The organism is Synechococcus sp. HIMB2401, assembly GCF_042883245.1.
Lineage (GTDB): Bacteria > Cyanobacteriota > Cyanobacteriia > PCC-6307 > Cyanobiaceae > Parasynechococcus.
Genome location: NZ_JBDJKK010000003.1, coordinates 165,528 through 219,561 on the forward strand (window position 1 = coordinate 165,528; position 54,034 = coordinate 219,561).

Below are 54,034 nucleotides of genomic sequence, written 5' to 3' on the forward strand. Positions count from 1 at the left end.
CACCCCGACTGGGTCGAGCACTTCGGGTTACAGGAGCTGGCGGAGAATCCGGCCGCTCTGCCAGCCATCCAGACCGATCTGCGGCGCACCACCCTGCAGCAGGTGGGACGGCGGGTGAGTGAGCAGTTCCGCCGCTACGACCTGCCGATTACCCCCTACGACCTGCGCCACGCCTGGGCGGTGCGCACCATTCATGTCGGCCTGCCAGACACCGTCGCCGCCAGGATGATGGGCCACTCGGTGACGATCCACACCCGCACCTATCACCACTGGATCACCCGGCGTGATCAGCAGCAGGCGGTGGATGCAGCCCTGGCCCGGCAACCAGCCTGACAACACCCTGTCTACTTGATTTTCACTTCAACGATGACCTCATTCCTGAGGCCGCTGGCCTACCGCTACCGCTGGATTTACGACACGGTCACGGCGGTGTCGTCGCTGAGTGTTGGCGGGGTGGAGCGCCTGCGGGGCCTCGGGCTCGAGGCGGTGCAGCCCCATCTCAAGCCCGGAGCGTCGGTGTTGGATCTCTGCTGCGGCAGTGGCGAAGCAGCGGCCCCCTGGCTGGCGGCGGGATACGCCGTGACGGGGCTCGATGTCTCCCCCCACGCCCTGGATTTGGCCGCCCAACGCCACCCCAGCCTGGAGCGGGTGGAAGGGCTGGCCGAAGATCCACCCCTGGCCGATGCCAGCTTCAGCGCCATCCAGCTGAGCGTGGCCCTGCACGAATTTCCCCGCAGCGATCGGGAACGGGTGCTGCGCAGTGCCCTGCGGCTGCTGGAACCGGGCGGCTGGTTGGTGCTTGTGGATCTGCATCCAGCCGGACCTTGGCTGAAGCTTCCCCAGCAACTGTTTTGTGCCCTGTTTGAAACCGACACCGCCACCGCCATGCTGGAGGACGACCTCCCTACCGAGCTGGAGCAACTCGGGTTCAGCAGCGTGAGCCAGGAACTGCTGGCGGGTCGGGCCCTGCAACGCATCACGGCCACTCGGCCTCGATAGAACCAACACCCCCTCACCCCATGAGCACGAACGACCTCGATCAATCCGCCGCGGAACTGGGCATGGGGGGCAAGCTCGCCCCAGAAACCGACGATGCCGGTTACCGCAAACGGATGGAGCGGCGCCAGCAGGTGCAGAAGCAACGGGTGGAGGAACGAAATAAGGAGAAGGGGCTGGTGCTGGTGTTCACCGGCCAGGGCAAGGGAAAAACCACCGCCGGGCTTGGGCTGGTGCTGCGCACCCTTGGCCATGGCGAGCGGGTGGCGATTGTTCAATTCATCAAGGGAGGCTGGGAGCCCGGCGAAGCACGGGCACTGCAGGCCTTCGGTGATCAGGTGAGTTGGCATGCCCTGGGGGAAGGCTTCACCTGGGAAACCCAGAACCGAGAGCGGGATCAGCAACTGGTGGAGGCGGCCTGGCAGACGGCCCTGGGATATCTGCGCGATGCCAGCGTGAAATTGGTGCTGCTCGACGAACTGAACGTGGCCTTGAAACTGGGCTACATCGAGGCCCATACGGTGATCGCCGGATTGAACGAGCGACCGGAGCTCACCCACGTGGCGGTGACCGGCCGAGGTGCACCAGCCGAGCTTGTGGAGCGGGCCGATCTGGTGACGGAGATGACCCTGGTGCACCACCCTTTCCGCGAACAGGGGGTGAAGGCCCAGGCAGGCATCGAGTTTTAGAGGTTGAACCTGCCGACCTCAGGCCGCTTCAGCCGCCTCGAGATCATCCTGAAGATGACGGGTGGCAGCGGTAAGCACCGAAAGCCCACTCACCAACAGAGCGCGATGCACCACCGGTTCACGCCAGCAGTCGGGATCCTGACTGGCCCGCTCCAGAGCTGAAAGCGTGAGACGGGCCATCACACCACTTTGGGTGGCATCGGTCTCTGGCATCAAACAGCCGCGGTTTCCCCATCCAAGCGGCGATCAGAGGCTTGTGCCAGTGCTTGCTACTGTCGAAAGGATCTGGACCGTAGATGACCTACACACGCGTCCTGCTGAAACTCAGCGGCGAAGCTCTGATGGGATCTCAGGGCTATGGCATCGATCCCGCCATTGTTCAGTCGATTGCTTCCGATGTGGCCAAGGTGGTCGCCAATGGCACCCAGCTGGCGATAGTCGTGGGCGGCGGCAACATCTTCCGCGGGCTGAAAGGATCTGCAGCGGGCATGGAGAGAGCCACAGCCGACTACGTCGGCATGTTGGCCACGGTGATGAACGCCATCACCCTCCAGGACGGGCTCGAGAGGGCCGGTGTTCCCACCCGGGTGCAGACCGCCATCGCCATGCAGGAAGTAGCGGAGCCGTACATCCGTCGCAAGGCGATCCGGCATCTGGAGAAAAACCGGGTGGTGGTGTTCGGCGCCGGTTGCGGCAACCCGTTCTTCACCACCGACACCACCGCGGCCCTGAGGGCCGCCGAAATCAATGCCGATGTGGTGTTCAAAGCCACCAAGGTGGATGGGGTCTACGACAAAGACCCTGCCAAGCACGCCGACGCGGTGAAGCACGCGCAGCTCAGCTATCAAGACGTGCTCAGCGGCGAGCTGGGCGTGATGGACAGCACCGCCATCGCCCTCTGCAAAGACAACAACATCCCGATTGTTGTCTTCAACCTGTTTGAACCTGGCAACATCGGCAGAGCCGTGGCCGGGGAACCGATCGGGTCCCGCATCGGCGACCCCTCCTAAACAAAGCCAACCCAGTTCGCACGCCTCTTCCCTCAGCAACCATGTCGACCCAGGACCTCGAAGCCAGCATGCGCAAGTCGGTGGAGGCCACCCAGCGCAACTTCAACACGATCCGTACCGGCCGGGCCAATTCCTCCCTGCTGGATCGCATCAGCGTGGAGTACTACGGCGCTGACACACCGCTGAAGTCGCTGGCCACCCTGTCGACCCCGGACTCCCAGACCATCCAGATCCAACCGTTCGACATCAGCGCCCTGGCCTCGATCGAGAAGGCCATCGCGATGAGTGAGCTGGGCTTTACACCCAACAACGACGGCAAGATCATCCGCATCAACGTGCCGCCCCTCACCGAGGAGCGCCGCAAGGAGTTCTGCAAGCTGGCCTCGAAGTACGCCGAAGAAGGCAAGGTGGCCCTGCGCAACCTGCGCCGCGACGCGATCGACAAGATTAAGAAGCAGGAAAAGGAAGGCGAGTTCTCCGAAGACCAGAGCCGCGACGAGCAGGACGGCGTTCAGAAAACACTAGACAAATTCATCGCCGAACTGGAACAGCACCTGGCCACCAAGGAGGCCGACATCCTCAAGGTGTGAGCAACGAATCAGATCGGACCCACGACGTCATGATCGTCGGGTCCGGGGCTGCTGGCGGTGCCGCGGCAGTTCATCTCGCATTAGCAGGCCATGACGTTCTGACGCTGGAGCGCGACGCCGAGCCGCGGATCAAACCCTGTGGAGGAGGCATGGCGGCCTCAGTTCAGCAGTGGTTCCCCTTTTCATTGAAGCCAGCGGTGGAGCAGGTGATCGATCAGGTGGATTTCAGTTGGTGCCTAGAGGATCCGGTGGTGGCCGAGTTGCCAGGGGATGCACCGTTCTGGATTGTGCGCCGCGAAACGCTGGATCAGCTGCTTTCAGACCAGGCCATTCAGGAGGGAGCTGAACGCCTTACGGGCGTTGAAGTCAATGACATCCGGCGCCATGGAGACGTGTGGCACGTCACGGCAACCGACGGACGCCATTGGAAGGGGAGAGCCGTGGTGATCGCCGACGGTTCGGGATCCCCTTGGCCCCAACGGCTCGGCCTGGGAGCAAAACAACCCCAGATGGCCACCACCATGTCGGTGCGGCTCGAGGGTCAAGGCAACCTCAGCAATGGCACCACCCGTTTTGAATTCGGCCTGGTGAAACAGGGCTTCGCCTGGGCCTTTCCCCTAGCAGGTGGTGTGAACATCGGTGTGGGCAGTTTCATCGGCAAGCAGGACGCCGACCCGGAGCAGGTGCTGGCTCAGCTGTTGCCGGATCTGGGTTTCGCCGCCGATGCAGGCATCCGTCAGCGCGGCCAACTGCGGGTGTGGAACGGCCATCACCGTCTTGATGGCAACGGCATTGTGGTGGTGGGGGATGCGGCATCGCTTTGCGACCCCTTTTTGGCGGAAGGGCTACGCCCTGCCCTGATGAGTGGCTGCGAAGCCGCTCAACATCTGAGTTTTTGGCTCAAGGGTGACAGCAAGGATCTGCGGGGCTACAGCCGCAGCATGCGGGAGCGCTGGGGTGAGTCGATGGCCTGGGGCCGGCGCATTGCCCAGGTGTTTTATCGCTTCCCCGGTGTGGGGTATCAGCTGGGGATCAAGCGGCCCACCGCACCACGGCGCATTGCTCAGATCCTCTCCGGGGAGATGGGCTATGGCGACATCGCCCAACGGGTGATCAAGCGGCTGCTTCTACAGCGCAACTAAAGACCGAGGCTGAGCTGCTGGCTGCCATTGTCGGGCTGCTGTGGTTTGCGCCGGCGGCGAGCCGTTGTTGGCTTCAACCCCGCCTTGCGGGAGCCATGCTTGCGCTGAATCGCATCGGCATGGCGATCAAAACCGGCCGATCGGCGAATCTCCCAGATGCGATCTTTGGCATCCTGCATCGACGCGGTGACATCAACGATCGGTGGTGGCATGCCACCACCCAGCATCCAGGGCTCATGGATGTGAATGGTGGGTACATCCTTGAGTTCAGGGCACCACTGACGGATGAACAGCCCCTGAGGGTCGTGGTCCATCCCCTGCTTGATCGGGTTGTAAATCCGAATCGTGTTGATCGAGGTGCTGCCCGACTGCATCTGGCACTGGCTCCAGTGAATCCCCGGTTCGTAATCCACAAACTGACGGGCCAGATGCAGGCCACTGTCTCTCCAGGGCAGCCAGAGGTTGTAGCTGGCAAACGACATCAACATCGCCCGCATGCGGAAGTTGATCCAGCCATGGGCCCGCAAGGCGCGCATGCAGGCATCCACAAAGGGGATACCAGTGCGACCTTCGCTCCAGGCCCTCAAGCGCTCGGCGTCGGCTGCGCGAATGCCGCGCATAAACGGATGGAAATCGCTGAATTCAATCGCCGGCTGATCCTCCAGCTTCTGAATGAAATGGCAATGCCAGTGCAGCCGTGATTCAAAGCTGCTGACGCCGCGGCCGCTGTGGGTGCGGCTGGTCTGCAGCACTTCCCGCATCGAGAGACAACCCCAGGTGAGATAAGCCGACAGGCGCGAACAACCGGTGAACGCGGTGTTGGGGCTCGACATCGACCGTTGATAGCGCGGGGCGCGGTGCTGCAAAAAGTCGTTCAACTCCTCCAGGCCGATCGACCGCCCACCGATCTGACGCTGCGGACATGCATCCGAGAGCAGGTCTGAACAGGGGCGCTCGGGGATCACGCCGGGATCAATGCCCTTCAGCGATTGCAACGCGGCCGGCTCGGGTGTGATGGGCTCCGTCATCTGAACCTCCCAGCGTTTGGCCCAGCCATTGCGGCTGCGCATCCGGCGCGTCACCCCGAACTGCGGGATTTCCGTCCAAGCGATGCCGTGCCGACGGGCCCAGGCGCCAACGCGTTTGTCGCGCTGGTACGTCCAGCCATTGCCGGTTTCCTCATGGCTCCACAGCCCATCAATGCCGAACTGACGACGAGCCCGTTCCAGCATCTGCACCACATCCCCAGCGCGCACCACCAAGGGTTGGCCCCGATCCGCTAGGGCCTGGCGCAACTCCAGTAGCGACTCCCGGCAAAACATCCACTGCCGCTCGGAGGCATCGGGCTGCTGCCACAACTCCGGCTCCACCACATACAGCGGCAGCACCAAACCCCGCTCCACAGCAGCCTCCAAGGGCTGGTGATCAACGATGCGCAGATCACGCTTGAACCAGACGATCTGCAGCGCTGCCATTCACTGCAATGGAAAGGACCCGGTTCTAGTGGATACGGAGCTCCAGCCAAGCTTCAATCGAATGCTATTTCCATGACATCAGCAAAACGGGTTTTCACCGTGTTGCGGAAACCCACCACATCCAAACGGCGCGTCATCAACGCGGCAGCGAGGAAACAAACCATCTGCAGGCCGAACACGCCGCCATAGGCAGCAAACAAATCACCTTCGTTCCAGGCTGTGAGCAAGGTGAGCAGACCGCCTCCACTGATGGTGGCCAGGCCGCAGGAATAGGCATAGCCCGCCCCCCCAAACACCAAGCAGAAAGCCGGTGCAGCCGGGCTGCACAAAGCTGAACATCAAGGTGAGGCAGGCATTCATGCACACCCCCAGTGACAGGCCGAACAAACCAACGGCAGTCCGCAACAGGGGGATGGACTGCCCAGAACCGGCCCAAAGCATCAACAGCAAAGCCAAAGCAGCCAGCACCGCACCCACCCGGGCCGTTCTGATGTTGCAGGCACGCTCAATCAACCAGAACCCACTCAGACCCAGACCAGCAAAGAAGGCCAGGGCAATTAACACATTCAGCGATGTGGTGGCACAGACACTCATGCCAAAGACGGCCGCGCCGTAGGGCTCAAGCACCGCATCGTTGAGGAACATGCTGAAGGTGAACAGGCACAGCACCCCGAGGAAGCGGCCAGCCTGGGGGATGGTGCGCAGTTGAAACAACAACTGGGGCAAAGCCAACCGCTGAGGGACATCGGGGGGGGGGGGCCGGCCCGGCAGTCAGCATCAAGCCTGTGGTGCGGCGCTCCACTCCAAAGACCGAGACCACCCCAAGCCCCAGCAGCAGCAGCGGCGTCACCAGCGACAGACGCTCCAAACCAGCCAGCACCGCCGGGACCTGGATGTCTTGAATCAACAGACGATTCAGCAGTCCCAGGATCAGGACGCCGAGAATCCCCAGGCTGAGCTGGAACAGCCCCAAACGCAGACCAAGAGTCAGCGAGCCCGAGGCAGAATTTAAAACCCTGAGGCAAGTATCACTGGACATCAAAAAAATCGATCGTGATTTGTTCGCGCAGGTTGCCGCTGAGGCTCGGCAGCATCCCCGCCTGCGCCTGAACCACAATTTCCACCGGGAACAGGATTCGGTTCAGCGCTTCCTCAACGTGCTACAGCCAGGCACCTATGTGCGGCCCCACCGCCACCAGCGCAACGGTTCCAGCACAGGCTTCGAATGTTTTCTGGTGCTGCAGGGCGCCATCGGACTGCTGCTGTTCAACAGTGAGGGCGAGATCCAGCAGCAGCTCCATGTCAGCGCCAAGGGGCCCACCCACGGCATCGAGATTGCAGAAGATCAGTTCCACACCCTGGTGGCCCTGGAGGCCGACAGCGTGATTTTCGAGCTGAAACAGGGGCCCTACCAGCCCGCTCAAGACAAGGACTTTCTCAACGGCTTCCCCCAGGAGGGCACAACGGAGGCCGCCAGGCAAGAGTCGCAGTGGCGCGACCTTCTTTCAGGATCAGGCCTGACGTGAAGCTTCACGGGAGCGCTGCTTCTCATCCAGCAGTTCGCCTTCCAGTTGCTCGATCAAACGACTCACCAACGCCTGAAATTCCGGCTGGCAACCACGAAACGCAGCTTTATGGCGGATCGGCTCGTTGCGCATGCGCAGATCCGTGAGCATCAGCTGCAGCGAATCGATCCGGGCGTTGGAAGTCATGAACTGCGTCGGCGTTCCAGGACGAGGTTATGACGCGGCTGCTTCAAAGCTCCAGCTCCCGCAGCAGACTGTTTTGGGTCTCCCGGCCGAGGACGGCATGGGCCGCCATGGCACCACTTGCAGCAACGGGGGGGATGCCGATCCCGGGGAAGGTGCTGGCACCACAAAGCCAGAAATTGGCCAGGGGCGTCGTCACGCCAGGGAAGAGGCCTTCAGCCGCTGAAAGCGCAGGGCCATAGCTGCCTTGATGCACATTGAGGAAATGGCTGTGGGTCAGAGGTGTTCCCTCCATGACCAGCTCGCAGCGCTCGCGGATGTCGGGAATACGGCGTTCGAGCACCCGCCAGAACACAGCGCATCGCTCCTGTTTTCTCTGCTGATACGCCGCACTGTCGCGCTCCAGATCAGCCCAGAGCTCCCATGGTTCGCTGGCTGGGGTGTAGGCATGCAGCACATGGCGACCGGCCGGCGCCATCGAGGAATCCAACACCGACGGAATCGACAACACCACAGCATTGCGCTCGGCGTCGATCCCACGCTCCCAGTCGTCGACCCAGACGGTGTGGATCGGCAGATCCTCCAGCCCCGTGGCATCAAAGCCCAGATGCAGATGCAGGAAGCCGTTGCAGGCCGGCGTGGCCTGACGCTGACGCTGCCACTTCGGCGCCACGGACTCCGGCAGCAGACCAAGGGTGGACCAGATGTCGGCATTGCAGATCACCTGCCGCGCCGCGATCTGCGTTCCATCGGCCAGGGTCACACCGACAACGCGGTCCCCCTCGACCCGCAGCTGTTGCACCGCCATGCCGGTGTGCAGGCTGCCGCCATGGGCCTCCAGGCCACGCACCAGGGCCTCAACCACCGCAGCACTGCCGCCAACGGGGTAGTCAAGATGGGCATCCGGCTCAAACCACTCGCCGAACAGCGTCGCCATGGCTGCAGCGTTGGTGTCTCCCATCGGCATGCCGCTGATCAGAAAGGAGAGCAGATCCACCCAATGGCGCAGGAAGGGATCGCTGAGGTGACGATCCACCAGGGGGCCAAAGGAACCGGAGAGGTGACGCATCGCGGCAAGGTGCGGCAACAGGCGTCCGCCGCGCTTCAGCAGCTGCGCCATGCCATCCACCCCAGGCCGCAAAGCCAGCAAGGGCAAAGCATCGGCAGCGGCAGCAATCGGCTGGAGCGCCTCCACAAAGCAGCGCCATTCGGCGGCCACCTCAGGGCCTCGCAGGCTGCGCACCACAGCCTCAAAATCGTCGTGCCCAACGGCGATGCGTAGATCCCCTTCTGGCAACAGCACATCCCAGCTGCGATAGGGAATCACCTCCACGCTCTGCCCAAGCGCGCGCAGCACCTGGGCCAGGGGATTGCTGCTGGGCCAACGCCCCAGGCCACTCCAGAGGGATGGACCGGATTCGAAGTGATACCCCTGGCGTTGAAAGCCATGGGCGGCTCCACCGGCTTGGTGATGGGCTTCCAGCACCAGCACCTCACGGCCGGCGCGGGCACACAAACCTGCGGCACAGAGCCCACCGATGCCGCTGCCGATCACCAGAACGTCGACGTCGCTTCTGATCATCCGCTCAGCATCCGCGTCATCATTGTGGTCATTGGCGCAAGACGATGCGCACTCGACTGCTGCTTCCCCTGCTGATCCTGGCCTTGGCCTGGGGGCAGGAGCTGATCGACCAACTGCTTTTTACGGGGCAGTGGAACTTGCCGATGGGGCCGGATCAACCGTGGTGGGGGGTGATCACAGCGCCGTTCAGCCATGCCGGCTTCGGGCACCTGATCTCCAACAGCCTGGCGTTTCTGCCCCTGAGCTGGCTGGTGCTCAGCCGAGGGATGCGCGATTACCTGAGCGTCTGGCTGTCGGTGCTGCTGATCAACATTCCGGTGGCCCTGTTCTGGCCCGCCCGCAACCATGGACTCTCGGGCGTGGTGTACGGACTGCTGGGCTACCTGCTGCTGATCGGCTGGCTGGAACGCCGCATCCTCTCCATCGCTCTGGGCCTGGTGGCGTTCTGGCTCTACGGCTCAGCCCTGATCGCTTTGATCCCCGGCGTTTCCCCAGCCGGCGTCAGCTGGATCGGCCACAGCGCAGGGTTCATCGGCGGCCTTGTGGCGGCTCTTGCGGTGTATCGCGAGCCCACCACTTATTGAAGACGGCCAATTGAAGACAGCCAGTTGAGCTCAGCCCTGGGAGAGAACCTCATCGAGGAACGCCAAGGGGCGTTCCATGGTGGCGGAGTAGCCGAGCAGGCTTTGATCGCGGTGGCAATAGATCACGCTGTCATCAGCGTCGAGCAGCACGGTGGCGCCGCGCTGGGTGATGTAGTCGTCACAGGGCACGTAGGTGCGCCAGTTGCGGAGCACTTCATTCATGTTGCGCAAACGCTTGGTGGCGAGCTCAAACGGTCGCTGGAACCCGGCACCACCGGCCTGGCGGAACAGAGCCCCCCGGAAGCGCGGCAAAGGAAAGGCTTCAACCCACTCCTCGTCGTCGAAGATCTGGGCCGCAGAGCGATCTCCGGTGTAACCGCGCAACACTTCGCGCAGGGTGCCCGGCGAGCCCACGCCAGCGCACATCAGCAGAAAACCAGGCCAGGGCCCACCGGGGAGCTTCAAGCCGGCCTCCAACCCCAGGGCCTGATGCAACTGGGGTGATGTATCGGCGATCAGCTGCTGGAGGGGAAAACCGGTGAAGGCCGCAAAGCGTTCGGCACTGGCGGCATTACCGATGCCGAACAGCTGAACCTTGACCCCAAGCGCCGCCAACTGGGGAAGCCTTGGCACCAGCGCTTGGGCGTATTCAATCGAATCGAAATCCCCCAGCTGGCCCTGCACAACAACAAGGCGCTTGCAGCCGCTCTCCATGCCGGCAACTCCGGCCAGCCGTTGCAGCAGTGGGTCCAGTGGAATCATCGCGACAGGCTGACATTTCGCCTCCGAAAACGTGGATGGCGCTTGCGCACCGCCTGAGAGACTCAAACCAAAGGCAGGAAGCAGGTGGGCAAGAAATCTGGCTTCACAAGTGCTGAGATCGAAGAGATCAAGCGTCTGTATCTGCAGGAAGGGCGATCGATCCTGCAGATCCCCAAGATCCTGGGCAAAGGCAGCGAAAACTCCGTGCGCAACGCCCTGCACAAGGCCCGGGTCAAGCATGCGCCGGAGGAACGCACCAAGCTGGAGCGATTCAAGCCCGATCAAGTTTTTGGCAACGTCACCCTTTTAAAACGACTCAAAAAAGCGAAAAAACTGAAATTCCATGCCCGCTGCTCCTGCGGCTACGAATTTGACGTGGACCCATTCCGGCTGACGCTGCCGGAACACCACAAAGACAGGATTGCTGCATGCCAACGCTGCAGCAATCCGCAAACCTGAGTGCAGCCGACGTGACGGCATAACGCTGCAGGGTCGGCACAATGACTCGATGAGACTTCTGATCACAGTCCTGATCGCGTCCAGCGCTTTGGCCTGGCCGGCAAAGAGTGCGGAACCGATTCCCCTCGTGATGGTTCCCTTCGATGCCGCATGGGGGTCGCGACGTCTTCCCGTTCAGCCCGCAGGGTTGTTGCCGCCACCTCCAATCCCTGCACCGAGTCGAGCCAGCAAACCCGACGCTGAACCAAGGCCACAACGCCAACGCTGGTGCCGGGGTGGCTGTTGAACGAGGTGGCTGCTAAGCGCAGCACAGCAGTCACCTGGAAGCGTTCTGTGTAAACCGAAAGGAGAAGCACCCCCTTCGGGCCCTAACGATGCGAAACGCGGCGCTGTTGATGGCCAGCCTCCTTCTGGGATCCATGGCTCTTGCGGGTGGCAAGCGGGCCACAGCCCAAGGGCCGTCCGAGCAGTTCGCCACCGCTGAGGCGATGCGGGTGATCCCGAAATGGGCAACGATCACCAACACCACCTGCAAGAGCATTGATGTGGGAGCCAGCAGCCGCTATGAGCGCACCATCACCTAGACCCCCTGAGCTGATCGATGAAAGGCTGGCGTGCTGCGTGTTGGAGCCTGGTGCTGTTGGAGATCCCGGCTGCGGGGCGCGCCGAATTTGATCAGTGCCGCTTGATCGATCAGGTACTGAAGCGCCCAGGCAACGCCATGGCCATCAACCGTTTGATCATTGCGGAAGGCAAGAACAGCGCAGCCGTCGCTGCGGCGAGTGAAGCTCTGGCCCAACAGAACGAGAGCTACCGGCGCACCAAGCGCCAACGCGCCAACGCGCCAAAGCCGGCTGCGATGGCTGGCAACGAGACTGACTGACTGACTGACTGACTGACTGGCTGACTCACCAACGAACGCCAGGCAAGCTGGTGGAACGCTGATCGAGAGACCTTGGCCGTCACCGTCTGCCAGAACTGCGGAAGCCGCCGGTTTCGTGCCGACCGATCCATGGCCGGGCGGCTGGTCTGTCAGAACTGCGGCCTTGCGGCCGGAAGCCGAGCTGCGCGGAGTGCACCACACAGCAGGCGGCGCAGCAACGCAAAACGCTGGCTGGTGATCCTGCTGATCGCGGTGATCGTGCTGGTGGTGGTCACGTCGTGAGCAACTGCACCACCTCAGCGGTGTTCGCCGACAAAGGTTGAGAAGCCAGCTGATCGATGGCCTGACGCATGACCGTTTGACGCTTGGGGCCGTAACTACCGCAGCGACTGAACACCTTGGCCATCCGTGATGCGGTGATCGGATTGCGGGAGTCGACCGCTGCGATCTGCTCCGCCATGAACCGGTAGCCACTGCCATCGATGGCGTGAAACGCCTGAACATTGGCGGTGAATCCACCGAGAACAGCGCGAAGGGAATTGGGCGCCAGGGGATCGAAGCGCGGGTGCTCCAGCAGCTGTTGAACCCGCTCCAACGCGCTGGACCTGGGGGCTGATGCCTCCATCGCAAACCAGGCATCCAGGATCACGGGCTTGTCTTGCCAACGCTCGTAGAACAGCGCCATCGCCTGCTCACGTTCTGCGCTTTCCTGCGGCAGCAAGGCCCGCAGGGCTCCCCGCGCCAGGGTCATCGAGGGGCCGGAAACAGCAGCCAATGCCTCCGCTTGAACCGTGGCATCACCAGCCGCGGCAAGCCAGCGCCAGGCCAAGGCCGTCAGGGCCCGGCCGCCCTGACCCACCGGCCAAGCCAGGGTCCAGTCAGCCCGGGCCAGCTCCAGAAGGCGACGCAGGGACGACTGCAATTGAACGCCCATCTCTTGGGTCCACGCCCGGAAGGCTTGATCCAGCGCCAGCGGATCCACCGGGGATTGCAACGCCTCCAGTTCCGCCATGCCCGGCAGCGCCAACAGCGCCGCCAGATCCATGCCATCACCACCGTCGTAGGCGCAGATCCGCTGATCGAGGGCCTGGATCAGCGCCGCTTCCACGGCAGGCTTCGGCTGGTTTTCAGCCCGCGCCAACAGCACCTGGCGTGCCAGGCGCTGGGCCGCATCCCAGCGGCAGAACGGGTCATCATCAGCAGCCAACAGCTGCAGGCACTCATCCAGCGGCTGCTCCAAACGCACGTGCACCGGGGCCGAGAAGCGGCGCAGCAGCGAAAGGGCAGGGGGGGTGTCGCCGGGCTGGCCCTGCAGGGTGATGCTGGCGCGCTCAGCCTCCATCACCAGCAGCTGCTCCTCACCAACACGGCCTTGCTCACCCACCAGGGCCATGGCAACCGGCAGCACCAGGGGCTGTTTGTCCGCTTGTCCTGGCGTGGGGGGCGTCGACTGCTGCAAGTCGACTGTCAGCTGACCCAATTCCGAATTCCACTGCCGCGAAATGCTGAGTTCCGGAGTTCCTGCCTGGTGGTACCAGCGCTTGAAGCGGTCCAGATCAAAGCCCAGCGGCTCGCCCTGGCTGGTGGCACCGTCGGCGATCGCCTGAACGAAGTCTTCCGTCGTGGCGGCCGTGCCGTCAAAGCGTTGCACGTAAACCTCCATTCCCTTCATGAACCGCTCGGGTCCCAGCAGGGTGCGCAGCATGCGGATCAATTCCGCACCTTTTTCATAGATGGTTGTTGTGTAGAAGTTGTCGATCGCCTGGTATTCCGCTGGCTTCACCGGGTGGGCCGTTGGGCCAGCATCCTCACGGAATTGGGTGTTGCGCAACATCGCCACATCCTCAATGCGCTTCACCGCCTCCGAATGCAGATCTGCGGTGAAGCATTGATCACGGAACACCGTCAGACCTTCTTTGAGCGACAGCTGGAACCAGTCCCGGCAGGTAATGCGATTTCCGCTCCAGTTGTGAAAATATTCATGGGCAATCACACTTTCGATGCGCTCAAGTTCTGCATCGGTGGCTGTTTCCGCATCAGCCAGAACAAGCTTTGAGTTGAAAATATTCAGACTCTTGTTTTCCATCGCGCCCATGTTGAAGTGACGGACGGCAACGATGTTGTATTCATCAAGGTCGTATTCAAGGTTGTAAACCGATTCGTCCCACTGCATGGATCGTTTCAACGACGCCATGGCATGGGCCGTGAAAGGTTCATCCCCCTCCTCCACATGCAAGCGCAGGGTGACCTGCCGGCCCGACGCTGTTGTGTAGTGATCACGAATCTCCCTGAGGTCTCCTGCCACCAAGGCGAACAGATAGGAGGGCTTGGGGAAGGGGTCATCCCACGTGACCGCATGACGATCAGCGCCGACGGATTCCTCCTGAACCGCATTGCCGTTGCTCAACAGCACAGGGCAGCTGCTGCGGCTGGCCTCAATCCGCACCTGCCAGCGGCTCAGTACATCCGGACGATCGGGGTGCAGGCTGATGCGCCGGAATCCCTCGGCCTCGCACTGGGTGCTAAGCAGACCACCACTGGCGTACAGGCCTTCGAGCGAACTGTTGGAGTAGGGATCCAGACGGCAACGGGTTTCCAGCACAAACGGCTGGCCCGGCACGTTGGGGATGGTGAGACATCCGTCGGCAAGGCTGTACTCCTCGGACTGCAAAGGCGCCTGGTCGATCACCAGGGATTCGATCGCCAGATCAACGCCGCACAGCACCAGGGGCTCTCCAGGCCGACGCGGTTCAAGGCTGAGTCTGGAGGCAACGACGACATGGTCGTCCTGGATATTCACGTCCAGGACGATGGAAGGGAGTTCAAAAGCCCACGGCGTGTAGTCCGCCAGACGAATCGAAGCAGCTGCAGTCATGGCCGAACCACGCGAGGACCGAATGATCCTGACGGACGACGCTCAAAACCGGGACGTTTCAGCCAAGGCGCCGGCCATGAGGCGAGCAACGGCATCAGAGCAGAGGAAAAGACACAAAAAAACGCCTGACCTCAGCAAGCCAGACGTTTTCGATCGCTAGAGCCTGGGAAGATCTTATTTTTTCGAGGACTTCAACGAAGCAGCAGCTTTTTCAAAGCGTGCTTTTTCTGCAGCGGGAACTGATTTAGGGCAGAACTTCAGCGCTCCGCCAACGATCATGAATCCCGCATTGTTGAGAAATTGCTTCTCAGGCAAGGGGTCTTTGGTGCCGGGAAGCAAACCACCGTGCTTGCCGTAAATCACATGCAACTGACCAGCGAGAGCCACTGCCAGAGACTTGCTGAAATCGATCTTCTGCGCCCTTGCCTCACAGAAGGTGGCAATCGACATCACGCCATAGGTGTTGACCTCCATGGCTGTGGCAGGGGTGGGCTTGTCCTTGGAGGCCTGAGCCAGAGCCGTTGCCGGTGACAGCAAGGGGGCAGCCAACACGAGAGTTGCGGCTGCGAATGAACGACAAATCACCTTGGGTCCCGGCAGCGTCAAATTTTTCGAAACTTACCGCCCATGCCAAAGCTGGCCGGAGCACAGGCGCGGTTGTTGAACTGGGCCAACAGCGCAACGGCGCCGTTCAGTCGTCCTGGATCAATCGTCTTCGATCAGTCGTCCTCGATCAGTGGCAGGGGATCGGACATTCGAATTTCATGGTGGTGCTCAACGATCGAGAGATCACCGTTCTCCCAGCTGTAGATGGCGCGGTAGCGGTAGCGGTCCTGATCGACAAGGCGAATGTGCTCAAGGATGTCCCACTGCTGGTAGTGGGATTCCAAGATGGTTTCGTGCTCGTCCACCTGACGCAGCCGTGTACGCACCGGGTCTCCCGTCAAATAACCGCGACTTCTCTGGAGTTGATGGCCCCACAACGTGGCTTCCATCACGCCACTGCGTTCAAACCAGGGCTTGCGGGCAAAGAATTCGTCGGAATGCTGGTCCTCCTGGTCAGACCACCAGCTGAAGCGGTAGCGGCTCTCACCCACCTCAGGGTGTGCAAACGCCTCCATTTTCAGGTTCATGTCCAAATGGAGAACCTGGTCGTCACTGAAGGTGTATTGCCGCCGGGAACGCCACAAGCCCAGATTGCGGCTGAACCAGCGACGCAGGTTGCTATCCACCTGAATCGAAGGCTGGGCAGCCACTCCGCCGGGAACGGTCAGAGGAACACGGTTTTGCGCAGAAAAAAGCGACATGGACCGCGTCAATGACGCAACGGAGTGTTCCTGTTCGTCTTAGCGCTGCTGGCGGTGCAGTCAAAAACCCATAAGGTGAGCCTCGGTTTTGCTGTCTTGCAGTCCGCGTGGTCAAGGACGCTCCCAAGACACGTCAAACCCTGAAGCTGTTGCTGGTGGCTGCTCGCCATCACCTGTCGGGTCAGGACCTCCGATCGCTGGTGCAGTTCCTGGAACGGGAAGACCTTGGCTTCGAAGTCACCCTGCAGGTTGCCGATCCAGCTCAGCAACCCGAACTGCTTGAGCTTCATCGCCTCGTGGTGACGCCAGCGCTGATCAAATTGGCGCCGAACCCCAAGCAGGTGTTCGCGGGAAGCAACATCCTTCAGCAATTAAAAGGATGGGTGCCCCGCTGGAAACAGGATGGGGTGGTGAGCGGCCTTGGCCTCAGCCTCAGGCCAACCGAACTCGATGGAAGTCGCACCCAGAAGGAACTCCAGCTGGAGGATCAGCTGCTGGTGCTGCGCCAGGAGAACGAAACGCTGATCGATCGCGTCAGCGCCCAGGAACGCCTGTTGCGCATGGTGGCCCACGAACTGCGCACCCCACTCACGGCAGCGGCCTTGGCCCTGCAAAGCCAGAAGCTGGGCCAGATCGACATGGATCGCTTTCAGGATGTAATCACCCGCCGCCTGCAGGAGATGGAGGCGCTGTCGAAGGATCTGCTGGAGGTGGGCACCACCCGGTGGGAAACCCTGTTCAACCCACAACGGCTTGACCTGGCCAGCGTTTCAGCCGAAGTGATCCTCGAGCTCGAAAAATTGTGGCTGGGGCGCAACGTTGAAATCAAAACCGACATTCCCGCTGACCTACCCAAGGTTTTCGCTGATCAGCGACGCATGCGCCAGGTGCTGCTGAATCTGCTCGAAAACGCCCTGAAATACACCAACGACGGCGGGCACATCTCGCTCACGATGCTGCACCGCACCAGCCAGCGGGTGGAGGTGAGCGTTTGTGACAGCGGCCCGGGCATTCCGGAAACAGAACAGCAGCGAATTTTTCTGGATCGGGTGCGGCTGCCGCAAACCTCCGACCAAACCACCGGCTACGGCGTGGGGCTGTCGGTCTGCCGCCGCATCGTTGAAGTGCACGGCGGCAAGATCTGGGTGGTGTCGGACCCTGGAGAAGGTGCCTGCTTCACCTTCACGGTGCCGATCTGGCAAGGACAAGGTGTCGAATGGGGTCAAGCTGTCTTGACGGAGGGTCCGACCAAGCCCTAGTGTTCACAAGTGATCAGGAGCACAGACAGCTCGCTGATTACGGCCTCGCCCCCATCGTCTAGAGGCCTAGGACACCTCCCTTTCACGGAGGCGACAGGGGTTCGAATCCCCTTGGGGGTATGACCTCATCACCAGACTCGTTTTGGTGATGAATCGAGTACCAATTCAAGTATTTGATAGTTCCTTCAGGCCCAGGAATACTGGGTCTGCAAAGGCGCTGAAACTGCTGCGCCTTTCCTACTCGCTCAGCTGTTTCTGCGGTGGGCTTCCTGCACAACGGCGTTGAGGTTGCTGGAGAGGTCGTCCCGCAGCCGCTCCTCGATCAGACCGATCGGCATGCCAAGACAGCCTTGAACCGTCAGTTCATAGAGCAGTGAGCTGCCATCGGGACGCTGGCGGATCTGCCAGGAACCTTCAAAACGTCGGAAATCCCCTTTCACCATGCGGAACTGCAGCAGTCCGTCCTGGCGGTATTCCGTCAGCTCCAACTGAACCTGGGCCGAGAAGCGAAGCCCCAGCAGCTGCTGACTGCCCACCTGTTGGAGCCGCACCGTTTGACCCTGACGCTGAATCAGCTCACTGGTGCTGAGGTTGGGAATGAAACGGGACAGGTTCTCGTAATCCGTCAGCACATCCCAGAGCAGCTGAACAGGCAGTGGAGATTTGAGCTCAGCGGCCAGACGCCGAGTCCCTTGGGGCAGCCGCTCCATGGTCTGCTCGATCGCAGTCCCCGAATCTGTGGAGGTTTGAAGCCCTCGTCCAAACATTGTCTGGGGGAAAACCAAAAGAGACGCCGAGATAAGAGGCCGAACCCGAGGATCTTAATGAGGTCGCCTGGATCACATCAGATTCTGTTCCGAACAGCAACCTTTTTGTGTGAAATCAAAGGCCACGCCTATAGTCGCGCCACCAAAGGCAGGTGATTTCTATGCGGGTGTCCAATGCAGCGACAGAGCACTGCAATGAAGCTCTGTTCACTGTTGTGGCTCGTGGTCCCCAGGTCGGCGCCAAACCGTCCGTGGTTCAGACCTACACCGTTGCAATGAACCAGTTTTCCGCACTTTTCAAACGATTGGGGGCCACTGGCGCCAAGATCGTTTCTGTGAATGGTGCGGGCGAAGAGCGTTCCGCCGCTCCCGCTGCCGACACCCCGGCACCTGCCAAACAACCCGCCACAAAAACCGCCAAGAAAGCCGTGACGTCAAGCGCCCCGAAGAAAAAGCCCCACGCCGACGTTCCGGTCAACACCTACAAGCCCAAAACACCGTTCATGGGCACGGTGACGGAGAACTACTCCCTACTGAAAGACGGTGCGATTGGCCGTGTGCAGCACATCACTTTTGATCTGGCCGGCGGCGACCCGCAGCTGAAGTACATCGAAGGCCAGAGCATCGGCATCATTCCCGAAGGAGAAGACGCCAACGGCAAGCCCCACAAGCTGCGCCTGTACTCCATCGCCAGCACCCGCCACGGCGACAACCTGGAGGGCAACACCGTCTCCCTCTGCGTTCGCCAGCTCGAGTACAAGAACGACGCCGGTGAGCAGATCTACGGCGTCTGCTCCACCTACCTCTGCGACATCGAACCCGGCACCAAGGTGAAGATCACCGGTCCGGTCGGCAAGGAGATGCTCCTGCCTGACGACGAGGACGCCAACATCATCATGCTGGCGACGGGCACCGGCATCGCTCCGATGCGCACCTACCTGCGTCGCATGTTCGAGCCCCGTGAACAGGAAGCCAACGGTTGGAAATTCCGCGGCAAAGCCTGGCTGTTCATGGGCGCACCCAAAACCGCCAACCTGCTCTACGACGAGGACTTCCTCCACTACGAGAAGGAGTATCCCGACAACTTCCGCTACACCAAAGCGATCAGCCGCGAACAGCAGAACGCCAAGGGCGGCCGGATGTACATCCAGGACCGCGTTCTGGAGCACGCTGAAGAGATCTTCGCGATGATCGAAGACCCCAAGACCCACGTGTACATGTGCGGTCTGCGCGGTATGGAGCCGGGCATCGACGAAGCCATGACCGCCGCCGCGGCCGCCAAGGGGCTCGACTGGGCCGAACTGCGTCCCCAGCTCAAGAAGGCCGACCGCTGGCACGTGGAAACCTATTGATCGATCAAGCGCAGATCAATCAGCCAACGATCGTTTCCAGTCCACCCCTCGGGGTGGACTTTTTTATTGGGTTGGCAACAAAGGCTGACGCCAACACGGAAACAAAGCGGCGAGTCCATGTCTGTTGCCGTTTCCGTGCCTAAACCAGCTTCAGAAGCCTGGACACTCCATGGTTGCCACGATGACGAACCCCCTCAGGGTTGGACTGCGTCAGGAGCGCGTGATCGCGCCGCAGTGTCTGGTGATCTTCGGCGCCAGCGGTGATCTGACCCACCGCAAGCTGGTGCCAGCCCTGTTTGAACTGTTCAAGCAACGGCGGCTGCCCAGTGAGTTCGCCCTACTGGGCTGTGCGCGCCGACCGTGGAGTGACGAAGAGTTCCGCGGAAAGATGGCGGAGGCACTGGCCAGCACGATCGAGGACGATCCCCAGGCCTGGGAGCAGTTCGTGGGCAAGTTGTTCTACGAGCCGGTCGACCTACAGAACACCGATCACATGCTGAGCCTGCACACCAGGCTCGAGAAGATCGATCAACAGTGCGCCACCCGCGGCAACCGCACCTTTTATCTCTCTGTTTCCCCCAAGTTCTATGGCAGTGGCTGCCGTTCACTGGCCGACGCTGGCCTGTTGAAGGACCCCAAACGCAGCCGGGTGGTGATCGAAAAGCCCTTCGGACGCGACTACGGCAGTGCCCAGGCCCTCAATCGCGTGGTCCAGACCTGCAGTCAGGAGAACCAGATCTTTCGCATCGACCATTACCTGGGCAAGGAAACCGTCCAGAACATCATGGTTCTGCGGTTTGCCAACACGATCTTCGAGCCGATCTGGAACCGCAATTACATCTCCAGTGTTCAAATCACCGCCGCTGAAACGGTTGGTGTGGAGGAAAGGGCCGGGTACTACGAATCGGCCGGTGCCCTGCGCGACATGGTGCAGAACCACCTGACCCAAATGCTGGCGATCACCGCCATGGAACCTCCCGGGCGCTTTGACCCGGAGGCCATCCGCAACGAAAAGGCCAAGGTGCTCCAGGCTGCCCGCCTGGCCGATGAGCTCGAACCCTGGAACTGCTGCATCCGTGGCCAGTACGGACCCGGTGGTTCCGCGGAATCGCCCCTGGCCGGATACCGCCATGAACCCGGCGTCGATCCCAACAGCACCACCGAGACCTACGTGGCGATGAAGCTGTTCATCGACAACTGGCGCTGGCAGGGGGTTCCGTTCTATGTGCGCACCGGCAAACGGCTGGCCAAGCGCACCAGTGAGGTGGTGCTCACCTTCCGTGAAGCACCGGTGCATCTGTTTGATGCAGCCACCGGAGGTCCCACGGCCAATCAGCTGATCCTGCGCATCCAACCGGATGAGGGGGCCGAATTCCGCTTCGAGGTGAAGTCACCCGGATCTGGCATGCGCAGCCGCCCGATTGACATGGAGTTCTCCTACGACGAATCCTTCGGGGAACCCTCCGATGAGGGCTATGTGCGGCTCCTGGCTGACGCCATGCTCAGCGACCCCACCCTGTTCACCCGCAGCGATGAGGTGGAAGCGGCATGGCGGCTCTACACCCCGCTGCTGGAACTGATTGAAGACAGCCCCTGGCAGCTGCCGGTTCATCCCTACGAATCCCGCACCTGGGGACCGGCCGCCGCGGATGCCCTGCTGGCGAAGGACGGACTGCTCTGGCGACGCCCCTGACCGCGCACGTTCACAGCCCTGTTGTTCAACTCTCCACGTCTCGTTCATCCGTCACCATGTCCCCTCAGCTCACCCTGCAAACCCCGCTGGAACTGGCACCGGCGGAGGTGCCCCACTACCTCGAACAGCTCTGGTCCCCCGAGCAGCAGGGCAGCACGGGCACCGGGGCCAACACCTTCTGCCTGCTGATCTGGCAACCCGCCTGGGGCGAGCAGCAATTGATCCGCAGTGGTCGTCTATCAGGCCCCATCACGGGACAGCAGTCCGCCCCCTTGATCGCTGCGGGACGCCAGGCGGTGCTGGATGCCGACCTCCCGCTGAGCACGCCGCCCCTGGATGGGGCTGTGGTGAAGGCGGTGGCTGATTTGGAAGGGCAAGCCAACGCCGAAGACCTGCGTGGGCAGTACATCGATCCAGCCCTGAGTGCACTGATGCCCCGGCGCCTGATCACCCTGGCGCCCACCATCGATGCGGCCCAGCCCCTGGAAACACTCGTGGCCGCCTACTGCCCGCTGCCTGAAGAAGGCGGTGGTACCGCCGCCTGCGGCGATGTGGTGGTGCTGCGGGGCAGCCATGGCGCCCTGCATGAGGGCCTTTCGATTCTCGACCCCCTGCTGCCGGAATCAATGCCGGCCTGGGTCTGGTGGAACGGCTGCATCGACGAAGCACCGGAGCTGATGCAACGGCTCACCAGCGCACCACGGCGCCTGATCATCGACACCGCGTTGGGGGATCCGTATCAGTGCCTTGAGCTGCTGCGTCACCGCGTGGAGAGCGGCCAGGCGGTGAATGATCTCAACTGGCTGCGCCTGCGCAGCTGGCGCGAGACCCTCGCCATGGTGTTCGACCCGCCGCAACGGCGGGATGCCCTCAGCCACATCACCCGTCTCGACATCGACGTTGAAGGCCATCACCCTGCCCAGGGGCTGCTGCTGGCCGCCTGGATCGCCGATCGACTGGGCTGGACGCTGCTCTCGACCGCTGTGGTCGACAACGGCACCACCGCCCAGTTCAAGCGCTCCGATGGCACCGAGGTGAACTTCCAACTGATGGCCGTGCCAACAACCCAGCCCAACGTGCACGCCGGCCAGATGGTGGGGCTGCGGCTGATCGCTGAACCGGAGAACGGCCAGGGCGTGTGCGTAATCCTCTGCGCTGACTCCGGGGGCTGCATGCGGTTGGAAGGGGGAGGCATGGCCAACCTCGAGCTGCATGAAGAAGTTGTGCCCGTGCAGCACGACACCCCTGAAATGGATGTGGCCCGCCTCCTGGGCGGCGGTCACGACAGCACCAACCCACTGCTGGCCGCTGCGGCTCCGCTGGCTGCCAGGCTGCTGGGCTGATCCGCATCTGAGCCATGGCCGCTGTCATCGCTGCACCAGCCAGTGGCAGCGGCAAAACCCTGTTGGGCCTGGCGCTGCTGAGCTGGGCCCAGCAGAACGGACGCCGGATCCAGGCCTTCAAGGTGGGACCGGACTATCTCGATGCCCAGCTGCTCAGCCAGGCCTCGGGCCAGGCCTGTCGCAACCTCGATCTCAATCTCTGCGGTGAAACCTGGGTTCGCCAGGCCTTTCACGGTTACGGCGGTGCCTCTGAGCTGACCCTCGTGGAAGGGGTGATGGGGCTCTTCGATGGCATCGGCAGCAGTACAACCGGAAGCACGGCCGACGTGGCCCGCCTGCTGGACCTGCCGGTGGTGCTGGTGCTGGATGCCGGTGGTCAGGCCGCCTCCCTCGGCGCCATCGTGCGCGGATTCCGCGATCACGATCCCCAGCTGCGCATCGCCGGCGTGGTGCTCAACAAGGTCAGCAGCCCCAGGCACCGGGAGCTGCTGGCCGACGTGCTGGAGCGCATGGAGGTGCCATTGCTGGGCTGCCTGCCGCGCAGCGAAGCCCTGGCCCTGCCGGGCCGGCATCTCGGCTTGGCCCCGGCCCATGAATTGGAGGCCCCCGAGCAGCGACGCCAGGCCTGGGCCACTCTGGCCAGCCAGCACCTGGACCTGGAACGCCTGGTGCCCCTGCTGCAGGCGCCCCGCCCCGGGCCGCATCCCCTGGCCCACATCCCCGTGGAGCAGGGCCAGCCCCTGCCGGTGGCTCTGGCCAGTGATGCCGCCTTTCACTTCCGCTACCAGGAAACCAGTGAACTGCTGGAGCACTTGGGCATGCCCGTGCTCCGCTGGAGCCCCCTGGCCGATGAGGCCATCCCGGCAGACGCCAAGGGCCTGATCCTGCCGGGCGGTTTCCCCGAACAGCACGCTGCCCAGCTCAGCGGCTGCACGCGAAGCCTGGGCTCGCTGCGGGCGTTCGTGCAGCAGCGACCGCTCTACGCCGAATGCGGCGGGATGCTTGTGCTCGGAGAGCAGCTGACCGACCTCGATGGCACCAGCCACCCCATGGCGGGCTTGCTTCCCTTCACCGCCCAGCGCGGCCCACTGCAGGTGGGCTATCGCCGCCTGCAGGCGCGGCGGGACAGCCCTGTGGTGGAGAGCGGTCAGCAGCTGGTGGGCCACGAATTTCACCGCTGGGAACTGCACACCAGCCGGCCGGCCTCCGACAGGTCAGTGCTGTGGGACATTGAGGGATGGAAAGTCCATCGACATTCGGAAGGATGGGTCGATCAGACGGTTCACGCGAGCTGGGTTCACCTGCACTGGGCAAGCTCTACGACGATCTGCTCCCGATGGCGCGCCGCGCTCGAATCCGGGGAGAGAAGATCGCCAAGCGCTTCGTCAGCCGCCAGCAGCCCCCGCGGGTCCAACCCTTCTCCGAACGCTGGCGCTGGGTGATCGAAGGTCGCGTTCAGCGGGTGGGGTTCCGCGCCAGCTGCAATCGGCGCGCCCTGGATCTCGGCATCAGCGGCTGGGTGCGCAACCTGAGTGATGGCCGTGTGGAAGTGCAGGCCGAAGGCCCACCGCTGGCCTTGTCTGAACTGCGGGCCTGGTGTGAGGTCGGGCCGCCGGGCGCCCGGGTGGTTCGGGTGACCCCCAGCCAGCTCCCGATCACGGGCGACGACTGGTTCGAAGTGCGCTACTGAGACGACGTGCGCTGAGACAAAGTGCGCTGAGACATAGACGCGAAAAAATTGGGAAGGAGGTCTCCACGCTCCGCCCATCTCGCTACGGCTGAAGCAGGACCTTCGCGCCTGCCGCATGCTCCGCTTCGGATTTGTCCTGTTGATCACTGCGCTGCCCCTGCTCGGCATGGAAGCCATGAGCACACGACGGGAAACCACCAAGCAGGTGTTCGATTCCGCAGCAGAAGCCCTCGACGCCTGTCAGAGCTGGCGGCTCAGGGAGGGACAGTTTTCGGCCCTGATTCCCGCCGCTGCACCGGTGTCAACGCAGGCGCGGCCTTTGCAAACCGACATCCGCAGTTGCGAGGCCGATCTGGACCATGCGCTGGTGCTGGGGCGCCGCTACAGCGTTGTGCCAGGCGTTCACTAAAACAAAACGCTGCGGTCGCTGCACCGCCCGATCCATCGCACCTTCCCTTACCTGCTGCCAGATGGCACGACTGGCGAATAACGCCCCTGGCATGTCTTGAGCAACTTCCTCGACACCAAAGACAAAGCCTTCTGGAGAGCCCTGCTCGGCGTTGCGAGTTTGGGGGTGAGCATCGGCCTGGCGGCCCTGATCCTGCGCCTCTGAGCGCTGATCCTCGGATTCACTTGGAATCCCGCGTGATGTCGAATTGGCGCTGCCAGGTGGCGCGCAGGTCAGCGGACGTCTCGCCGCCGAGCAACCACACCCCCGTGCGGGCACGGGACACGGCCACATAACAGAGCTGCTGGCGGATGGCGGGGTCGGCCCGGAACACATCCGGCGCCACGAAGACATCCCCGAAACTGCTGCCCTGACTGCGATGCACCGTGAGCACTGCCGCAGGCCCCAGGGAAGCGAAGGCATCGCGAATCAGAAAGTACTGCCGCCAGATCGCGCGACCGTTTTTCTTGCCGGCATCACGGGCCTGCTTGCGCAGCCGCTGCATCACCGCATCGAGCTCCTGACGACCTGGGCTGCCAATCGGCGGCTGCAGGCGCAGGGTGAGCTCCAGATCCCCCGCATTCACCGATGCGGAGAGGGTCTCGATCACCGGCACGGGCCCATCGGCTGAGGAGAGGCCGAAATCCGCCAGGTCACAGGCCTCAGGCTTGACGTCCCGCACCGTGACTTCGCGGTTGGAGCCGAGCACCATGTCGGGTTCTTCACCCGCCTCTTCTCCGTCCCTTGAGGCCGGGGCCATCACGGCGGTGCGACTGATCAACACCTCACCGGGCAGCACCGGCATCTGATCGGCCATCTCCCCATGGATGGCCCGGCGCGCATGGGGCACCAGACGATCCAGGGTGCGGTTCGTGTAGCAGAGGATGCGTGCTGCATCGGGGTTGTCCTGCACCGAGGCGTCGCGCAATGCACGCCTGGCCTGATCCAGCCACTCCCGTTGCACCAGACTGCGCACCTGCCCCTGCGGGGAACGAATCAGGGGCAGCAGCGGCGGCATCTGGCAGGGCAGGCGCCCCTCCCGCAGCCCCGCCGCCAACTGCAGCACCGGGCCTTGATGCCGCACTACCTGGGTCAAGCTCGCGGAACAGGACCGTTGCATCGCAAACACGGGGCTGTTCGGCTCACCCACCGGAGGCAACTGGGCGGGGTCGCCGACGAACACCAGACGGGTCTTGAACGGATGGGCGCACTGGAGGGCAATGCCCAACAGGGTGCTGTCCACCATGGAGGCTTCGTCGATCAGCACCAGGCCCAGGTTCTCCAGGGCCATGGGCGTCTGCTCGGTGGGTTCGCAGAGTTCAGCGTCGGCGGAGCGCTTGAGCTTCAGACGCAGCAAGCGATGAATGGTGGAGGGGTACCAGGTGGGTTGGAGACCCTCCAACTCCAACGCCTGGCGCAGAACGCCCACCGCTTTATGGGTCGGTGCCACGACGGTCCAGCACAGACCGCTGGCCTCCACCTGGCGCAGCAGGCGCATGGAGAGGAAGGTTTTGCCGCTGCCGGCAAAACCACTGAGCACGAAGGGCGTGCCATCCACGGGCTGCTTGAGCCAGGCCGCAAAGGCGTCCGCCGCTTCCTGCTGATCAGCGGTCAGGTCCGCGGCAGCGGTCACCCCAGCCCAGCTCCAAGACCCGACAGCAGATGCAGCGGTGATCCCACAAATTCCAAACCGGGCAAAGCAACGGCGGGACCCATCAGGCTGCCCACCAGCACCTGCAGCCGGCTGTGGCCAAGGCTTTCCTTGAGGGGTTTTTCCGGAGCGTCCAGCCAGAGCGAATCAGGCAGAGCATTGACCCGTTCCGCCGTCAGCCCGGCGGCGCGACGAATGCCACTGGCGTCGTACATGACGACGAACGCCACCATCGCCGCAAGGGCGAAGAGGGGGTGATCAAAGCCCAGGGTCCAGCCCACACAGGCCGCCGTGCCGGTGACCAGGGCGGAGTGGCTCGACGGCATGCCGCCGGTTTCAATCAGCACCGCCGGACGCCAACGGCGATGCAGAAGCAACTCAAGGAACAATTTCGAGAGCTGGGCGACGCCACAGGCCATCAAGCCCCAGATGAGCGAACTGTTGTCGCAGAACTCCCGCAGCACCGCATGGGAGGGCGTGGCGTCGATCATCGGTCGCGGCTGGTAATGAAGTCAGCCAAGGCCAGCAGGGGAATCGCCTTCTCGGCCCAGGGTTGAAGCGCCTCTTTCGCTTCATTGACCAACGCATCGGCCCGACGGCGGGACTCATCGAGCCCAAGCAGCTTGGGATAGGTGGTCTTGTCGGCGATGAGGTCCTTGCCGGCAGTTTTGCCGAGCACCTCGCTGCTGGCGGTGATGTCGAGGATGTCGTCGATGATCTGGAAGGCGAGGCCGATCCCCCTGGCGTAGGTGCGCAGGGCCTTGATCAGCGCCTCATCGGCGCCGCCGATCATCGCCCCGGTGATCACACAAGCACTCAACAGGGCTCCTGTTTTGTGGAGGTGGATGTACTCGAGGGTTTCAAGATCCACCTCCTTGCCTTCGCTTTCCAGATCCACCACCTGGCCACCCACCAGGCCAGGGGCGCCGGCCACCAACGACAGTTCTCCCACAACCTTGAGCAGACGCTCAGCCGGCACATCCGGACTGCGCAGCGCCACCATTTCGAAGGCGCGGGTCAGCAGGGCATCACCGGCAAGGATGGCCACGGCTTCGCCGTAAACCTTGTGGTTGGTGGGACGACCACGGCGCAGGTCGTCGTCATCCATAGCCGGCAGGTCGTCATGGATCAACGACATGGTGTGGATCATTTCCAGCGCCACCGCCGTAGGCAGGGCCTGCGTCGCTTCCCCGCCCGCCAGCTCGCAGGCGGCAAGGCAAAGAATCGGGCGCAGGCGCTTGCCACCGGCAAGCAGTGAATAGCGCATCGCTTCCCTGAGGGACTCCGGCCGCTCCGGACCGAGCGATCCATCGAGGGCCGCTTCCACCCGCTCTTTGGCCTTGCCGAGATAGGCCTTGAAATCGAACTCGGCGCTCATGGGTGGACCCTGGCTGGCGGGATTCTCTCAGGCCGAGCCCTTAGCTGCCGAGAGGAACCCAATCCATCGGATGGGGTGTTCGCATCTCGCGTCCCTTGCCCGGTGCCGTGGTGATGGCCAGGTCGTAGGACACCGAATAGCGGGGGCTGCTTCCCTCATAGGGGAGCACCCGATGGCGCAGGTCCGAAGGGAACAGCAGAAGACGGTGGGGTAACGGCGCGAACACCCCACCGGAAACCGCCGCATCGCGGTAGGGAATCGCCATCACATGGCTGAAGTAATCGTCGGGTGCCTCAAATTCCAGCTCCCCGCTCTCGATCGCAGGATCCGTCAACACGTAGAACACTGCGCTCAACTGGGCGTTGCGGTGGCTGTGCAGATCCACCGTTCCGCCATTCCTCACACACCACAGGCCAGGCCTTCTGGATGTGGGCCACAAGACCGTGCTCCGGGCCCAACAGCAAACGGAGATAGGTCGCAACATGCTCAGCCAACTGCCCGTTCAGCCACTGAAACGCATCCATGCGATGCAACTGATCCAGACCGGCATGGCCCAGCAGATCCCCGGTGAGGTTGTTGCGTTCGCTGAACTCAGGGTGTTGAAACACCTGGGCATCGAACTACTCCAGCTGCTGCTGCATGGCTTCGGCTGTGGCGGCATCCGGCTCAAGGTCCACCTGCAGATCAGGGGTAGGGAACAGCCAGTGCAGCGCCATGGAGCCGATCAGGGCACGAGATCGTCCAAATCATGGTCAAGGTTGTGGCGTCTGCACCAAGCCACAACGGTGTTCACCAGAAGCATCGTCACCGTCATCGGTCCCACACCGCCGGGGACGGGCGAGAGCGCAGCGGCGATCGACTCGACTTCAGCCGCACGAACATCCCCGCACAATCCACCTTCCGGCTTGCGGTGGATGCCCACATCCACCACCGCCGCCCCCGGCCGCACGTGCTCGGCCCCGATGAACTCAGGACGGCCTGCTGCCACCACGAGGATGTCGGCTTCGCGGGTGTGGGCCGCCAGATCGGCCGTGCGGGAGTGGGCGATGGTGACAGTGGCGTTGGCGGCCTGCAGCATCAAGGCCATCGGCTGCCCCACGAGAATGCTGCGTCCGATCACCACGGCGCGCTTGCCCGCAGGATCGATGCCATTGCTGCGCAGCATCGCCATCACCCCGGCGGGGGTGCAGCTGCGCGGGCCCGGCTCCCCCTTGAGCAGCCGTCCGAGATTGAGGGTGTGCAGACCATCGGCATCCTTTTCAGGATCAATGGCCATCAGCAGCGGCCCCTCATCGAGGCCAGCAGGAAGGGGCAACTGCAGAAGGATCCCGTCCACTGCAGGGTTGGCATTCAGCTGTTCAATCGTCTGAAGCACCTGCGCTGGAGGCGTGTCGCCGGGGAGGTGATCACCAAAGCTGGCCACCCCGATCCGAGCACAGGCTTTTTCCTTGTTGGCGACGTAGACGGCGCTGGCGGGATCATCACCAACCCGCAGCACCGCCAAGCCCGGCGGTCGCCCCGCCTCGGCCAGACGCCGTTCGATCAGGGTTTGAAGACGATGCTCCACATCCCTTGCCAGCACCTTGCCGTCCAAACGCAGGGCCATGGCATTCCCATGCACTCCCTCCAGCATGCCCTCTGAGGAGAGCTAGCGTTAGGCCGCTACAGGGTCCTTTTTGGTTCGTGTTCCACGGCTGAGCAGCCTTTGGCGGAACTGGGTGCGGCTCGAAGGCCCAGGGCGACGCCTGCTGCGCTGGACGCGACTGCAGACCTTTGTTGTGCTGCTGCTGTGCCTTTGCGTGGCCGCAGCCTCAAGCCTGCCCTGGCTGATCAAGCCAAAACTTCAACCCGGATCGCTGGCCCCGTTTGAAGCCATCGCTCCAAAGGATGCTTTGGTACAGGACAGCACCGCCCTCGAGCAGCAGCGGGCCTCGCTGGTGGCGCGAACGGTGGTGCAGGTGATCGATCAGGAGCAGACCCAAGCACTCAAACAACGGCTCGAGCAGCAACTGCTGCAACTGCAGGAGGTCACCAACACCGGATCTGGAGACCGAATCGGGCCGGTGAACCTGTCTGATCAAGAGAAAAGGTGGCTGGAACGACGCAGCGAATGGGAGCATCTGGCCTGGGATAAAGCGGTGCGCAGCACCGCTGATCGCATGCTCAGCCAAGGGCTTGTGAGCAACCTGGCCATTGAGCAATTGCGCAAGGCCGCCGACCAGCAACTCAAGGCGGTTGCCCTGCAGCCAGAGGCGGCGCGCACCCTGGCCGGCAAGGTTCTCACCAGCGCCATGCGCGGCAGCACCAACCTGCGCACGGACCCGAACCTGAGCAAACAGCTGATCGAGGAACAGCTGACCAAACAGGCCATCCCCACCATCGAGGTGCGCAAGGGGGATCTGATCACCCGCAAGGGCGAGCTGATCAGTCCCCAGGCTTACGACGTGCTGGATTATTTCGGCCGCGTGCGCCGCGAACCCCAACCGTTGATCTGGTTCCAACGGTTCGTTGAAGCCGCTGCAGCCTGCGCCGTGATGCTGCTGGTGATGCGGCGTGAACGGCCTGGCCTGGAGGTGCGCCACGCGCTGCTGGCGGTGGGCCTGCTGCTGCTGGTGCAGGGAGCCAAGCTCTGGTTCAAAAGCTCCGTGAGCCCTCTGGCCGTGCTAGTGGTGCCCACCCTTGTGCTGGCGGAAGGCCTCGGCACCGGATGCGGCTTGGTCTGGATGGGGGTGGCCGCTCTGCTCTGGCCAGAACCCGTCCAGGGGTTGGGAGACGGTCGCCTGATTGTGGCGGCAACGGTGGCCGCCGCTGGGGCCTTGATCGCAGGTCGTCAGCGCAGCCGCGGCCAGTTGCTTCAACTCACGGTGCTGCTGCCGATCGGCGCCTTTGTGGGGCAGTGGCTGCTGCTTCAGCTGCAACCGATCACCGGCCTGCGGCTCTGGGGAAATCTGAATCCAAGCCTGGATGAACTGGCCACCGATTCCTTTGTGCTCGGTGTTCTGCTGATGTTCAGCCTGCTGCTGATCCCGATGCTCGAGGGCTCCTTTGGCCTGCTCACCCGGGCACGGCTGCTGGAACTGGCCGACCAGGAGCGCCCCCTGCTGCGCCGCCTCTCCTGTGAAGCCCCGGGAACCTTTGAACACACCCTGATGATCTGCGGCCTGGCGGAGGAAGGGGCGCGGGCGATTGGTGCGGATGTGGATCTGATCCGGACCGGATCGCTGTATCACGATGTGGGCAAGCTGCATGCGCCGGACTGGTTCATCGAGAACCAGAAGGACGGTCCCAATCCCCACGACGCCCTGGATGACCCCCAGGCGAGTGCGGCGGTGCTTCAAGCCCATGTGGATGAGGGGCTGAAGCTGGCGCGGCGCCACCGCCTGCCCCGGCCCATCGCCGATTTCATCCCTGAGCACCAGGGCACCTTGAAAATGGGCTACTTCCTGCACAAGGCCCAGGAGCGCGGCGGAGCCGTTGAGGAGCGCCGCTTCCGTTACCGGGGCCCGGTACCCCGCTCCAAAGAAACGGCGATCCTGATGCTGGCCGACGGCTGTGAAGCGGCGCTTCGATCCCTCCCCCCCGACACCTCCGATGCCCAGGCGGTGGACACGGTGCGGCGGATTGTGGAAGCGCGGCAGCGGGATGGACAACTGCGAAAAAGCAGCCTCAACCGCAGCGAAGTAGAACTGGTGATTCGTGCCTTCGTGCAGGTATGGCGGCGGATGCGCCACCGCCGCATCCCCTATCCAATCCCCGCCCGACGCTGATCGCAGCGTCTAGTTCAGCACTCACGAGTTCAGCACTCAGTGACAAAGGGAACCTCCTGCGCGATCAAACGGACGCGCACCTGGGTGAAGGGATGGCGAAAGCTCAGGGCCTGGGCATGCAGATGCAAGCGGCAGGACCGGCCGGCATCCCCATAGATGGGATCGCCCACGATGGGGTGACCCCGTTCGGCCAGATGGGCCCGCAGCTGATGGGAGCGTCCCGTGAGCGGACGCAGCCAGAGCCGCGTGCTGTGGGCACCAGCGGCGCGGGCTCTCCAGATCGTCAGCGCCAGACGTCCCTCCGGGTGACTGCCGTAGCGCGGCGGTTGGCGCGACAGGCGCGCCAAAGGGCTGGCGATGCAACCGCGGCCATGGAGTTCCCCCTCCACATCCGCCTGATACAGCTTGTTGATCCGCCGTTCAGCAAACAGGGCACTGAGGCGGCGCAGGGCGTCAGCGCTTCGGGCCAAGAGCAGCACCCCGGAGGTGTCGCGGTCCAGGCGGTGAACCAGGCGCAGGCTTTGGTCCTGCCGCTGCAGGCGAGTGATCACGGAATCGCTTTGCTCGGGCCCCAGGCCGGGTTGGCTCAGCAGGCCGGCGGGCTTGTCGACCGCCATCAGCCACGGGTCCCGGATCAGCAGCTTCAAGGGGAGAGCCGCTGGGCGCAGTGTTTTTCAAACAAGGCCACCACCTGCTCCGCGGGCAGGGCCTGAATCAGCCGGGCTTCCGCCTCAACGTGATGCTGACCGGAGTGATAGAGCTGCAACTCGTGAAAAGGATTGGGGTCCTGCTGGCGGGCCAGCTCCACCTCACGGCTGAGCAAGGCCGCCGGCATCAGGTTGCCGCCATGGCACGACTGCATCACATGGGCTGATTCATGGGCCAGCACCATCCAAACGACGGCGGGATCGTCGGGCAGGTTGTTGCCGCACATCAACAGGGCATGCTTGCCCTCATGGAAGGCCCCCAGCAAGCCCAAGGGGCAGTCGGGCGCCACTAGGGCCTTCACGCCCGCCCGCTGCAGCAGCCGCAGGTAACTGGCGATGCGATCCCAGGTTGAGGCTTGAACAGCACTGCCCGTGAGCTGCAACACCAGCAGAACCAACAGCGCAGCCCTGAAACGGCGACCCATCAAGCCAGGGACCACAGAACAATCTCATTGGTCTCAAGATCAGCTCAAGCTGGCTCGATTCCCACCGAAGTTCTACAGATTCTCAGTCACCAAGAAGCTGCTCCACGGAAGCGACCTTCTCAGCGAACGACTGCTGCCGATCGGTGCGGGTGTTGAGCTTGAGCGTTGTGTAGAGACGTGGGGCCCCCATACCATGCAACTCGGCATGACAGGCCCGTACACACTCCATCACCTCGTCCCACGGGCCTTCGATCGCTGTGCCATTGGGACCCAGCTGATGGGTCAAACCTGTGGCGGCGATCACCCGCTCACAGGCGGCGATATAAGGCGAAAGGCTGACGCCCACACCGATCGGCACCACGCAGAGATCAACACTGACCCACATCAGCCCGCCATTGCATTGGATCGGCTCAAGCAACTAACGGGGTAATCAATGGTGCGCCAACTGCCGCTGTCGGTTCGCACTTCAACCGCAATGCCCTGCTGACCCATGGAACAGCGGGACCCTTGTCCCGTGCACCAATCACTGGCATCAGCGAGGGCCAGTTCCAACGTGTCGTAAGGGGCGTCGAGCACCGGATGCGGCCGACCATCGAGGCTAACCAACCGGTAGCGGGAGCGATTCTTGGCCATCGCAGTCCAATCCCGGAAGTGTCACCATCTTCCCATGCTCCTGCCCCGGCGGCATTCCCAAACTGGAGCCAGCAACGGGACGCAAAGGGCATGTGTGAACAGCTGCAGCAGGCCTACAACGCCTTGATGGTGAAGGCTCCGGGGGCAGCGTTTCAAAAAGCACGGGCCCTGTATCTCAACAAATATCCACTTCCCCAGGCCGATGGCAGTGCTCCGCTGCGGCTCTACGTCTGCGATGAGCAGCTGGAGGAATCGATTCAGCCCGCCAACGACGGCGATCCGAATCACCGGCTGGCGATTCTCCGCTCACGGCCGGAGCAGTTGGCCGTGGTGCACTGGCAACAGGCCGATCCGCCGGAACCCGAGCAACTGCGCCTCTACCTGCAGGACACCTGGTCGCTCAACCCGGACGAGCTGGAGATCGAGGCCCTCAGCATCCCCTGGTTCCGGGAGGGCGGGCATCAAAGCCGCTTTGCCGCACCCACGGGGTTGGGCTGGCAAAAACAAACCCTCTTAACCCTCAAGGAAGAAAACTAAAAGCAATTCAGCAGAACGCCGACAGCCGCGCAACCGCATCGCTAGCGAGAAGAAATAGCCCTCTCAGCCGATTTTCACCAAACACGCCGAACGCTATGTGCTGAGGTCCTGCTCGGAGGGCGGCCATCTCTGCATCAATGCGGTGAACCAACGCATCGAGAGCCAAGCATCCCTCGACAAAGCCTGGATCTTTCACAGCCACGATGGTGCCGTGGACCACGCCCGCAGGATCGGCGAGGTGCTCGGGGAAACACCGGACGTGGTGAAACTGGATCTTTAAACGGAACTGTGAACTGAAACGTGGTGGTGATCAGCCGTGGATGAAATTGCGCAGGCGGCGTGATTCGGCGGCTTGGTCCTGCTGCAGCTCAGCTGCCGTTCGCGCCTGGTGTTCACGCTGCTGGGCCGCGAACACATCCGCCTCATTCAAGGCAAAGCCGCGCTCGGCAGCGAGCCCGAGAAACCGCTCAAGATCCATGGGCTGCAGGAGCGGATCGATCAACTGGAGGAGCGCACACCGAACCGCGCCCACAGTGAGCTGCTCAGCCAACAGATGGGTGTGATGCAGGAACGCATGAATGCCTTCTCGGCTATGCGCACCTCGGCCGCTTCATCCCTTCACCGCATCCCCGCTGGCATTGGGCAGGATGAAGCGCTGCAACAGCACGAACAAGACCAACACCGGCAGGATTGAGACCACGGAGCCAGCGGCAACGATCCGCCAATCCAGCGAAAAGCTGCTGGAAAGCTGCTGCAACCCCAGAGGCAAGGTGTAGAGGGACGGGTCGTCGAGGATCACTAGCGGCCAGAGGAAATCGCTCCAGGTGCCGATGAACACGAACATCGCCAGGGTGATGAGATCGGCTTTGGCGGCAGGAATCATCACGTTCCACCATTCCCCCAGACGGCTGCAGCCATCGATGCGTGCCGCCTCCTCCAGCTCCTTGGGGACACCCAGAAAGCTCTGGCGCAGCAGGTAAAGGCCAAAGGCGGTGGCCGCCTGGGGAATCACCAGGGCCAGCAGGGTGTTGCGCAGCCCCAGCTGCACCATCAGCAGATACAGCGGAATCATCACCACCTGGAACGGGATCAGGATCGTGGCCACCACCAGGCCCAGCACCAGGCCCCGGCCGGCGAAGCGCAGCCGGGCCAGGGGGTAGGCGGCCAGGGAGCAGAACAGCAGGTTGGCCAGCACCGCCAGGCCACTCACCACGGTGCTGTTGAACAGATAGGTAGTTAGGGGATTGTCCTGAAACAGCCGCACGTAGGCATCGAAACTCGGCTGGGCGGGCAGCAACGCCGGTGGACTGCTGAAGATGTCTTCCGCCGGGCCCTTGAGCGAGGTGCTCACCAACCAGAGCAACGGCGTGAGCACCAGCAGCGCCAGAAGAATCAGCAGCACCAGCTGAACAACCCGGGCGGTGAAGGTGCGCATGGCGTCGGCTCTAGAGCGTTGGTCGGGTCTCCAGAACAACAGGATCCTTCTGCGGATGCAATGACTGACGCTCCTCTCCGGCCACCAGGCGATTGAGGGCATTCACAAAGGCCATCGCCGCTGCCACCACCACATCGGTGTCTGCAGCGTGACCGGAATAGAGCGCACCGTTGCGGCGCAGGCGAATGGTCACATCACCCATGGCATCGATTCCCTCGGTGACCGACTTCACCGAAAACTCGATCAATTCATTGGGCACACCCGCCAGATCGTTCAAGGCACGGCAGACGGCATCCACCGGACCGGTGCCCACTGCCGAGCCCGTGGTTTCACTGCCCTCTTCATCCGAAAGGGTGACGGTGGCGGTGGGGCGCAGGCTGCTGCCGCAGCTGACCTGCACCAGCTTGAGCTGGAAGCGGGCTTCCGGCTGCTGCACCTGTTCGCTGACGATCGCCTCAAGATCACGGTCGGTGATCTCGCGCTTGCGATCAGCGAGTTCCTTGAAGCGGGCAAAGGCCTCATCGAGATCCTCACGGGTGAGGTCGTAGCCCAGCTCCTCCAGTCGAGCGCGAACGGCACTGCGGCCGCTCAGCTTGCCGAGGGAGATGCGGTTGTCGGACAAGCCCACCGTCTGGGCGTCGATGATTTCGTAGGTGAGCCGATTCTTGAGAACGCCGTCCTGGTGGATGCCGGATTCATGGGCGAAGGCATTGGCACCAACGATGGCCTTGTTGGGCTGCACCACCATGCCGGTGAGATTGGAGACCAGTCGTGAGGTCTTGGTGATCTCTTCGGTGCGCACGGCCGTGAGCGGCGTGGGGCTGTCTTCCTCCCGGCCAAAGAAGGGGTTGTAGTAGCGCCGCCGCACATGCAGCGCCATCACCAACTCCTCGAGGGAGGCATTGCCGGCCCGTTCGCCGATGCCGTTGATCGTGCATTCGAGCTGACGGGCACCGTTCTTCACCGCCTCGAGGAAGTTCGCCACGGCCAGGCCGAGATCGTTGTGGCCATGGACCGAGATCACAGCATCGCCGATGTTGGGCACGTGCTGATTGATGCCCGCAATCAGTGCACCGAACTCCGAGGGGGTGGTGTAGCCCACGGTGTCGGGAATGTTGATCGTGGTGGCACCAGCGGAAATCGCCGCCTCAATCACCTCGTAGAGGAACTCCGGATCGCTGCGGCCGGCGTCTTCACAGGAGAACTCAACATCCTCAACAAGAGAGCGGGCATAGCTCACCATCTCGGGGACGATGCCGAGCACATCGGCACGGCTCTTGCGCAGCTTGTGCTCGAGGTGGATGTCGCTGGTGGCGATGAAGGTGTGAATGCGGCGACGCGGGGCTGGCGCCACGGCATCGGCGCAGGCCTTGATGTCGGCCCTTGAGGCACGGGCCAGGCCACAGATGATCGGGCCGTTGTCGCCACCCACCTGCTGGGCGATCCGCTGCACGGCGGCGAAATCACCGGGGCTGGCGAAGGGGAACCCCGCCTCGATCACATCCACACCAAGCCGCGCCAGCTGCTGGGCGATGGCCAGCTTTTCCTCCAGGTTGAGGCTCGCCCCGGGCGACTGCTCACCATCCCGCAGGGTGGTGTCAAAAATCAGGACGCGACCGGGGTCCTTGGCCATGGAAGGGGCTCCAGCGGAGGTCTTAGTCGGAGTGACTATGAGTTAACCCATCTTAGTTCAGCCCCCGAGGGGGAATCGGATTAAATTCAGCCACCGTTTGGGCTTGTTCGTGACCAAAGGCGCTGTCGCCCTGGTGTTGCATGCCCATCTGCCCTACGTGCGGTCGGCACAACCTGGATCCCTGGAGGAGGACTGGTTTTTCCAGGCCCTGATCGAGTGTTATCTGCCGCTGCTGGAAACGCTGGAGCTGGCCAGCGCCGACCCCCAGCAGCAACCCAAACTCACCATCGGCTTGTCGCCGACGCTGCTGTCGCTGCTCAGCGATCAAGACCTCAAGCAGCGCTTCCCCGCCTGGCTGAACGAACGACTTGATCTGCTGCCGAAGGCCGACCCATCCCTGCGCGCAGGCGCCGAACACCTGGCGGCCACGATCGAGCGGCACCGGCGAGGCTGGCAGAGCTGCGACGGCGATCTGATCCAGCGCTTCGCGGCACTGCAGCAATTGGGGGTGGTGGACCTGCTCACCTGCGGCGCCACCCACGGCTACCTGCCCCTGCTGCGCCATCACCCGGAAGCGGTGCGCGGGCAACTGCGTACGGCGGTGCGGGAACACCAACGCCTCGTGGGCGAACGCCCCTTGGGGATCTGGTTGCCGGAATGCGCCTATTACGAGGGCCTGGATCGCTGGATGCGCGATGCGGGGCTGCGCTACGCCGTGCTGGACGGCCATGGGTTGCTGCACGGTCGGCCCCGCCCCCGCTATGGGGTGTACGCCCCGATCTGCAGCCGCAATGGGGTGGCCTTCTTCGGGCGCGACAGTGACGCCACATTGCCGGTTTGGTCGGCCAAGGACGGCTACCCCGGCGATCCCCACTACCGGGAGTTCCACCGGGATCTGGGCTGGGACCTGCCGATCGAAGAGCTCAAACCCCTGGGGCTCGACCAGCCGCGACCGCTCGGCCTGAAGCTGCATCGGGTCACCGACCACAGCGCTCCGTTGGACCGCAAACGCCCCTACGAACCGGGGGTGGCGGCGGAACGGGTGAAAGAGCACGCCACCGATTACCTGCAGGGCCGCCGGCGGCAACTGGATCAGCTCAGCGCTGCCATGGACGTCTCCCCCCTGCTGGTGGCCCCCTTCGATGCCGAACTCTTCGGCCACTGGTGGTTTGAAGGCCCGGCTTTTCTCAGCCAGCTGTTTCAGCAGGCACCACAGGAAGGGGTGAGCTTCACCCGGCTGCGCGATGTGCTGAACAATGTTGGCCAGCTGCAGCTCTGCGATCCCTGCCCCTCCAGCTGGGGGCAAGGGGGCTATCACGACTACTGGCTGAACGACAGCAACGCCTGGATCATTCCCGAGTGGGAAAAGGCCAGCGCCGCAATGGTGCAGCGCTGCAGCCGCGGCGTGGGCAGCGAGCAGGCGATGCAGTGGCTGCAGCAGGCGGCTCGGGAACTTCTGCTGGCCCAGTCGTCCGATTGGAGCTTCATCCTGCGGGCCGGCACCACCACCGAACTGGCCAAAGAACGGGTGCAACGCCACCTGGGCCGTTTCTGGCAGCTGATCCAGGCGATCGACGGAACTGCCGAATTGCCGGAGGGCTGGCTTGAGGAAGTGCAGACGGACGACCGCCTGTTCCCGCTGATTCAGCCGTTGGACTGGGCCCCGGTTCAGACCAATCCTCAGCCTTCTGCGCCGAGCGAATCAACTAAAGCCTCCCCCAGATGAGGGAGGCATGGATGTTCAGCACTCCCTCAACTGAGGGAGTGGCGTCCTGAGTAGCGATCAGAACTGGAAGGTCACACCGCCGCTCGCACGCCAGGTCGCACCGCGGTCGCTGTCCCACAGCTCCACCCCACCTCGGCCGTAGATCTTCCAGGCGGTGCTGTTGTGGTTTTGGATCGTGTAGTCCAAGCCCGCTTCAATCAAGGCACCGTTCTGCGACTCCAGGTCGGAGTCAAAGTCCACCGTTTTCTTGGTGAACTTGTAGCCGATCTCCTGGGCTTCATTGCCCATGTCCCAATCGGCAACCCAGTCAGAGGTTCAGCTGGATCGCTGACCCTTTGCAGGCTTGCCTGATCAAAACCGCGGGGCTTGATCCTTCGCCGCCCCCAGCACCAGCCCCCGCCGCAACTCCCAAGGCGAAAGGGCAAACAAACGCAGCATCACGCCCATCAAGCGCGGCAACGGCAAGGTGTTGGTGAGGAAGCCAAACCACTCCTCCCGCGGCAGCGAAAAGAAGGTGGCGAAGTGGATGCGCAACAACGCCTCGTTAAAGCCCATCAAACGGCCCAAACCGAATTGATAGAGCTGATGACGCAGCACCAATTCGATCGGCCACAGCGCTTGCCAACCCCGATGGGCCAAGGCCGCTGAACCAAGGCTTGGATTAGCGAGGGCTTCGGCTAATGCTTGGGCCAGATCCGGCCCCCGCCGCAGCAGCGATCCCACCATGTAGCCCGAGGCCGGGTGCACCATGCTCGCCGCACCGCCAAAGGCCAGCACCGGCTGGTTGCGATCCGGCAGCGGCAGGTTCATCGGGAAGAGGCAGAACTCTTCGTGGATCACCTCGGTGATCTCCACGCCGCGCAGATCCAGGCGCTGGTGGAGTCGTTGCTTGAGCACGTCGTAGGGGACCCCTGGCGCCAAGGCGAGTGAGGTTTCTTCCACGAAGAACACCCCATCGCCCAGATCCATCGCGTACAAAAACGTAGGCGGTTCGCTGCGCTGCTCTTCATTGAGGTGATCGCAGCGGTAGTCCATCAGCACAAACCGACCCTCCTCGATTGGAGGCTTGGAGAAACGCCCCACCACGCCGTAAGCCGCCTGGCCCGCCACCGGCCCCTGATCCGGCCGGCGAATGTGGGGCGTGCGTGAACCGGAGGCATCAATCACCAAGCGCACCTGCAGGGTGGTTCCTGATGCGCAACACACACTGGTGGTGGAGCCATTCACGTCCACCCGCTCAACGGTGTCTTGATGAAAGACCACACCCTCAGCCCGCTCCAGCCAATGGCACTGCAGGGCAGCACGATCGAACAGGCCGTAGTCGATCCCGTGGGCATGGCTCTGATCCTGAGCCGTTGATCCGCCTTCGCCGAAGTAACTGACGGTGTCGCTCCAGCGGTGCTCCAGCAGCTGCTCAAGCCCCACAGCTTTGAGTTCATCGGCCCAGATGCCGTAGGTGTTCGGCCAGGGATCGTCGACCGGATCCGGGGCAATGGCCGCAACAGCCAAACCCAGTTGGTTCAGTTCCGAGGCGATGCAGAGGGCAGCAGGACCGCCCCCCAGCACCAGCACATCCACCGGCTCAGCCAAGGTCAGCTGTCCTGAGCTTTGTTGTCAGTGTTAGCCGCTTCGGTGTCACTCGATTCGCTGTCGTTCGACGTGTCGTCAGCGGAGTCGTCGTCCGCTTCCGGCGGCACCAGCACCACCTTCAGCAGCCGGTCGCCCTTGTCGAGCTTCTGCAGACGCACCCCCGTAGCAGCACGAGACTGCTGAGGGATGGCATCGGCGCTGGTGCGCACGATCACGCCTTTCTCACTCACGAGCAGCAGCTCTTCACCTGCACCGAGCACACTCAGCCCCACCAGCTCGTCAGAGTCGGTGCGGAACTTCATCGCGCGCAGGCCCATGCCGGCCCGCTTCTGCAGGCGGAATTGCGTCACCGGCACCCGCTTGCCCAGACCCGAAGCCGAGGCCACGAGCACCCAGGGACCCTCGCTGGCGACATCCTCTTCATCGTCTGCGCTGGCGGCCACCTGATCGGCGAGTTCCACCGGCAGCACATCCATGCTCACCAGGGCATCGCCATCGCGCAGGCTCATCGACCGCACGCCGCGGGCCGTACGCCCCAGGGGCCGCAATTCCTCATCACTGAGGCGGAAGTGGATGGTCATCCCGGCTTTGGAGCCGATCAAGACGCTGTCGCCGGGCACTGCCAGGCGCACCCAGGTGAGGGCATCGCCTTCCTCCAAGTTGATGGCGATCAGGCCGTTGGAGCGGATGTTGCTGAAGGCCGAAAGGCGGGTTCGCTTGATGAAGCCACCGCGGGTGAGCATCACCAGGTCGGTGTCGTCGCTGAATTCCGACACCGGAATCAACGTGGTGATCGCTTCTTCCCGGGGGATCGGCAGCAGCTGCACCACCGGCGTTCCCTTGGCCGCACGGCTGCACTGGGGTACGCGGTAGGCGGGCAGGGCATAGGACACACCGCGGTCGCTGAACAGCACCAAGGTGTCGTGGTCGTTGCAGCTGATGAACAGCTTCACCGCATCTTCACCCTGGCTGCGGGTGCCCGCTTTGCCGCGGGTGCCGCGGCTGGTGGCCTCGAATTCACTCACCGGCATCCGCTTGAGATAGCCGGTCTCGGTGAGCAGCACCACCGACCGCTCGTTGGCGATCAGGTCGATGTCAGACAGGCCACCGCCGAGGTCGAGGATTTCGGTGCGGCGCGGTGTCGGGTAGCGATCACGCAGCTGACCGAGCTCGTCCTGGATGATCCCGAACACCCGCTCACGCCGGCCAAGGATGTCCTTGTAGTCGGCGATCTTGGTGACCAGATCCTCGTGCTCGAGCCTGATCTTGTCGGCCTCAAGAGCGGTGAGACGACGCAGCTGCATCTGCAGGATGGCGTCGGCCTGGATGTCGGACAGGCCATGGCGATCCTGCAGCTGTTGCCGGGCCGTGGCCGTGTCGGGTGCAGCCCGGATCAAGGCAATGATCGGATCGAGCTGATCGAGGGCCAGAAGCAGGCCCAGCAGGATGTGGTCGCGCTCTTCGGCCTTGCGCAGAAGGTATCGGGTGCGGCGCTCGATCGTCTCGACCCGGAAGTCGAGGAACACCTCGAGCATCTTGCGCAGGGTGAGCAGGATCGGCTCACCGTTCACCAGCGCCAGCATGTAGGCACTGAAGTTGCTCTGCAGCGGGGTGAGTTTGAACAGGTTGTTCAGCACCACCTGCGGGTAGGCGTCGCGGCGCAGCTCCACAACGATCCGCATGCCATCGCGGTCGCTCTCGTCGCGGATGTCGGAGATGCCCTCGAGCTTCTTGTCGTTGACCAGCTCTGCAATGCGCTCGATCAGCGCCGCTTTGTTGGTCTGATACGGCAACTCGGTGATGATCACCGCATCGCGATCAGGCCGCCCCGGTGCCTCGATCGTTTCGATGTTGGCCACGCCGCGCATCGTCACCGATCCGCGGCCACCCAGGTAGGTCTCACGGATGCCTTCACGCCCCAGGATCTGACCGCCGGTGGGGAAGTCTGGGCCGGGGATCAGCTGGATCAACTCCTGATCGGTGATCTCCGGGTTCGCGATCAACGCGAGCAAGCCATCAATCAGTTCATTGAGGTTGTGGGGCGGGATGTTCGTCGCCATCCCCACGGCGATGCCCGCCGAACCATTCAGCAGCAGCTGCGGGATCCGCGCCGGCAGCACCGTGGGCTCTTGCTGGGAGCCATCGAAGTTGTCGGCGAAATCAACGGTCTCCGCCTCGATGTCCTCCAGGAGGCTGTCGGTGGTGAGCGCCTGCAACCGCGATTCGGTGTATCGCATGGCCGCCGGCGGGTCGTTGTCCACCGAACCGAAGTTGCCGTGCCCATCGATCAGGGGCATCGACATGGAGAAGTCCTGGGCCATGCGCACCAGGGCGTCGTACACGGCGGTGTCGCCGTGGGGGTGATATTTGCCGAGCACTTCGCCCACCACACGGGCGCACTTGCGGTAAGGCCTGTCGCTGGTGAGGCCCAGCTCGTACATCGCGTACAGGATCCGGCGATGCACCGGCTTGAGACCGTCGCGGGCATCGGGCAGGGCCCGACCCACGATCACACTCATCGCGTACTCCAAATAGGAGCGCGACATCTCGTTGCGCAGGTCCGTCTGAATGATCCGATCGTCGGAATCGCCGGGACCGCCGCCGCCAGGCCCCACAGAATCCGTCATACGTGCATCAGACGTCCTTTGTCAGTCTATCTCGGACAGTAGAAGCAACAGAAAAATCCGGATAAACTGCCGAACGCTTTCCACTGACGTGATGGGTCCTGTCGACGAGCCGCGCCCTGAAGCCGAAACCCCAGGCAGCGACCCCACCCCCACACCGGAGCCCACGCCCGCCGCAACGCCGGAACCTGAGCCGACTCCGGCACCCACGCCAGGCCCAACACCGGCGCCCACTCCGGCACCGACCCCCGCTCCAACACCAGACCCGGTGATCGCCTCCACCTTGTCGATCCCTGCTCAAGAGAGCTCCGATGGTGACGGCGGCGAATGGGAGCTGCTGGTGGGCAATGTGAAGGACTGGCTTGAGCAGAACGATCTGGCTGAGCTCTGGACCAAAGCCCAGCTGCCGCTGCGGGTTGTGGGCGGCCTGATCGTGTTCAGCCTGGTGGCGAGGGTTTACTCCGGCGTGCTCAGCACCATCAACAGCATCCCTCTGGTGCCAGGCCTGCTGGAGCTGGCCGGCGTGATCTGGCTGGTGAACTTCGCCCTGCGCAACCTGATCCGCAACAGCGATCGGGACAACTTCATCAAGGGCGCCCGCTCCACCTGGACCCGCGTGACAGGCCGATCGAGCTGACCCGATCAAGCTGAGCCGATCATCCCGATTGGTAGCTTGATCAGACTTTATTGAAGTCGCGCGGTGGACATTCAGCTCGGACGCTCCAAGACCGTTCGCCGGGCCTACGGAATCGATGAAATCGCCCTGGTGCCTGGGGGTCGCACGGTGGACCCCGAGGTCACCGATACCCGATGGACCCTGGGCGGCATCGAGCGCGAGATCCCGATCATCGCCAGCGCCATGGACGGCGTGGTGGACGTCGGCATGGCCGTTCGCCTGTCCCAACTGGGCGCCCTCGGCGTGTTGAACCTTGAGGGTGTTCAGACCCGCTACGAAGACCCCAACCAGGTGTTGGATCGCATCGCCGCCGTCGGCAAGGACGAATTCGTCCCGCTGATGCAGGAGATCTACAGCCAGCCGGTTCAGGAGTCGCTGATCCGTAAACGCATCCACGACATCAAAGCCCAGGGCGGCATTGCCGCCGTTAGTGGCACTCCGGTGGCCGCCATGCGTTTCGGAAAGGCCATTGCCGAAGCCGGAGCCGACCTGTTCTTCGTGCAGGCCACTGTGGTCTCGACGGATCACACCGGTCCTGCAGGCCAGGAGACCCTTGATCTGGAAGCCCTGTGCCGCGACATGGGCGTTCCCGTGGTGATCGGTAACTGCGTCACCTACGACGTGGCCCTGCAGCTGATGCGGGCTGGTGCCGCCGGCGTGATGGTGGGCATCGGTCCCGGTGCCGCCTGCACCTCCCGTGGCGTTCTCGGCGTGGGCATTCCCCAGGCCACCGCAGTGGCCGACTGTGCTGCCGCCCGGGCCGACTACGAAAAGGAAAGCGGTCGCTACGTGCCGATCGTTGCCGACGGTGGCATCGTCACCGGCGGTGACATCTGCAAGTGCATCGCCTGTGGCGCCGACGCCGTGATGATCGGTTCACCCATCGCCCGGGCCGAGGAAGCTCCCGGCCGTGGCTTCCACTGGGGCATGGCCACGCCTAGCCCGGTGCTGCCCCGCGGCACCCGCATCAATGTGGGCAACACCGGCAGCATCGAGCGCATCCTGCGCGGCCCGGCCAAGTTGGACGACGGCACCCACAACCTGCTGGGCTGCCTGAAGACATCGATGGGCACCCTGGGCGCCCAAACCATCAAGGAGATGCAGCAGGTGGAGGTGGTCGTGGCACCCTCCCTGCTGACGGAAGGCAAGGTTTACCAAAAGGCCCAGCACCTCGGAATGGGCAAGTAGGGCAGGGCTAAACTGGAGCTGTGCGGGCTTCGGCCCACACACTCCTCACACCCCCCGGCCCGGCGCGATCGGGCTTTCACTCTTTGTGGAGAGCGACTGTCACAGTTCCCTTCTCAGCAGGGAAGACCTGTGTTTTCGCTCAAAACCGTTGCTAAATTCTCTTTAAATTCCCCTGCTCATATGTCCAGCGCAGCTGCTGTCACCGACGCATCCTTCGAGCAGGACGTGCTCCAGAGCGACGTGCCGGTTCTTGTGGACTTCTGGGCACCCTGGTGCGGACCCTGCCGCATGGTGGCTCCGATCGTGGAAGAGATCGCCAAGGAATTTGACGGTCAGATCAAGGTGTTCAAGCTCAACACCGACGAGAACCCCAACGTCGCCAGCCAGTACGGCATCCGCAGCATCCCGACGCTGATGGTGTTCAAGGGCGGCCAGAAGGTTGACACCGTCGTGGGTGCTGTTCCCAAGGCAACCCTGTCAGGCACCATTTCCAAGTACCTCTGAATCCGTCCCCAGAACGGATCGACCGGTTGAGTCTGAACCTCGGGTTAATCGATTACGGCATGGGCAATCTCCACTCCGTGGAGAAATGCCTAGAGCGGCTTGATCAGGGCTGCTCGTTGATCCATAACGCCGAAGATCTAGAGGGCGTCGATGCGCTGATCCTGCCCGGGGTCGGCGCCTTTGATCCGGCCATGGCCAACCTCAGTGCCACCGGACTGGTGCCCCACCTGCTGCGCTGGGGCCAGGAGGATCGCCCTTTGCTCGGCATCTGCCTCGGCCTGCAACTGCTGTTCGAGCAGAGCGAAGAAGGCAGCGATCCAGGCCTCGGGCTCTTGGGCGGACGGGTGAGCCGCCTGCCCAGTAACAGCGGCGAACGCATCCCCCACATGGGCTGGGCACCGTTGAAGCATCACGGCAGCTGCCCACTGCTCAGCAGCGATGCCCCCTCGGAATGGGTGTATTTCGTGCACAGCTACGCCGCTGTTCCCAGCGATCGAAATGACCTCAAGGCCTCGGCCCCCTTCGGCGATCAGGAGGTGACCGCTGTGGTCTGGCGGGGCCGCGTCGGCGCTTGCCAGTTCCATCCGGAGAAGTCGTCCGATGCCGGAGAAGAGATGCTCAAGCGCTGGTTGACCTGGCTGCGCAACGGGGCTGAACCCTGCCCATGAGCGGTGGCGGGCAACTGCGCCTCAGCGGGGGGCGACGGCTGCTGAGCCCCGGGGGTCGCACGGCTCGGCCCACCACCTCAAGGGTGCGCGAAGCGGTGATGAACATCCTCGCCCCGCACCTGCAGGACTGCCGCTGGCTCGATCTCTGCAGCGGAAGCGGCGTGATGGGCTGTGAGGCCCTGCAACGGGGGGCGCGCTGTGTGGTGGCCGTTGATCAAGACCCGCAGTGCATCCGCATCACCCGCAGCAATCTCAGTGCCGTGGCGGCAACTCGTTCACCGGCTCCGGAGATCCGCACCGAACGGCGGGAACTGATTGCATGGCTGCGCAAGAGCTGGAGCCAGGAGCCCTTCGACATCGTCTATTTCGACCCTCCCTACGACCAGGGCCTCTACGAACCCTGCCTGATCGCCCTCGCCGCGGGGAATTGGCTTCACCAGGATTCTCTGGTGGTGTGTGAGCACCGCTCCAACCTGAACCCAGAACTGGGCTCAGATTGGACGGTGGTGGATCAACGCCGCTACGGCATCAGCAGCGTGATGCTGCTCAGCCCCCCAGAGCGCTGCCACCACGGCGGTACTGGTTCCATGCTGCCACGAACAGACCCATCAGCGTGACGGGGATCAGACCCAGAACGATGCCGCAGAGCAGAGGTTCGATCATTGCGTCGCGTCAGCAATCAGAATTAGAGAGAATTCTCTCATTGGAACTCCAGGTCTGTGGTCCAGCCGTCACGAATTGCGGCCGAATCGGCATCAGCTGATGCAAATGATTCGAGCGATCGGGGTCGCGGCCTGATCGCCGCACTCGTGGTGTCGGCTGCGACAGCTTGCGTGGTGCTGGTGCTGTGGGTTCTGGGCAGCGCCCAGCAGGACCCCTACATCAAGGCCAGCCTTGAGTTGCAGGGAGCCGTGGACCATGGCGGACAGCTGTTCAGGATCAACTGCGCCGGCTGCCACGGCCTTGCCGGCCAGGGGTTGGTGGGTCCTCAACTTCAGGGCGTCAGCAACCAGCTCAAAGACCCCGTTCTGGTGCACCAGATCATCAGTGGCGAAACTCCCCCCATGCCGAGCTTTGAGATGGAACCGCAATCGATGGCCGATCTGCTGGCCTACCTGCACACCCTCAGCTGAGCCGCTGCATTGAATGCTGTCGTCGTGCTGGTGGAGCCGGCCGGCCCCCTGAACATCGGAAGCGTGGCCAGGCTCTGCGCCAATTTCGGGCTGAGCGAACTGCGGCTGGTAGCCCCCCGCTGTGACCATCTCAGCGAGGAGGCCATGCTGATGGCCGTGCACGGCCAGGCGCTGCTTCAGGCGGCCGTGGTGGTTCCCGACCTGCTGACAGCCATCAACGATTGCCGCCGCACCGTGGGCAGTTGCGGACGCCTGGACCATGGCGAGATCCCCCTGCAAACACCCGAGCAGGCCCTGGGTTGGTTGCTGGCCGGCGATGGCAGCAGCCCCAGCTCAGACGCCCCCATGGCCTTGGTGTTTGGACGGGAAGACCGCGGCCTCAGCAACAGTGAGCTGCGGCTCTGCCAGAGGGTTCTCTGCCTGCAGAGCGGGGAGGCCTATCCCTCGCTGAACCTCTCCCACGCCGTGGCGGTGGTTCTGCATGAGTTGGCCCGCCTCAACAGCGGGAGCACTGAAACCCGCTGCATCGAGCCGCCATCGCCGGACCCGGCAGCCGCCAAGGCGCTTTCAGCCTGTCTTGACGACGCCACCGACCTGCTGCTGGAGGCCGGTTTCCTGTTGGAGCACACCGCCTCCGCCCGCATGGCCAAGGTGCGGGATCTGCTGCAACGCGCCACGGTGCGCGCCGAAGAGGTGGCTCTGCTGCGGGGAATGGTGCGCCAACTGCGCTGGGCCATCCGCGCCAAGCGCCCCTAATCTCTGCCGAACAGTCACGGCTGAAAGGTTGAGCAGCAGTCGTTCGTCACGTCGCTCCGCCGGCTGGAGAGGTCCGGCCCAGCTCATCCTGCGGCTGGTGTTGATGGGGGTGGGTCTTGGACTGCTCACCGGCAGCGGCCTGCGGCTGCTGGCGCCCCGCGTTCAGCAACAGGAGATCGCCCTGCCCAGCTGGCTGGCCGATCAAGCGCTGATCACCACGCTGCTCGGTGACGCCGTGGAGCCGCCCAGCACTGAAAATGCCTCAGGGAAGAAAACTTCTTCTGTCGTGGCGAAGGGCCTGAAGCAGGCACGCTTCGCCCCCAGGCAGGAAATCAGGGCGCTGAGTGAGCGCTGGCTGGAGCTGGCCGCGCAACAGAGCGATCTGCAGGCCAGCGCCTACATGCTGATTCTCGACGACGGACGCTTTGCAGCCATGCAGGCCGAACGGCCGATGGCTGCCGCCAGCTCGATCAAGACGCCGATCCTGCTCGCAGTGCTGGAACTGCTGGATCAGGGAACACTGCAGTGGAACGAACCGCTCACGCTCACGGAAGAGCTGGTGGGGGGAGGCGCCGGATGGATGGCATCCCGGCCCGTGGGTAGTCGCTTCCCCACCCATGAGGTGGCCACGGAAATGATCCGGGTTAGCGACAACTCCGCCACCAACCTGATGATTGCCCGGGCTGGGGGAATGGATGCGATCAACGCCCGCTTTCAGGAGCTGGACCTGCCCTCGACCGTGGTGAACAACTGGCTGCCGGATCTCGACGGAACCAACACCACCAGTGCCAGAGATCTCAGCCGGGCCATCGCCTTGGTGGACGGCGGTGAGCTGCTGGCTCCACGCAGCCGGGATCTGTTTCGCGAGGTGATGGGCACTTCGATCACCAACACGCTGCTGCCCAGGGGCTTGATGCGCGGCCTCGGTGGCGCCCAGGGCGAACCGGACGCAAGCCTGGCCCTCAAGGGATACCGCGTCTACAACAAAACAGGTGACATCGGCATCGCCTACGCCGATGCGGGGCTGATCGAACTCCCCGACGGACGACGCGCTGTGGCGGGATTTCTGGTGGAGGGCCCCTTCAATGACCCCCGATCCACCGAACTGATCCGTCAGCTCGCCGCCGCCATGGCACCGCACCTCAAACCCATCCCTGTTCCGCCCAAGCCATGAAGCTCGCTCCGCTGTTGTCTGCTGCCTGGCTGGCTGTTGCAGCCATGCCCGGCGCTGCGGAGGTGATTGAGCGTCAGCAGAGCGTTCGCCCCCTGCCGGGAGGCCTCGACAGCGTGTTGATGGTGAACGACAACAACCCCGAACTGATCGATGACGACGGCATCCTGATCTCAACCTTCCCCGATGGGAAGGCGGCGTCGGTTCCGGTGGTGCTCAACGGTCGCTTCGACCTGTTCAGCCACCACGTGTATGCCGGTGATACGGAGGGCAGCCCCAGCTCAACCCTGTGGCTGGCGGTGCTTGCAGCTCCGCTGGGGAATGCTCCTGTGTCCCTGCAGCTGCTCTCGGGCAGCACTTCGCTCTCGCAGGCCACAGGGCCCGGCCAGACCCAGGCCCCCTTTCTTCCCTTGCCGAGCCTGATGCCGGAAACCACCGACGTGGTGGCGTCTGGCCCCGGCAGCCGTGTGGCCGGAGATCTGTTGGCCGGCCGCCGCGCAGCGGAACTCACCAACCGCCGCTGGAGCCTGGCACCGGGCGCACCCACACAGCTGCTGCTGCTGCCCATTCCCGTGGCCGGTCTCGATCCCCTGCTCAACGGCCGCAACCTGCAACTGCGCTTCCACAGCTCCGGCCCTGTGGCGCTGGCCACCCTGGCCGCCCACGGTGAAAACGGAAAGGCTCCAAGCGAACAGCACTGGCTGCAGCTGCTCAAGGAGCAACGCATGAGCAGCAAGGAGCACCAACCCACCCCACGGGGGAGCAAAGGCAAAATCATTTATTCCCGGGTGAGCGGTGTTCAGATCGGCAGCAGCTGGCGGGCCCACATCACCGACCCGGGAAGCCCGGTGCTGGCCGCACCCACGGCCCCCATCTCCTGGCCAATCAGCAGTCTGGAGCGCGGCACCCTCGCCACCAACCAGGTGCAAACCGCGGAACTCAAACGCTTTTACCCCGGCACCGCCTGGGCGGCCCATGGCAACTACGGGGTGGAGTACGACCTCACCCTGCCGCTGCAAAACACCGGTTCAGCCGCGGTCACACTGCAGTTGTCGCTGGATTCGCCCCTCAAAGGCAACAGCACCACCTCTCTGCTGCGCTTCCGCGATGACCTCAACGGTCCGGTGATGTTCCGCGGACCAGTGCAGACCACGGGTCTGGAGGATCCCGAGGGTGGTTCCAAGGGGCGCCAGACCCAGCACCTGGTGCTGCGCCAGGGGCAGCGGGGGCCGTCCTTGGGACAGCTGATGCTCCAGCCAGGGGAGGCCAAGCAGGTGCGCGTTCGCCTGATCTATCCCGCTGATGCCACGCCACCGCAGGCCATCACCGTGCAGCCTGTGAAACAATCCTGAGCACGCCTAGAGAATTGCTCGTGACTGCACCCCGGAAGCGCAGGGTCTTCCCCTTCACTGCGGTGATCGGTCAAGAGGAGATGAAGCTGGCCCTGCTTCTCAACGTGATCGATCCGCGCATCGGCGGCGTGATGATCATGGGAGACCGTGGCACCGGCAAATCCACCACGATCCGTGCCCTGGCTGATCTGCTGCCGGACATCGACGTTGTCGCCGGCGATCCCTACAACAGCTCGGCCAGCGATCCCGACCTGCAAAGCAGTGAGGTGCGCGAGCGGATGCAGCAGGGGGAAACCCTGAGCACTGAACCGCGGCAGGTGCCGATGGTGGACCTTCCCCTCGGTGCAACGGAAGACCGCCTCTGCGGCACCATCGACATCGAGAAAGCCCTGAGCGAAGGCGTGCGCGCCTTTGAACCCGGCCTGCTGGCAAAAGCCAACCGCGGCCTGCTCTACGTGGATGAGGTGAACCTGCTCGACGACCACCTCGTCGACGTGCTTCTCGATTCAGCGGCCTCCGGCTGGAACACGGTGGAGCGGGAAGGCGTCTCCGTGCGCCACCCCGCGCGTTTCGTGTTGATTGGCTCCGGCAACCCCGAGGAAGGCGAACTCCGCCCCCAGCTGCTCGACCGTTTCGGCATGAGCGTGGAAGTGCGCACCGTGCGTGATCCGGAGCTGCGGGTGCAGGTGGTGGACCAGCGCACCTCCTTCGATAGCGACCCCGATGGCTTCAGCACCGCCGTGGAGGGCAATCAAAACGCCCTGCAACAGCGGGTGGTGGAGGCCCAGCAACGCCTCGGCCAGGTGACCATCGATGAGGACCTTCGTCTGCGCATCTCCGCCGTCTGCGGCGAGCTCGATGTGGATGGTCTGCGGGGTGACATCGTCACCAACCGTGCTGCCCGGGCCCTGGCCGCCTTCGAAGGACGCACGGAAGTGAGCGAGGAAGACGTGGCCCGCGTGGCCTCCTGCTGCCTGCGCCACCGTCTGCGCAAAGACCCCCTCGAGCAGGTGGATTCCGGCGACCGCGTGGTGAAGGTGTTCTGCAAGGTGTTTGAGCGCAGCGAGAGCAGTGACCGCGCTGATTTCGAACTGGCCCTCGCCGCCTGATCCCCCCACAATCAGCCCATGCGGATCCTCGGCATCGACCCGGGCCTCGCCCGGGTGGGCTACGGGGTGATCGACATCCAGGACGGATGCCAGCGCATGCTCGATTGCGGCATCATCCAGACTGATTCCGATCGCTCCGACGGTGATCGCATGGTGGAGATTGCTGGCGACCTGCGCCAGCTGATCCGGATCTGGCGCCCAGAACTGGCGGCCGTGGAGAAGTTTTTCTTTTACCGATCCAGCAACACCATCAATGTGGTTCAAGCGCGTGGCGTGGTGGTGATGACCCTGGCCCGCTTCAAGATCCCGATGGTGGAGTTCCCACCCATGCAGATCAAACTCGCCGTGGCGGGGTTCGGCCATGCCGAGAAGGATGAAGTGCTGGAGGCGGTGATGCGGGAGTTGAACCTGGAGGAACCGCCCCGCCCGGACGATGCGGCCGATGCCCTGGCGGTGGCGCTGACGGCCTGGTTGCAGCGATGAGCAGTAAGCCAACCCTCCGCCGTCACTTCAAAGCGCAGCGTCATCTGGGGGAAGCCGCCACGCGATCCATCCAGAACGCCGTGGCGGCGCTGATCGACCAGTCCAACTGCGGTAACCGCCATGTGGGGGTCTACTGGCCCCTTCCGGGGGAAGCGGATTTACGGCCGCTGCGGGAGGGTCCCCATCCGCCCTTGGCCTTGCCAGTGGCCAATGGCAACGGCCGGCTCATCTACCGAAGCTGGGGTGAGGACCCGCTTCAGCCCGATGGCTGCGGCATTCCCGCTCCTGCCGCTGGAGATGCTCTGCAACCCGATCAGCTGGCGCTGCTGCTGGTGCCGGCTCTGGCGGTGGACGGCGCGGGAATCCGCCTGGGCTATGGCGGTGGGTATTACGACCGGCTCAGGGCTGATCCCGCCTGGGCTGCCGTGCCGGCCTGGGTGGTGCTGCCCTCAACCTGCCTTGCGGCCGAAGCGTTGCCTCGAGAGTCCTGGGATGTTCCGTTCACCGGCTGGATCACGGAACAGGGAGCTGGTCGGCCCGCCTGGGGGCCGCATCATGGGCACCATTGATCGCCCTTCCATGCTGCGTCTGCTGGCTCCACTGCTTCTGCTCGGCTCAGTGTTGCAGGGCGCGCTGCTGGCCCCTGCCAAAGCCCATCAGATCGAAAGTGCTCTGCAGTATCTCGATGGCGATCTGCAATTGAGCAGCAGCTTTTCCAACGGTGAGCCCACCCAGGGGGCCGTTGTTCGCCTGCTCAATGCCGATGGCACGCCAGGGCAGGAACTGGGCCGCACCGATGCCGAGGGACGCCTGAGCCTCGATCTCAGCAGCGTTGGCAACGGCACCGTTGATCTCCAGGTGGACGGAGGTCCAGGCCACCGCGACTACCTCGAACTTCCCGTTCAAAACGGCGAAGTGGATCTGAATGAGGTGGTCATGTTCCCCTTCAGCCTGGTGATGGTGGGGCTGCTGGTTAGCGTGCGACTTCGAAACGACTGAGCCCCACATGGCCACCAGCACCGGCAGTGATGCCCTCGACCGGATGGTGGAGCGCCTGGGCGGCACCGCCGATCCAAAGCGCCGCTATGAGTACGTGCTCTGGTTGGCCAAGAAGCTTTCGCCCATGCCGGCCGAGGAGCAGACCGACGACATCAAGGTGAAGGGATGTGTGTCGCAGGTGTTTGTGCGGGGTGCCCTCAATGAAGGAGTGATGCGCTGGCAGGGGGACTCCGATGCGCTGATCACCAAGGGACTGCTCGCATTGTTGATCCAAGGGCTGGATGGATTGACGCCGGCCCAGGTGCAGGCGGTGGACCCGGCCTTCATTGCGGCAACAGGCCTGCAGGCCAGCCTGACGCCATCCCGCGCCAATGGCTTCCTCAACATCCTTCTGGCCATGCAGGAGCAGGCCCGTCAACTGGACAGCTGACCCAAGCGCTGATCAGGACAGGGACAGGAACAGAAGCCGAATCACGTCAATACATAGAGTCGCTCGCAAACGTTCCAACACGGATCACAGGGGATGGCAGCAAAGGTCGGCGTGGGTCTGCTGGGACTGGGCACGGTTGGCGGTGGAGTGGCATCGATCCTCCAGAACCCCAGCGAACGTCACCCGCTGGTGGGTGAACTGGAGCTGATCCGCGTTGCCGTCCGCGATCTGAACCGCCCCCGGCCCGTGGCCCTGGACGAAAGCCTGCTGACCACCGACCCATCGGCGGTGATTCAGGACCCAGCCGTGGACGTGGTGGTGGAGGTGATCGGTGGTCTGGAGCCGGCCCGCAGCCTGATTCTCCAGGCGATTGCAGCCGGCAAATCCGTGGTGACCGCCAACAAGGCCGTGATCGCACGCCACGGTCAGGAAATCGCTGAAGCCGCGGCCGCCGCCGGGGTGTACGTGCTGATCGAGGCCGCCGTTGGTGGCGGCATTCCCATCATTGAGCCACTGAAGCAGTCCCTGGGGGGCAACCGCATCAACCGCGTCAGCGGCATCATCAACGGCACCACCAACTACATCCTCACCCGCATGGCTGAGGAGGGGGCCGCCTATGACGCGGTGCTCAAGGATGCCCAGGAGCTGGGCTACGCCGAAGCCGATCCGGCAGCGGATGTGGACGGTCTTGATGCGGCCGACAAGATCGCGATCCTTGCGACCCTGGCCTTCGGCGGCAGCGTGGATCGCGCTGCCGTTCCCACCGACGGAATCAGTGGCCTGCAGGGCGTGGATGTGGATTACGCCAATCAACTGGGCTACGGCGTGAAGCTGCTGGCGGTGG

At 63.4% G+C, this 54,034-nt stretch carries 66 protein-coding genes, 1 tRNA gene and 1 pseudogene (2 of these 68 only partly in view); 39 read left to right on the forward strand and 29 right to left on the reverse strand.

All coding sequences use genetic code 11. The annotated features are described in order from the left end of the window. The 3 genes in view from AAXE93_RS08865 to cobO are tightly spaced (at most 33 nt apart) and all read left to right on the forward strand, a layout consistent with a single transcriptional unit that may run on beyond the window. Positions 1–333, forward strand: partial view of a site-specific integrase gene (locus AAXE93_RS08865; protein ID WP_390130054.1) — the final stretch only. 822 nt of this gene lie to the left of the window's left edge; only the last 333 of its 1,155 coding nucleotides appear in the window; its start codon lies beyond the left edge, outside the window; its stop codon occupies positions 331–333. 33 nt (positions 334–366) lie between these two features. Further along, on the forward strand, positions 367–999 hold the full coding sequence (locus tag AAXE93_RS08870) for a class I SAM-dependent methyltransferase (protein ID WP_390130057.1): 633 nt from the start codon (positions 367–369) through the stop codon (positions 997–999). Positions 1,000–1,019: 20 nt separating this feature from the next. After that, positions 1,020–1,685, forward strand: a complete 666-nt coding sequence (gene cobO / locus AAXE93_RS08875; RefSeq protein WP_186541976.1) for a cob(I)yrinic acid a,c-diamide adenosyltransferase — start codon at positions 1,020–1,022, stop codon at positions 1,683–1,685. A gap of 18 nt (positions 1,686–1,703) precedes the next feature. Here cobO and AAXE93_RS08880 read toward each other — a convergent pair whose 3' ends face one another. Beyond that, positions 1,704–1,898 (reverse strand): hypothetical protein, encoded by a 195-nt coding sequence (locus tag AAXE93_RS08880; RefSeq protein ID WP_114988539.1) that lies wholly within the window; start codon positions 1,896–1,898, stop codon positions 1,704–1,706. Between the two features lie 83 nt (positions 1,899–1,981). On the opposite strand from AAXE93_RS08880, the gene pyrH reads away from it, so the two are divergent. The 3 genes from pyrH to AAXE93_RS08895 are packed head-to-tail and all read left to right on the forward strand — an operon-like array spanning position 1,982 to position 4,427. Further along, positions 1,982–2,695, forward strand: coding sequence for a UMP kinase (gene pyrH / locus AAXE93_RS08885; protein WP_115008677.1), 714 nt, complete (start codon positions 1,982–1,984; stop codon positions 2,693–2,695). 41 nt (positions 2,696–2,736) lie between these two features. Further along, the gene (gene frr, locus AAXE93_RS08890) at positions 2,737–3,285 is read left to right on the forward strand and encodes a ribosome recycling factor (RefSeq protein WP_115008676.1); all 549 of its coding nucleotides are present in this window, start codon (positions 2,737–2,739) and stop codon (positions 3,283–3,285) included. Between the two features lie 29 nt (positions 3,286–3,314). After that, positions 3,315–4,427, forward strand: a complete 1,113-nt coding sequence (locus tag AAXE93_RS08895; protein WP_390130061.1) for an NAD(P)/FAD-dependent oxidoreductase — start codon at positions 3,315–3,317, stop codon at positions 4,425–4,427. On the opposite strand, the gene AAXE93_RS08900 is transcribed toward AAXE93_RS08895, so the two are convergent. From AAXE93_RS08900 to AAXE93_RS08910, 3 genes are read right to left on the reverse strand one after another with little or no spacing between them, the layout of a single operon-like run. After that, a complete protein-coding gene (locus AAXE93_RS08900; RefSeq protein WP_390130063.1) occupies positions 4,424–5,902 on the reverse strand; it encodes an FAD-binding domain-containing protein in 1,479 nt (492 codons plus the stop codon). The two genes, AAXE93_RS08895 and AAXE93_RS08900, sit on opposite strands and share 4 nt — an antisense overlap. A gap of 53 nt (positions 5,903–5,955) precedes the next feature. After that, positions 5,956–6,129, reverse strand: a complete 174-nt coding sequence (locus AAXE93_RS08905; protein WP_390130065.1) for a hypothetical protein — start codon at positions 6,127–6,129, stop codon at positions 5,956–5,958. Further along, positions 6,104–6,634 (reverse strand): PucC family protein, encoded by a 531-nt coding sequence (locus AAXE93_RS08910; RefSeq protein WP_390130068.1) that lies wholly within the window; start codon positions 6,632–6,634, stop codon positions 6,104–6,106. The genes AAXE93_RS08905 and AAXE93_RS08910 overlap by 26 nt, the downstream gene beginning before the upstream one ends. Positions 6,635–6,960: 326 nt before the next feature. On the opposite strand from AAXE93_RS08910, the gene AAXE93_RS08915 reads away from it, so the two are divergent. Continuing rightward, positions 6,961–7,428 (forward strand): WbuC family cupin fold metalloprotein, encoded by a 468-nt coding sequence (locus AAXE93_RS08915; protein ID WP_390130070.1) that lies wholly within the window; start codon positions 6,961–6,963, stop codon positions 7,426–7,428. On the opposite strand, the gene AAXE93_RS08920 is transcribed toward AAXE93_RS08915, so the two are convergent. Then, positions 7,414–7,614, reverse strand: coding sequence for a hypothetical protein (locus AAXE93_RS08920; RefSeq protein WP_114988545.1), 201 nt, complete (start codon positions 7,612–7,614; stop codon positions 7,414–7,416). The genes AAXE93_RS08915 and AAXE93_RS08920 overlap by 15 nt on opposite strands. A 43-nt stretch (positions 7,615–7,657) precedes the next feature. Continuing rightward, positions 7,658–9,193, reverse strand: coding sequence for a phytoene desaturase family protein (locus AAXE93_RS08925; protein WP_390130072.1), 1,536 nt, complete (start codon positions 9,191–9,193; stop codon positions 7,658–7,660). A gap of 44 nt (positions 9,194–9,237) precedes the next feature. Here AAXE93_RS08925 and AAXE93_RS08930 point away from each other — a divergent pair, with 44 nt between their 5' ends. Beyond that, positions 9,238–9,777, forward strand: a complete 540-nt coding sequence (locus tag AAXE93_RS08930; protein WP_390130076.1) for a rhomboid family intramembrane serine protease — start codon at positions 9,238–9,240, stop codon at positions 9,775–9,777. A 30-nt stretch (positions 9,778–9,807) separates the two neighbouring features. Here the strand turns inward: AAXE93_RS08930 and AAXE93_RS08935 are convergent, their stop codons facing one another. Continuing rightward, positions 9,808–10,539: a peroxiredoxin-like family protein gene (locus AAXE93_RS08935; RefSeq protein ID WP_390130078.1), complete on the reverse strand. Its 732-nt coding sequence runs from the start codon at positions 10,537–10,539 to the stop codon at positions 9,808–9,810. An 84-nt stretch (positions 10,540–10,623) separates the two neighbouring features. Between AAXE93_RS08935 and AAXE93_RS08940 the strand changes: the two genes are divergently transcribed. Further along, on the forward strand, positions 10,624–10,998 hold the full coding sequence (locus tag AAXE93_RS08940) for a hypothetical protein (protein WP_390130080.1): 375 nt from the start codon (positions 10,624–10,626) through the stop codon (positions 10,996–10,998). Between the two features lie 62 nt (positions 10,999–11,060). Here the strand turns inward: AAXE93_RS08940 and AAXE93_RS08945 are convergent, their stop codons facing one another. After that, positions 11,061–11,354 carry a hypothetical protein gene (locus AAXE93_RS08945; RefSeq protein ID WP_390130082.1) on the reverse strand — a complete coding sequence of 98 codons (294 nt, stop codon included), beginning with the start codon at positions 11,352–11,354 and terminating at the stop codon, positions 11,061–11,063. 39 nt (positions 11,355–11,393) lie between these two features. On the opposite strand from AAXE93_RS08945, the gene AAXE93_RS08950 reads away from it, so the two are divergent. The 3 genes from AAXE93_RS08950 (at position 11,394) to AAXE93_RS08960 (ending at position 12,163) form a co-directional block, all read left to right on the forward strand. Then, complete coding sequence (locus AAXE93_RS08950) at positions 11,394–11,582, forward strand: hypothetical protein (protein ID WP_390130084.1); 189 nt, start codon at positions 11,394–11,396, stop codon at positions 11,580–11,582. 17 nt (positions 11,583–11,599) lie between these two features. Beyond that, complete coding sequence (locus AAXE93_RS08955) at positions 11,600–11,881, forward strand: hypothetical protein (RefSeq protein ID WP_390130086.1); 282 nt, start codon at positions 11,600–11,602, stop codon at positions 11,879–11,881. Positions 11,882–11,953: 72 nt separating this feature from the next. Further along, positions 11,954–12,163, forward strand: coding sequence for a transcriptional regulator (locus tag AAXE93_RS08960; protein ID WP_390130089.1), 210 nt, complete (start codon positions 11,954–11,956; stop codon positions 12,161–12,163). Here AAXE93_RS08960 and pepN read toward each other — a convergent pair. The 3 genes from pepN to AAXE93_RS08975 form a co-directional block, all read right to left on the reverse strand. Next, a complete protein-coding gene (gene pepN, locus AAXE93_RS08965) occupies positions 12,153–14,756 on the reverse strand; it encodes an aminopeptidase N (protein WP_390130091.1) in 2,604 nt (867 codons plus the stop codon). The two genes, AAXE93_RS08960 and pepN, sit on opposite strands and share 11 nt — an antisense overlap. 174 nt (positions 14,757–14,930) lie before the next feature. Continuing rightward, positions 14,931–15,308 carry a cAMP phosphodiesterase gene (locus tag AAXE93_RS08970; RefSeq protein ID WP_390130093.1) on the reverse strand — a complete coding sequence of 126 codons (378 nt, stop codon included), beginning with the start codon at positions 15,306–15,308 and terminating at the stop codon, positions 14,931–14,933. A gap of 167 nt (positions 15,309–15,475) precedes the next feature. Then, complete coding sequence (locus tag AAXE93_RS08975) at positions 15,476–16,063, reverse strand: hypothetical protein (protein ID WP_114988554.1); 588 nt, start codon at positions 16,061–16,063, stop codon at positions 15,476–15,478. Positions 16,064–16,170: 107 nt separating this feature from the next. Here AAXE93_RS08975 and AAXE93_RS08980 point away from each other — a divergent pair, with 107 nt between their 5' ends. Both AAXE93_RS08980 and AAXE93_RS08985 read left to right on the forward strand, forming a co-directional pair. Further along, positions 16,171–17,322, forward strand: a complete 1,152-nt coding sequence (locus AAXE93_RS08980; RefSeq protein ID WP_006850655.1) for a histidine kinase — start codon at positions 16,171–16,173, stop codon at positions 17,320–17,322. 47 nt (positions 17,323–17,369) lie between these two features. Continuing rightward, positions 17,370–17,442 (forward strand) — tRNA-Glu (locus AAXE93_RS08985). Between the two features lie 125 nt (positions 17,443–17,567). On the opposite strand, the gene AAXE93_RS08990 is transcribed toward AAXE93_RS08985, so the two are convergent. Beyond that, positions 17,568–18,089: an SRPBCC family protein gene (locus AAXE93_RS08990; RefSeq protein ID WP_186495810.1), complete on the reverse strand. Its 522-nt coding sequence runs from the start codon at positions 18,087–18,089 to the stop codon at positions 17,568–17,570. A 161-nt stretch (positions 18,090–18,250) separates the two neighbouring features. On the opposite strand from AAXE93_RS08990, the gene AAXE93_RS08995 reads away from it, so the two are divergent. The 6 genes from AAXE93_RS08995 (at position 18,251) to AAXE93_RS09020 (ending at position 24,576) form a co-directional block, all read left to right on the forward strand. Further along, positions 18,251–19,441, forward strand: a complete 1,191-nt coding sequence (locus AAXE93_RS08995) for an FAD-binding oxidoreductase (RefSeq protein ID WP_390130098.1) — start codon at positions 18,251–18,253, stop codon at positions 19,439–19,441. A 169-nt stretch (positions 19,442–19,610) separates the two neighbouring features. After that, a complete protein-coding gene (gene zwf / locus AAXE93_RS09000; protein ID WP_390130102.1) occupies positions 19,611–21,134 on the forward strand; it encodes a glucose-6-phosphate dehydrogenase in 1,524 nt (507 codons plus the stop codon). A gap of 56 nt (positions 21,135–21,190) precedes the next feature. After that, on the forward strand, positions 21,191–22,477 hold the full coding sequence (locus AAXE93_RS09005) for a glucose-6-phosphate dehydrogenase assembly protein OpcA (RefSeq protein WP_390130105.1): 1,287 nt from the start codon (positions 21,191–21,193) through the stop codon (positions 22,475–22,477). Between the two features lie 14 nt (positions 22,478–22,491). Then, a complete protein-coding gene (locus tag AAXE93_RS09010) occupies positions 22,492–23,919 on the forward strand; it encodes a cobyrinate a,c-diamide synthase (protein ID WP_390130107.1) in 1,428 nt (475 codons plus the stop codon). Next, positions 23,847–24,167: an acylphosphatase gene (locus tag AAXE93_RS09015; RefSeq protein ID WP_255441992.1), complete on the forward strand. Its 321-nt coding sequence runs from the start codon at positions 23,847–23,849 to the stop codon at positions 24,165–24,167. Before AAXE93_RS09010 ends, AAXE93_RS09015 begins: the two co-directional genes overlap by 73 nt. Positions 24,168–24,282: 115 nt before the next feature. Further along, complete coding sequence (locus AAXE93_RS09020) at positions 24,283–24,576, forward strand: hypothetical protein (RefSeq protein ID WP_390130109.1); 294 nt, start codon at positions 24,283–24,285, stop codon at positions 24,574–24,576. 220 nt (positions 24,577–24,796) lie between these two features. Here AAXE93_RS09020 and AAXE93_RS09025 read toward each other — a convergent pair whose 3' ends face one another. The 6 genes from AAXE93_RS09025 to folD form a co-directional block, all read right to left on the reverse strand. Then, on the reverse strand, positions 24,797–26,248 hold the full coding sequence (locus AAXE93_RS09025; protein ID WP_390130110.1) for an ATP-dependent RecD-like DNA helicase: 1,452 nt from the start codon (positions 26,246–26,248) through the stop codon (positions 24,797–24,799). Beyond that, positions 26,245–26,757 carry a divergent PAP2 family protein gene (locus AAXE93_RS09030; RefSeq protein ID WP_390130113.1) on the reverse strand — a complete coding sequence of 171 codons (513 nt, stop codon included), beginning with the start codon at positions 26,755–26,757 and terminating at the stop codon, positions 26,245–26,247. Before AAXE93_RS09030 ends, AAXE93_RS09025 begins: the two co-directional genes overlap by 4 nt. Continuing rightward, positions 26,754–27,644: a geranylgeranyl diphosphate synthase CrtE gene (gene crtE / locus AAXE93_RS09035; RefSeq protein WP_115008653.1), complete on the reverse strand. Its 891-nt coding sequence runs from the start codon at positions 27,642–27,644 to the stop codon at positions 26,754–26,756. The genes AAXE93_RS09030 and crtE overlap by 4 nt, the downstream gene beginning before the upstream one ends. 40 nt (positions 27,645–27,684) lie before the next feature. Beyond that, positions 27,685–28,047, reverse strand: a complete 363-nt coding sequence (locus AAXE93_RS09040; RefSeq protein ID WP_390130116.1) for a TIGR02466 family protein — start codon at positions 28,045–28,047, stop codon at positions 27,685–27,687. After that, positions 27,938–28,252, reverse strand: a complete 315-nt coding sequence (locus AAXE93_RS09045; protein WP_390130118.1) for a hypothetical protein — start codon at positions 28,250–28,252, stop codon at positions 27,938–27,940. The genes AAXE93_RS09040 and AAXE93_RS09045 overlap by 110 nt, the downstream gene beginning before the upstream one ends. A 116-nt stretch (positions 28,253–28,368) precedes the next feature. Continuing rightward, complete coding sequence (folD, locus tag AAXE93_RS09050; RefSeq protein ID WP_115008652.1) at positions 28,369–29,250, reverse strand: bifunctional methylenetetrahydrofolate dehydrogenase/methenyltetrahydrofolate cyclohydrolase FolD; 882 nt, start codon at positions 29,248–29,250, stop codon at positions 28,369–28,371. A 70-nt stretch (positions 29,251–29,320) separates the two neighbouring features. Between folD and AAXE93_RS09055 the strand changes: the two genes are divergently transcribed. Then, positions 29,321–31,411 (forward strand): HDIG domain-containing metalloprotein, encoded by a 2,091-nt coding sequence (locus AAXE93_RS09055; protein ID WP_390130120.1) that lies wholly within the window; start codon positions 29,321–29,323, stop codon positions 31,409–31,411. Between the two features lie 29 nt (positions 31,412–31,440). Here the strand turns inward: AAXE93_RS09055 and AAXE93_RS09060 are convergent, their stop codons facing one another. The 4 genes from AAXE93_RS09060 to AAXE93_RS09075 form a co-directional block, all read right to left on the reverse strand. After that, on the reverse strand, positions 31,441–32,028 hold the full coding sequence (locus AAXE93_RS09060) for an RluA family pseudouridine synthase (protein WP_390130122.1): 588 nt from the start codon (positions 32,026–32,028) through the stop codon (positions 31,441–31,443). Positions 32,029–32,054: 26 nt separating this feature from the next. Beyond that, positions 32,055–32,543, reverse strand: a complete 489-nt coding sequence (locus AAXE93_RS09065) for a hypothetical protein (protein WP_390130124.1) — start codon at positions 32,541–32,543, stop codon at positions 32,055–32,057. A gap of 82 nt (positions 32,544–32,625) precedes the next feature. Further along, a complete protein-coding gene (locus tag AAXE93_RS09070) occupies positions 32,626–32,928 on the reverse strand; it encodes an MTH1187 family thiamine-binding protein (RefSeq protein WP_390130127.1) in 303 nt (100 codons plus the stop codon). Next, positions 32,928–33,176 carry a hypothetical protein gene (locus AAXE93_RS09075; protein WP_390130129.1) on the reverse strand — a complete coding sequence of 83 codons (249 nt, stop codon included), beginning with the start codon at positions 33,174–33,176 and terminating at the stop codon, positions 32,928–32,930. Before AAXE93_RS09075 ends, AAXE93_RS09070 begins: the two co-directional genes overlap by 1 nt. 90 nt (positions 33,177–33,266) lie before the next feature. Here AAXE93_RS09075 and AAXE93_RS09080 point away from each other — a divergent pair, with 90 nt between their 5' ends. Together AAXE93_RS09080 and AAXE93_RS09085 are read left to right on the forward strand one after the other, a co-directional pair. Further along, the gene (locus AAXE93_RS09080) at positions 33,267–33,713 is read left to right on the forward strand and encodes a hypothetical protein (RefSeq protein WP_390130131.1); all 447 of its coding nucleotides are present in this window, start codon (positions 33,267–33,269) and stop codon (positions 33,711–33,713) included. A gap of 97 nt (positions 33,714–33,810) precedes the next feature. Next, a complete protein-coding gene (locus AAXE93_RS09085) occupies positions 33,811–33,993 on the forward strand; it encodes a hypothetical protein (protein ID WP_390130133.1) in 183 nt (60 codons plus the stop codon). Between the two features lie 30 nt (positions 33,994–34,023). On the opposite strand, the gene AAXE93_RS09090 is transcribed toward AAXE93_RS09085, so the two are convergent. The 3 genes from AAXE93_RS09090 to AAXE93_RS09100 all read right to left on the reverse strand — a co-directional run bounded on the left by AAXE93_RS09090 (position 34,024) and on the right by AAXE93_RS09100 (position 36,781). Continuing rightward, the gene (locus tag AAXE93_RS09090) at positions 34,024–34,215 is read right to left on the reverse strand and encodes a bacteriocin (RefSeq protein WP_390130135.1); all 192 of its coding nucleotides are present in this window, start codon (positions 34,213–34,215) and stop codon (positions 34,024–34,026) included. Between the two features lie 108 nt (positions 34,216–34,323). Next, positions 34,324–35,148: a carbohydrate ABC transporter permease gene (locus AAXE93_RS09095; RefSeq protein ID WP_390130137.1), complete on the reverse strand. Its 825-nt coding sequence runs from the start codon at positions 35,146–35,148 to the stop codon at positions 34,324–34,326. Between the two features lie 10 nt (positions 35,149–35,158). Continuing rightward, positions 35,159–36,781: a 2-isopropylmalate synthase gene (locus AAXE93_RS09100; protein ID WP_390130139.1), complete on the reverse strand. Its 1,623-nt coding sequence runs from the start codon at positions 36,779–36,781 to the stop codon at positions 35,159–35,161. Between the two features lie 109 nt (positions 36,782–36,890). Here AAXE93_RS09100 and AAXE93_RS09105 point away from each other — a divergent pair, with 109 nt between their 5' ends. Continuing rightward, entirely contained in the window at positions 36,891–38,507 is a 1,617-nt protein-coding gene (locus AAXE93_RS09105) for a glycoside hydrolase family 57 protein (protein ID WP_390130142.1), read from the forward strand. Between the two features lie 57 nt (positions 38,508–38,564). Here AAXE93_RS09105 and AAXE93_RS09110 read toward each other — a convergent pair whose 3' ends face one another. The 3 genes from AAXE93_RS09110 to gyrA all read right to left on the reverse strand — a co-directional run bounded on the left by AAXE93_RS09110 (position 38,565) and on the right by gyrA (position 42,724). Next, positions 38,565–38,795 (reverse strand): hypothetical protein, encoded by a 231-nt coding sequence (locus AAXE93_RS09110; RefSeq protein ID WP_390130145.1) that lies wholly within the window; start codon positions 38,793–38,795, stop codon positions 38,565–38,567. A gap of 63 nt (positions 38,796–38,858) precedes the next feature. Beyond that, the gene (crtL, locus tag AAXE93_RS09115; protein WP_390130148.1) at positions 38,859–40,097 is read right to left on the reverse strand and encodes a lycopene beta cyclase; all 1,239 of its coding nucleotides are present in this window, start codon (positions 40,095–40,097) and stop codon (positions 38,859–38,861) included. Between the two features lie 2 nt (positions 40,098–40,099). After that, complete coding sequence (gyrA, locus tag AAXE93_RS09120) at positions 40,100–42,724, reverse strand: DNA gyrase subunit A (RefSeq protein ID WP_390130151.1); 2,625 nt, start codon at positions 42,722–42,724, stop codon at positions 40,100–40,102. Between the two features lie 91 nt (positions 42,725–42,815). Between gyrA and AAXE93_RS09125 the strand changes: the two genes are divergently transcribed. From AAXE93_RS09125 to rsmD, 5 genes and pseudogenes are all read left to right on the forward strand, one after another. Beyond that, entirely contained in the window at positions 42,816–43,358 is a 543-nt protein-coding gene (locus tag AAXE93_RS09125; RefSeq protein WP_390130153.1) for a CAAD domain-containing protein, read from the forward strand. A 63-nt stretch (positions 43,359–43,421) separates the two neighbouring features. Then, positions 43,422–44,585, forward strand: a complete 1,164-nt coding sequence (locus tag AAXE93_RS09130) for a GuaB3 family IMP dehydrogenase-related protein (RefSeq protein WP_390130156.1) — start codon at positions 43,422–43,424, stop codon at positions 44,583–44,585. Between the two features lie 180 nt (positions 44,586–44,765). Continuing rightward, entirely contained in the window at positions 44,766–45,089 is a 324-nt protein-coding gene (trxA, locus tag AAXE93_RS09135; RefSeq protein WP_006851354.1) for a thioredoxin, read from the forward strand. A 26-nt stretch (positions 45,090–45,115) separates the two neighbouring features. Next, entirely contained in the window at positions 45,116–45,757 is a 642-nt protein-coding gene (hisH, locus tag AAXE93_RS09140) for an imidazole glycerol phosphate synthase subunit HisH (protein ID WP_390130159.1), read from the forward strand. After that, positions 45,754–46,293: pseudogene (gene rsmD / locus AAXE93_RS09145) on the forward strand (16S rRNA (guanine(966)-N(2))-methyltransferase RsmD); the annotation flags it as partial. The gene hisH and the pseudogene rsmD, both read left to right, overlap by 4 nt. A gap of 10 nt (positions 46,294–46,303) precedes the next feature. On the opposite strand, the gene petG reads toward rsmD, so the two are convergent. Next, complete coding sequence (petG, locus tag AAXE93_RS09150) at positions 46,304–46,420, reverse strand: cytochrome b6-f complex subunit V (protein WP_071823076.1); 117 nt, start codon at positions 46,418–46,420, stop codon at positions 46,304–46,306. Positions 46,421–46,476: 56 nt separating this feature from the next. On the opposite strand from petG, the gene AAXE93_RS09155 reads away from it, so the two are divergent. The 10 genes from AAXE93_RS09155 to AAXE93_RS09200 form a co-directional block, all read left to right on the forward strand. Continuing rightward, entirely contained in the window at positions 46,477–46,890 is a 414-nt protein-coding gene (locus AAXE93_RS09155; protein ID WP_025362444.1) for a c-type cytochrome, read from the forward strand. Between the two features lie 9 nt (positions 46,891–46,899). Further along, positions 46,900–47,646 carry an RNA methyltransferase gene (locus AAXE93_RS09160; protein ID WP_115132907.1) on the forward strand — a complete coding sequence of 249 codons (747 nt, stop codon included), beginning with the start codon at positions 46,900–46,902 and terminating at the stop codon, positions 47,644–47,646. A 28-nt stretch (positions 47,647–47,674) separates the two neighbouring features. Next, complete coding sequence (locus AAXE93_RS09165) at positions 47,675–48,820, forward strand: serine hydrolase (RefSeq protein WP_390130162.1); 1,146 nt, start codon at positions 47,675–47,677, stop codon at positions 48,818–48,820. Next, positions 48,817–50,169 carry a DUF3370 domain-containing protein gene (locus AAXE93_RS09170; protein ID WP_390130164.1) on the forward strand — a complete coding sequence of 451 codons (1,353 nt, stop codon included), beginning with the start codon at positions 48,817–48,819 and terminating at the stop codon, positions 50,167–50,169. Before AAXE93_RS09165 ends, AAXE93_RS09170 begins: the two co-directional genes overlap by 4 nt. 20 nt (positions 50,170–50,189) lie before the next feature. Further along, positions 50,190–51,278 (forward strand): magnesium chelatase ATPase subunit I, encoded by a 1,089-nt coding sequence (gene bchI, locus AAXE93_RS09175; RefSeq protein WP_115009220.1) that lies wholly within the window; start codon positions 50,190–50,192, stop codon positions 51,276–51,278. 18 nt (positions 51,279–51,296) lie between these two features. Continuing rightward, positions 51,297–51,761, forward strand: a complete 465-nt coding sequence (gene ruvC / locus AAXE93_RS09180) for a crossover junction endodeoxyribonuclease RuvC (protein ID WP_115132910.1) — start codon at positions 51,297–51,299, stop codon at positions 51,759–51,761. Next, the gene (locus tag AAXE93_RS09185) at positions 51,758–52,330 is read left to right on the forward strand and encodes a 5-formyltetrahydrofolate cyclo-ligase (protein WP_390130168.1); all 573 of its coding nucleotides are present in this window, start codon (positions 51,758–51,760) and stop codon (positions 52,328–52,330) included. Before ruvC ends, AAXE93_RS09185 begins: the two co-directional genes overlap by 4 nt. Before the next feature lie 10 nt (positions 52,331–52,340). After that, positions 52,341–52,760, forward strand: a complete 420-nt coding sequence (locus AAXE93_RS09190) for a hypothetical protein (RefSeq protein WP_390130171.1) — start codon at positions 52,341–52,343, stop codon at positions 52,758–52,760. A gap of 7 nt (positions 52,761–52,767) precedes the next feature. After that, on the forward strand, positions 52,768–53,190 hold the full coding sequence (locus AAXE93_RS09195) for a SufE family protein (RefSeq protein ID WP_115132913.1): 423 nt from the start codon (positions 52,768–52,770) through the stop codon (positions 53,188–53,190). Positions 53,191–53,283: 93 nt separating this feature from the next. Beyond that, positions 53,284–54,034 carry the 5' portion of a homoserine dehydrogenase gene (locus AAXE93_RS09200; RefSeq protein WP_390130173.1) on the forward strand. 557 nt of this gene lie beyond the right edge of the window, so the window shows 751 of its 1,308 coding nt (coding positions 1–751); its start codon is at positions 53,284–53,286; its stop codon lies beyond the right edge, outside the window.

Coding starts and splice junctions, on each gene's coding strand:
- AAXE93_RS08950 (WP_390130084.1), top strand. CDS start 11,394: ATGGCCAGCCTCCTTCTGGGATCCATGGCTCTTGCGGGTGGCAAGCGG.
- AAXE93_RS09075 (WP_390130129.1), bottom strand. CDS start 33,176: ATGGCCAAGAATCGCTCCCGCTACCGGTTGGTTAGCCTCGATGGTCGG.
- AAXE93_RS08935 (WP_390130078.1), bottom strand. CDS start 10,539: ATGATTCCACTGGACCCACTGCTGCAACGGCTGGCCGGAGTTGCCGGC.
- AAXE93_RS09080 (WP_390130131.1), top strand. CDS start 33,267: ATGTGTGAACAGCTGCAGCAGGCCTACAACGCCTTGATGGTGAAGGCT.
- AAXE93_RS08920 (WP_114988545.1), bottom strand. CDS start 7,614: ATGACTTCCAACGCCCGGATCGATTCGCTGCAGCTGATGCTCACGGAT.
- AAXE93_RS09060 (WP_390130122.1), bottom strand. CDS start 32,028: ATGGCGGTCGACAAGCCCGCCGGCCTGCTGAGCCAACCCGGCCTGGGG.
- folD (WP_115008652.1), bottom strand. CDS start 29,250: ATGGCCCTGCGTTTGGACGGCAAGGTGCTGGCAAGGGATGTGGAGCAT.
- AAXE93_RS09110 (WP_390130145.1), bottom strand. CDS start 38,795: ATGGGCAATGAAGCCCAGGAGATCGGCTACAAGTTCACCAAGAAAACG.
- AAXE93_RS08925 (WP_390130072.1), bottom strand. CDS start 9,193: ATGATCAGAAGCGACGTCGACGTTCTGGTGATCGGCAGCGGCATCGGT.
- AAXE93_RS08955 (WP_390130086.1), top strand. CDS start 11,600: ATGAAAGGCTGGCGTGCTGCGTGTTGGAGCCTGGTGCTGTTGGAGATC.
- AAXE93_RS09020 (WP_390130109.1), top strand. CDS start 24,283: ATGCTCCGCTTCGGATTTGTCCTGTTGATCACTGCGCTGCCCCTGCTC.
- AAXE93_RS09095 (WP_390130137.1), bottom strand. CDS start 35,148: ATGCGCACCTTCACCGCCCGGGTTGTTCAGCTGGTGCTGCTGATTCTT.
- AAXE93_RS09190 (WP_390130171.1), top strand. CDS start 52,341: ATGCTGCGTCTGCTGGCTCCACTGCTTCTGCTCGGCTCAGTGTTGCAG.
- AAXE93_RS08975 (WP_114988554.1), bottom strand. CDS start 16,063: ATGTCGCTTTTTTCTGCGCAAAACCGTGTTCCTCTGACCGTTCCCGGC.
- petG (WP_071823076.1), bottom strand. CDS start 46,420: ATGATCGAACCTCTGCTCTGCGGCATCGTTCTGGGTCTGATCCCCGTC.
- cobO (WP_186541976.1), top strand. CDS start 1,020: ATGAGCACGAACGACCTCGATCAATCCGCCGCGGAACTGGGCATGGGG.
- AAXE93_RS09100 (WP_390130139.1), bottom strand. CDS start 36,781: ATGGCCAAGGACCCCGGTCGCGTCCTGATTTTTGACACCACCCTGCGG.
- gyrA (WP_390130151.1), bottom strand. CDS start 42,724: ATGACGGATTCTGTGGGGCCTGGCGGCGGCGGTCCCGGCGATTCCGAC.
- AAXE93_RS08930 (WP_390130076.1), top strand. CDS start 9,238: ATGCGCACTCGACTGCTGCTTCCCCTGCTGATCCTGGCCTTGGCCTGG.
- AAXE93_RS09010 (WP_390130107.1), top strand. CDS start 22,492: ATGGCCGCTGTCATCGCTGCACCAGCCAGTGGCAGCGGCAAAACCCTG.
- AAXE93_RS08895 (WP_390130061.1), top strand. CDS start 3,315: ATGATCGTCGGGTCCGGGGCTGCTGGCGGTGCCGCGGCAGTTCATCTC.
- crtE (WP_115008653.1), bottom strand. CDS start 27,644: ATGAGCGCCGAGTTCGATTTCAAGGCCTATCTCGGCAAGGCCAAAGAG.
- AAXE93_RS08995 (WP_390130098.1), top strand. CDS start 18,251: ATGCGGGTGTCCAATGCAGCGACAGAGCACTGCAATGAAGCTCTGTTC.
- pepN (WP_390130091.1), bottom strand. CDS start 14,756: ATGACTGCAGCTGCTTCGATTCGTCTGGCGGACTACACGCCGTGGGCT.
- AAXE93_RS09065 (WP_390130124.1), bottom strand. CDS start 32,543: ATGGGTCGCCGTTTCAGGGCTGCGCTGTTGGTTCTGCTGGTGTTGCAG.
- AAXE93_RS09070 (WP_390130127.1), bottom strand. CDS start 32,928: ATGTGGGTCAGTGTTGATCTCTGCGTGGTGCCGATCGGTGTGGGCGTC.
- ruvC (WP_115132910.1), top strand. CDS start 51,297: ATGCGGATCCTCGGCATCGACCCGGGCCTCGCCCGGGTGGGCTACGGG.
- pyrH (WP_115008677.1), top strand. CDS start 1,982: ATGACCTACACACGCGTCCTGCTGAAACTCAGCGGCGAAGCTCTGATG.
- AAXE93_RS09125 (WP_390130153.1), top strand. CDS start 42,816: ATGGGTCCTGTCGACGAGCCGCGCCCTGAAGCCGAAACCCCAGGCAGC.
- AAXE93_RS08870 (WP_390130057.1), top strand. CDS start 367: ATGACCTCATTCCTGAGGCCGCTGGCCTACCGCTACCGCTGGATTTAC.
- AAXE93_RS09195 (WP_115132913.1), top strand. CDS start 52,768: ATGGCCACCAGCACCGGCAGTGATGCCCTCGACCGGATGGTGGAGCGC.
- AAXE93_RS09185 (WP_390130168.1), top strand. CDS start 51,758: ATGAGCAGTAAGCCAACCCTCCGCCGTCACTTCAAAGCGCAGCGTCAT.
- AAXE93_RS08990 (WP_186495810.1), bottom strand. CDS start 18,089: ATGTTTGGACGAGGGCTTCAAACCTCCACAGATTCGGGGACTGCGATC.
- AAXE93_RS09170 (WP_390130164.1), top strand. CDS start 48,817: ATGAAGCTCGCTCCGCTGTTGTCTGCTGCCTGGCTGGCTGTTGCAGCC.
- AAXE93_RS08880 (WP_114988539.1), bottom strand. CDS start 1,898: ATGCCAGAGACCGATGCCACCCAAAGTGGTGTGATGGCCCGTCTCACG.
- AAXE93_RS08900 (WP_390130063.1), bottom strand. CDS start 5,902: ATGGCAGCGCTGCAGATCGTCTGGTTCAAGCGTGATCTGCGCATCGTT.
- frr (WP_115008676.1), top strand. CDS start 2,737: ATGTCGACCCAGGACCTCGAAGCCAGCATGCGCAAGTCGGTGGAGGCC.
- zwf (WP_390130102.1), top strand. CDS start 19,611: ATGGTTGCCACGATGACGAACCCCCTCAGGGTTGGACTGCGTCAGGAG.
- AAXE93_RS09005 (WP_390130105.1), top strand. CDS start 21,191: ATGTCCCCTCAGCTCACCCTGCAAACCCCGCTGGAACTGGCACCGGCG.
- trxA (WP_006851354.1), top strand. CDS start 44,766: ATGTCCAGCGCAGCTGCTGTCACCGACGCATCCTTCGAGCAGGACGTG.
- AAXE93_RS09030 (WP_390130113.1), bottom strand. CDS start 26,757: ATGATCGACGCCACGCCCTCCCATGCGGTGCTGCGGGAGTTCTGCGAC.